Annotated in this window: 56 protein-coding genes, 2 tRNA genes and 2 riboswitches (2 of these 60 cut by a window edge); of the genes, 37 read left to right on the top strand and 21 right to left on the bottom strand. The window is 65.5% G+C overall.

Annotated elements, in window-relative coordinates:
• From GGQ74_RS10475 to GGQ74_RS10425, 11 genes are all read left to right on the top strand, one after another.
• Positions 1 to 737, top strand: the 3' portion of a protein-coding gene (locus GGQ74_RS10475; protein ID WP_167941500.1) for a hypothetical protein. It extends 415 nt beyond the left edge of the window; 737 of the gene's 1152 nt are visible here — the last part of the coding sequence; its start codon lies off the left edge, out of view; it ends in the stop codon at positions 735 to 737.
• On the top strand, positions 734 to 1765 hold the full coding sequence (locus GGQ74_RS10470) for a 3'-5' exoribonuclease YhaM family protein (RefSeq protein ID WP_167941499.1): 1032 nt from the start codon (positions 734 to 736) through the stop codon (positions 1763 to 1765). Before GGQ74_RS10475 ends, GGQ74_RS10470 begins: the two co-directional genes overlap by 4 nt.
• Positions 1741 to 2391 carry a dTMP kinase gene (tmk, locus tag GGQ74_RS10465; RefSeq protein WP_167941498.1) on the top strand — a complete coding sequence of 217 codons (651 nt, stop codon included), beginning with the start codon at positions 1741 to 1743 and terminating at the stop codon, positions 2389 to 2391. Before GGQ74_RS10470 ends, tmk begins: the two co-directional genes overlap by 25 nt.
• Positions 2388 to 3167 (top strand): glycosyltransferase family 2 protein, encoded by a 780-nt coding sequence (locus GGQ74_RS10460; protein WP_167941497.1) that lies wholly within the window; start codon positions 2388 to 2390, stop codon positions 3165 to 3167. Before tmk ends, GGQ74_RS10460 begins: the two co-directional genes overlap by 4 nt.
• A 95-nt stretch (positions 3168 to 3262) precedes the next feature.
• Positions 3263 to 3529 carry a hypothetical protein gene (locus GGQ74_RS10455; RefSeq protein WP_167941496.1) on the top strand — a complete coding sequence of 89 codons (267 nt, stop codon included), beginning with the start codon at positions 3263 to 3265 and terminating at the stop codon, positions 3527 to 3529.
• Positions 3526 to 4329: an amino acid ABC transporter permease gene (locus GGQ74_RS10450; protein ID WP_167941495.1), complete on the top strand. Its 804-nt coding sequence runs from the start codon at positions 3526 to 3528 to the stop codon at positions 4327 to 4329. Before GGQ74_RS10455 ends, GGQ74_RS10450 begins: the two co-directional genes overlap by 4 nt.
• A gap of 2 nt (positions 4330 to 4331) precedes the next feature.
• Positions 4332 to 5120: an amino acid ABC transporter ATP-binding protein gene (locus GGQ74_RS10445; protein WP_167941494.1), complete on the top strand. Its 789-nt coding sequence runs from the start codon at positions 4332 to 4334 to the stop codon at positions 5118 to 5120.
• Between the two features lie 50 nt (positions 5121 to 5170).
• Positions 5171 to 6004, top strand: a complete 834-nt coding sequence (locus GGQ74_RS10440; protein ID WP_167941493.1) for a transporter substrate-binding domain-containing protein — start codon at positions 5171 to 5173, stop codon at positions 6002 to 6004.
• A 45-nt stretch (positions 6005 to 6049) separates the two neighbouring features.
• Positions 6050 to 6937, top strand: a complete 888-nt coding sequence (locus GGQ74_RS10435) for an amino acid ABC transporter permease (RefSeq protein WP_342448612.1) — start codon at positions 6050 to 6052, stop codon at positions 6935 to 6937.
• A 102-nt stretch (positions 6938 to 7039) separates the two neighbouring features.
• The gene (locus GGQ74_RS10430) at positions 7040 to 7297 is read left to right on the top strand and encodes a glutaredoxin family protein (protein ID WP_167941492.1); all 258 of its coding nucleotides are present in this window, start codon (positions 7040 to 7042) and stop codon (positions 7295 to 7297) included.
• Positions 7297 to 7644, top strand: coding sequence for a ferredoxin-thioredoxin reductase catalytic domain-containing protein (locus GGQ74_RS10425; RefSeq protein ID WP_167941973.1), 348 nt, complete (start codon positions 7297 to 7299; stop codon positions 7642 to 7644). The genes GGQ74_RS10430 and GGQ74_RS10425 overlap by 1 nt, the downstream gene beginning before the upstream one ends.
• 80 nt (positions 7645 to 7724) lie before the next feature.
• On the opposite strand, the gene GGQ74_RS10420 is transcribed toward GGQ74_RS10425, so the two are convergent.
• The 4 genes from GGQ74_RS10420 to GGQ74_RS10405 form a co-directional block, all read right to left on the bottom strand.
• Positions 7725 to 9170 carry a sigma-54-dependent transcriptional regulator gene (locus GGQ74_RS10420; RefSeq protein ID WP_167941491.1) on the bottom strand — a complete coding sequence of 482 codons (1446 nt, stop codon included), beginning with the start codon at positions 9168 to 9170 and terminating at the stop codon, positions 7725 to 7727.
• A complete protein-coding gene (locus tag GGQ74_RS10415; protein ID WP_167941490.1) occupies positions 9163 to 10986 on the bottom strand; it encodes a two-component system sensor histidine kinase NtrB in 1824 nt (607 codons plus the stop codon). Before GGQ74_RS10415 ends, GGQ74_RS10420 begins: the two co-directional genes overlap by 8 nt.
• Positions 10987 to 11099: 113 nt before the next feature.
• A complete protein-coding gene (locus GGQ74_RS10410; protein ID WP_167941489.1) occupies positions 11100 to 11588 on the bottom strand; it encodes a periplasmic heavy metal sensor in 489 nt (162 codons plus the stop codon).
• Positions 11589 to 11807: 219 nt separating this feature from the next.
• The gene (locus tag GGQ74_RS10405; RefSeq protein WP_425338091.1) at positions 11808 to 12947 is read right to left on the bottom strand and encodes an MFS transporter; all 1140 of its coding nucleotides are present in this window, start codon (positions 12945 to 12947) and stop codon (positions 11808 to 11810) included.
• 243 nt (positions 12948 to 13190) lie between these two features.
• On the opposite strand from GGQ74_RS10405, the gene GGQ74_RS10400 reads away from it, so the two are divergent.
• Entirely contained in the window at positions 13191 to 14168 is a 978-nt protein-coding gene (locus tag GGQ74_RS10400; protein WP_167941488.1) for a glycosyltransferase family 2 protein, read from the top strand.
• Between the two features lie 130 nt (positions 14169 to 14298).
• Here GGQ74_RS10400 and GGQ74_RS10395 read toward each other — a convergent pair whose 3' ends face one another.
• A complete protein-coding gene (locus tag GGQ74_RS10395; RefSeq protein WP_167941487.1) occupies positions 14299 to 15951 on the bottom strand; it encodes a Na/Pi cotransporter family protein in 1653 nt (550 codons plus the stop codon).
• Positions 15952 to 16038: 87 nt separating this feature from the next.
• The gene (locus GGQ74_RS10390; RefSeq protein ID WP_167941486.1) at positions 16039 to 16236 is read right to left on the bottom strand and encodes a hypothetical protein; all 198 of its coding nucleotides are present in this window, start codon (positions 16234 to 16236) and stop codon (positions 16039 to 16041) included.
• A 222-nt stretch (positions 16237 to 16458) separates the two neighbouring features.
• Between GGQ74_RS10390 and GGQ74_RS10385 the strand changes: the two genes are divergently transcribed.
• Entirely contained in the window at positions 16459 to 17616 is a 1158-nt protein-coding gene (locus GGQ74_RS10385; protein WP_167941485.1) for a response regulator, read from the top strand.
• Here the strand turns inward: GGQ74_RS10385 and GGQ74_RS10380 are convergent.
• Positions 17613 to 20354, bottom strand: coding sequence for an ABC transporter substrate-binding protein (locus GGQ74_RS10380; protein ID WP_167941484.1), 2742 nt, complete (start codon positions 20352 to 20354; stop codon positions 17613 to 17615). The genes GGQ74_RS10385 and GGQ74_RS10380 overlap by 4 nt on opposite strands.
• Positions 20355 to 20471: 117 nt before the next feature.
• Positions 20472 to 22268: an aldehyde ferredoxin oxidoreductase N-terminal domain-containing protein gene (locus GGQ74_RS10375; RefSeq protein WP_167941483.1), complete on the bottom strand. Its 1797-nt coding sequence runs from the start codon at positions 22266 to 22268 to the stop codon at positions 20472 to 20474.
• A gap of 285 nt (positions 22269 to 22553) precedes the next feature.
• Between GGQ74_RS10375 and GGQ74_RS10370 the strand changes: the two genes are divergently transcribed.
• From GGQ74_RS10370 to thiC, 7 genes are all read left to right on the top strand, one after another.
• Positions 22554 to 23795 carry a dicarboxylate/amino acid:cation symporter gene (locus tag GGQ74_RS10370; protein WP_167941482.1) on the top strand — a complete coding sequence of 414 codons (1242 nt, stop codon included), beginning with the start codon at positions 22554 to 22556 and terminating at the stop codon, positions 23793 to 23795.
• A 193-nt stretch (positions 23796 to 23988) separates the two neighbouring features.
• A riboswitch (TPP riboswitch) is annotated at positions 23989 to 24094 on the top strand.
• Positions 24095 to 24194: 100 nt separating this feature from the next.
• A riboswitch (TPP riboswitch) is annotated at positions 24195 to 24302 on the top strand.
• 198 nt (positions 24303 to 24500) lie between these two features.
• Positions 24501 to 24701, top strand: a complete 201-nt coding sequence (gene thiS, locus GGQ74_RS10365) for a sulfur carrier protein ThiS (RefSeq protein ID WP_167941481.1) — start codon at positions 24501 to 24503, stop codon at positions 24699 to 24701.
• 2 nt (positions 24702 to 24703) lie between these two features.
• Positions 24704 to 25480: a thiazole synthase gene (locus GGQ74_RS10360; RefSeq protein WP_167941480.1), complete on the top strand. Its 777-nt coding sequence runs from the start codon at positions 24704 to 24706 to the stop codon at positions 25478 to 25480.
• The gene (gene thiH, locus GGQ74_RS10355) at positions 25477 to 26613 is read left to right on the top strand and encodes a 2-iminoacetate synthase ThiH (protein ID WP_167941479.1); all 1137 of its coding nucleotides are present in this window, start codon (positions 25477 to 25479) and stop codon (positions 26611 to 26613) included. The genes GGQ74_RS10360 and thiH overlap by 4 nt, the downstream gene beginning before the upstream one ends.
• Positions 26610 to 27224 carry a sulfur carrier protein ThiS adenylyltransferase ThiF gene (gene thiF, locus GGQ74_RS10350; RefSeq protein ID WP_167941478.1) on the top strand — a complete coding sequence of 205 codons (615 nt, stop codon included), beginning with the start codon at positions 26610 to 26612 and terminating at the stop codon, positions 27222 to 27224. Before thiH ends, thiF begins: the two co-directional genes overlap by 4 nt.
• Positions 27221 to 27883, top strand: coding sequence for a thiamine phosphate synthase (gene thiE / locus GGQ74_RS10345; protein ID WP_167941477.1), 663 nt, complete (start codon positions 27221 to 27223; stop codon positions 27881 to 27883). The genes thiF and thiE overlap by 4 nt, the downstream gene beginning before the upstream one ends.
• Positions 27880 to 29184: a phosphomethylpyrimidine synthase ThiC gene (thiC, locus tag GGQ74_RS10340; protein ID WP_167941476.1), complete on the top strand. Its 1305-nt coding sequence runs from the start codon at positions 27880 to 27882 to the stop codon at positions 29182 to 29184. The genes thiE and thiC overlap by 4 nt, the downstream gene beginning before the upstream one ends.
• Before the next feature lie 90 nt (positions 29185 to 29274).
• Here thiC and GGQ74_RS10335 read toward each other — a convergent pair whose 3' ends face one another.
• Positions 29275 to 29655 (bottom strand): ferredoxin-thioredoxin reductase catalytic domain-containing protein, encoded by a 381-nt coding sequence (locus GGQ74_RS10335; RefSeq protein ID WP_342448611.1) that lies wholly within the window; start codon positions 29653 to 29655, stop codon positions 29275 to 29277.
• Positions 29656 to 29925: 270 nt separating this feature from the next.
• On the opposite strand from GGQ74_RS10335, the gene GGQ74_RS10330 reads away from it, so the two are divergent.
• The 4 genes from GGQ74_RS10330 to msrB all read left to right on the top strand — a co-directional run bounded on the left by GGQ74_RS10330 (position 29926) and on the right by msrB (position 34043).
• Entirely contained in the window at positions 29926 to 31335 is a 1410-nt protein-coding gene (locus GGQ74_RS10330) for a hypothetical protein (protein ID WP_167941475.1), read from the top strand.
• A 12-nt stretch (positions 31336 to 31347) separates the two neighbouring features.
• Entirely contained in the window at positions 31348 to 32460 is a 1113-nt protein-coding gene (locus GGQ74_RS10325; protein WP_167941474.1) for a glycosyltransferase, read from the top strand.
• A gap of 114 nt (positions 32461 to 32574) precedes the next feature.
• The gene (locus GGQ74_RS10320; protein WP_167941473.1) at positions 32575 to 33288 is read left to right on the top strand and encodes an SIMPL domain-containing protein; all 714 of its coding nucleotides are present in this window, start codon (positions 32575 to 32577) and stop codon (positions 33286 to 33288) included.
• 161 nt (positions 33289 to 33449) lie between these two features.
• Positions 33450 to 34043, top strand: coding sequence for a peptide-methionine (R)-S-oxide reductase MsrB (msrB, locus tag GGQ74_RS10315; protein WP_167941472.1), 594 nt, complete (start codon positions 33450 to 33452; stop codon positions 34041 to 34043).
• A gap of 78 nt (positions 34044 to 34121) precedes the next feature.
• Here msrB and GGQ74_RS16500 read toward each other — a convergent pair whose 3' ends face one another.
• From GGQ74_RS16500 to GGQ74_RS10295, 4 genes are all read right to left on the bottom strand, one after another.
• Positions 34122 to 34982: a class I SAM-dependent methyltransferase gene (locus GGQ74_RS16500; protein WP_167941471.1), complete on the bottom strand. Its 861-nt coding sequence runs from the start codon at positions 34980 to 34982 to the stop codon at positions 34122 to 34124.
• A gap of 589 nt (positions 34983 to 35571) precedes the next feature.
• Positions 35572 to 35931 carry a hypothetical protein gene (locus tag GGQ74_RS10305; protein ID WP_167941470.1) on the bottom strand — a complete coding sequence of 120 codons (360 nt, stop codon included), beginning with the start codon at positions 35929 to 35931 and terminating at the stop codon, positions 35572 to 35574.
• Between the two features lie 342 nt (positions 35932 to 36273).
• Positions 36274 to 36350, bottom strand: a tRNA-Met gene (locus GGQ74_RS10300).
• A 160-nt stretch (positions 36351 to 36510) separates the two neighbouring features.
• Positions 36511 to 36587, bottom strand: a tRNA-Met gene (locus GGQ74_RS10295).
• Between the two features lie 92 nt (positions 36588 to 36679).
• On the opposite strand from GGQ74_RS10295, the gene GGQ74_RS10290 reads away from it, so the two are divergent.
• Genes GGQ74_RS10290 through GGQ74_RS10280 form a run of 3 tightly spaced genes read left to right on the top strand, consistent with a single transcriptional unit; the run spans position 36680 to position 38368 of the window.
• Positions 36680 to 37405, top strand: coding sequence for a glycosyltransferase family 2 protein (locus tag GGQ74_RS10290; protein ID WP_167941469.1), 726 nt, complete (start codon positions 36680 to 36682; stop codon positions 37403 to 37405).
• A 5-nt stretch (positions 37406 to 37410) separates the two neighbouring features.
• Positions 37411 to 37662 (top strand): hypothetical protein, encoded by a 252-nt coding sequence (locus tag GGQ74_RS10285; protein WP_167941468.1) that lies wholly within the window; start codon positions 37411 to 37413, stop codon positions 37660 to 37662.
• Between the two features lie 31 nt (positions 37663 to 37693).
• Positions 37694 to 38368 carry a TVP38/TMEM64 family protein gene (locus GGQ74_RS10280; RefSeq protein ID WP_167941467.1) on the top strand — a complete coding sequence of 225 codons (675 nt, stop codon included), beginning with the start codon at positions 37694 to 37696 and terminating at the stop codon, positions 38366 to 38368.
• Between the two features lie 87 nt (positions 38369 to 38455).
• Here the strand turns inward: GGQ74_RS10280 and GGQ74_RS10275 are convergent, their stop codons facing one another.
• Positions 38456 to 39082 carry a phosphatase PAP2 family protein gene (locus GGQ74_RS10275; RefSeq protein ID WP_167941466.1) on the bottom strand — a complete coding sequence of 209 codons (627 nt, stop codon included), beginning with the start codon at positions 39080 to 39082 and terminating at the stop codon, positions 38456 to 38458.
• A gap of 12 nt (positions 39083 to 39094) precedes the next feature.
• A complete protein-coding gene (locus GGQ74_RS10270) occupies positions 39095 to 39754 on the bottom strand; it encodes a lactate utilization protein (RefSeq protein ID WP_167941465.1) in 660 nt (219 codons plus the stop codon).
• A 203-nt stretch (positions 39755 to 39957) separates the two neighbouring features.
• Between GGQ74_RS10270 and GGQ74_RS10265 the strand changes: the two genes are divergently transcribed.
• The 7 genes from GGQ74_RS10265 (at position 39958) to GGQ74_RS16180 (ending at position 46413) form a co-directional block, all read left to right on the top strand.
• A complete protein-coding gene (locus GGQ74_RS10265) occupies positions 39958 to 40854 on the top strand; it encodes a flagellin N-terminal helical domain-containing protein (protein WP_167941464.1) in 897 nt (298 codons plus the stop codon).
• A gap of 220 nt (positions 40855 to 41074) precedes the next feature.
• Positions 41075 to 41209, top strand: coding sequence for a 50S ribosomal protein L34 (rpmH, locus tag GGQ74_RS10260; RefSeq protein WP_167941463.1), 135 nt, complete (start codon positions 41075 to 41077; stop codon positions 41207 to 41209).
• Complete coding sequence (rnpA, locus tag GGQ74_RS10255; RefSeq protein ID WP_167941970.1) at positions 41197 to 41592, top strand: ribonuclease P protein component; 396 nt, start codon at positions 41197 to 41199, stop codon at positions 41590 to 41592. Before rpmH ends, rnpA begins: the two co-directional genes overlap by 13 nt.
• A gap of 4 nt (positions 41593 to 41596) precedes the next feature.
• Entirely contained in the window at positions 41597 to 41872 is a 276-nt protein-coding gene (gene yidD, locus GGQ74_RS10250) for a membrane protein insertion efficiency factor YidD (RefSeq protein ID WP_167941462.1), read from the top strand.
• Positions 41865 to 43469 (top strand): membrane protein insertase YidC, encoded by a 1605-nt coding sequence (yidC, locus tag GGQ74_RS10245; protein WP_167941461.1) that lies wholly within the window; start codon positions 41865 to 41867, stop codon positions 43467 to 43469. Before yidD ends, yidC begins: the two co-directional genes overlap by 8 nt.
• 90 nt (positions 43470 to 43559) lie before the next feature.
• A complete protein-coding gene (gene jag / locus GGQ74_RS10240; protein WP_167941460.1) occupies positions 43560 to 44654 on the top strand; it encodes an RNA-binding cell elongation regulator Jag/EloR in 1095 nt (364 codons plus the stop codon).
• A 160-nt stretch (positions 44655 to 44814) separates the two neighbouring features.
• Entirely contained in the window at positions 44815 to 46413 is a 1599-nt protein-coding gene (locus tag GGQ74_RS16180) for an HD domain-containing phosphohydrolase (protein ID WP_209280150.1), read from the top strand.
• A gap of 109 nt (positions 46414 to 46522) precedes the next feature.
• Here the strand turns inward: GGQ74_RS16180 and GGQ74_RS10230 are convergent, their stop codons facing one another.
• The 5 genes from GGQ74_RS10230 to GGQ74_RS10210 all read right to left on the bottom strand — a co-directional run bounded on the left by GGQ74_RS10230 (position 46523) and on the right by GGQ74_RS10210 (position 50619).
• Entirely contained in the window at positions 46523 to 47047 is a 525-nt protein-coding gene (locus tag GGQ74_RS10230) for a WbuC family cupin fold metalloprotein (protein WP_167941459.1), read from the bottom strand.
• Entirely contained in the window at positions 47044 to 48477 is a 1434-nt protein-coding gene (locus GGQ74_RS10225) for an SH3 domain-containing protein (RefSeq protein WP_167941458.1), read from the bottom strand. Before GGQ74_RS10225 ends, GGQ74_RS10230 begins: the two co-directional genes overlap by 4 nt.
• A gap of 114 nt (positions 48478 to 48591) precedes the next feature.
• A complete protein-coding gene (locus GGQ74_RS10220) occupies positions 48592 to 49158 on the bottom strand; it encodes a flavin reductase family protein (protein WP_167941457.1) in 567 nt (188 codons plus the stop codon).
• Positions 49159 to 49198: 40 nt separating this feature from the next.
• On the bottom strand, positions 49199 to 49768 hold the full coding sequence (locus GGQ74_RS10215; protein WP_167941456.1) for a flavin reductase family protein: 570 nt from the start codon (positions 49766 to 49768) through the stop codon (positions 49199 to 49201).
• 341 nt (positions 49769 to 50109) lie between these two features.
• Positions 50110 to 50619, bottom strand: a complete 510-nt coding sequence (locus tag GGQ74_RS10210) for a nitroreductase family protein (RefSeq protein ID WP_167941455.1) — start codon at positions 50617 to 50619, stop codon at positions 50110 to 50112.
• 184 nt (positions 50620 to 50803) lie between these two features.
• On the opposite strand from GGQ74_RS10210, the gene GGQ74_RS10205 reads away from it, so the two are divergent.
• From GGQ74_RS10205 to GGQ74_RS10195, 3 genes are all read left to right on the top strand, one after another.
• A complete protein-coding gene (locus GGQ74_RS10205) occupies positions 50804 to 51217 on the top strand; it encodes a winged helix-turn-helix transcriptional regulator (protein ID WP_167941454.1) in 414 nt (137 codons plus the stop codon).
• A gap of 72 nt (positions 51218 to 51289) precedes the next feature.
• A complete protein-coding gene (locus tag GGQ74_RS10200) occupies positions 51290 to 52585 on the top strand; it encodes an HD domain-containing phosphohydrolase (RefSeq protein ID WP_167941453.1) in 1296 nt (431 codons plus the stop codon).
• Positions 52586 to 52605: 20 nt separating this feature from the next.
• Entirely contained in the window at positions 52606 to 56427 is a 3822-nt protein-coding gene (locus tag GGQ74_RS10195) for a class I adenylate cyclase (RefSeq protein WP_167941452.1), read from the top strand.
• Positions 56428 to 56445: 18 nt separating this feature from the next.
• On the opposite strand, the gene mnmE is transcribed toward GGQ74_RS10195, so the two are convergent.
• Positions 56446 to 56612 carry the 3' end of a tRNA uridine-5-carboxymethylaminomethyl(34) synthesis GTPase MnmE gene (mnmE, locus tag GGQ74_RS10190; protein WP_167941451.1) on the bottom strand. 1243 nt of this gene lie beyond the right edge of the window, so only the last 167 of its 1410 coding nucleotides appear in the window; the start codon falls outside the window, past its right edge — the gene reads right to left on this strand; its stop codon occupies positions 56446 to 56448.

Below are 56612 nucleotides of genomic sequence, written 5' to 3'. Positions count from 1 at the left end.
ACAACCTGCGCACCCTCGAAGAGCTGATCGCCTTCGCAAGCGAGCGCGGCGTGCGGCTACGGGTCTTCGTGGACTGGCTCACGCCGGGGGACCTCGGCCCCTCGCGCCACACACCGCAGGATTTGAAGCGCCTCACCGATCGCGTCAACCTCACGTGGAAGGAGCGCATGGCCGCGCGTTTTCCGCTGGCGCACCACGTCTACTGGCAGCTTCGGCGTCCGTGGAACATCACGGCCCCCATCCGCGAGGCCACCCTCGCCCTCATGCGCCACGAGCGCCCCTGCCCGCCGCAGACCTTTCCGGACGCGCGACAGCCAGCGCCCGAAAGCGCGGCGCTCCTCGAACGAATGGATGCGCTGTGTCGCGCCAACGGCGTACGCCTCGTCCACGTGCTGCATCCCCGTGGGGCCAACGACGCCTTCGTGCCGACAGCGCGGGCCTTCATCGCCGCGCACTCCTCGGCCCCGGTGCTGGACACGACCTCGCTGTATCCGCCAAACGAAACCTTGACCGTGCGGTATTTCGGGCATGTCGGCCCACGGCAGGCGCAGCTTCTCGCCAAGGCCCTCGCGGCCATCATCGACTCCAGCACGGCGGGAGATGAGCAATTGCGCCACGTTCGCGACTCTGCTATGCCTCGGGCCTGTGGGGACGACCGCGCGACGGCCGTCGAGAGGGCCGACCGACGCCCCCCGCATCCACCGATGACAACCCGACAGCACAAGACGGAGCCATGACCCGAAAGCAGACCTTCGTGCGCGACCTCGCGCCCGGACAGAACGTTGACGACGTGTTCGTTCTGGTGGAAGCCCGCGCGGGACAGGCCAAGAACGGCCCGTTCTGGGCGCTGACGCTGGGCGACAGTTCCGGCGAGGTCGACGCCAAGATATTTTCCCCCCACAGCCAGACCTGCCCCGAACTCGCTTCGGGCATGGTCGTGCGCATTCGCGGACAGGTGGGAACCTACCGCGACCAACCGCAGATCATCGTCGACGGCGCGACCGTGCTCGACCCCGACGCCGAGGGACTGCGCCTGTGCGACTTCGTGCCCGCCAGCAAGCGCGATCCCGAGGACATGCTCGCGGACATCGAGCGGCTGTGCAAACGCCACCTCGTCCACAAGCCGTGGCGCACCCTGTGCCGCAGGGTGCTCACCGACGCAGACATCAAGGGCCGCCTCGCGCTCGCGCCCGGTGCCATAAGCGTCCACCACGCCTACGCCGGCGGACTGCTGGAGCACACGCTCGGCGTCTGCGAACTGTGCATGGCCTTCTGCGACCAGTACCCCCAGCTCGACCGGCAGATCCTTCTGGCGGCGGCCATCTTCCACGACCTCGGCAAGGCGTGGGAATACACCGCCGGTCCCGCGCGCGAGCATACGGACGAAGGCCGCCTGCTCGGGCACATCATGCTCGGCCTTGAAGTTCTGGAACCGTTCCTCGCCAAGGCCGACGGCCTCGACCCCGAGCTGAAGGTCCACCTGAAGCATCTCATCCTGAGCCACCACGGCGAACTGGAATTCGGCTCGCCCAAGCGGCCCAAGACCGCCGAGGCCTTCGCGCTGCACTTCGCCGACAACATGGATGCCAAGATGAACACCGTGGCCACTGCCACGCAGGACATTGCCGAGGGCGAGACGGGCTGGACGCAGTATCTGCGTTCCCTGTCGCGCTTCGTCTTCCGCCCCCGCCACACGCCCGAACCGCGCCCCGAGGGCGAAAAAGAGGAATCCAACCAGCTATGTTTGTTACCTTTGAAGGGATAGAGGGCTCCGGCAAGTCGAGCGTGCTCACCGCCGTGCAGGCCCATCTGGAGGCGCAAGGCCGCGAGGTCGTGCGCACGCGGGAACCCGGCGGCAGCCGCATCGGCCAGGAACTGCGCAAGCTCCTGCTCGGCATGGAAAGCACGGACCTCACCGGCGAGAGCGAGCTTTTCCTCTACCTCGCGGACCGCGCCCAGCACGTGGCCACGGTCATCCGCCCCGCGCTGGAGGCCGGACGGACCGTGCTCTCGGACCGCTACGCCGATTCCACCGTGGCCTATCAGGGCTACGGCCGCGGGCTCGACCCCAAACAGCTCCACGCCTTCAACGACGTGGCCGTGGCCGGACTGTGGCCCGAGCTGACCATCCTGCTCGACCTTCCCGCCGAGGTGGGCCTACGCCGCGCCGTGACCCGCAACATGCGCGAGCACAAGTGCGACACCGAAGGACGCTTCGAGGCCGAGAGCTTAAGCTTCCACGAGACGGTGCGCGAGGGCTACCTGACGCTGGCCGCCCTGCACCGCAAGCGCTACCGCATCGTGGACGCCGCCCAGCCTCTCGAAAACGTCATCGCCGACGTCCTCGCCATCATCGACGAGCGCCTCGCCGCCACGGACGAACAGGCATGAGCGAACGCGTTACCGCCGTCATCCTGACCTTCAACGGCCAGAAATGGCTGGAGAAGACCCTCGCGAGCCTCGGCTTCTGCGACAGAATTCTTGTGGTGGACTCCGGCAGCACCGACGCCACGCTGGAGATCGCCCGCGCCGCAGGGGCGGACGTCCTGCACCGCGCATGGGAGGGCACCATCCCGCAGTTCCGCTTCGCCTTCGAGCACGTGGACACCCCGTGGATCATCACCCTCGATCAGGACGAATTTCTCTCGCCGGAGCTTCGCGCGTCCGTGACCGCCGCCCTCGCCGCCCCCGGCGACGCGGCGGGCTTCATGTGCCCGCGCCGCTCGTGGTACCTCGACCGCTTCGTCCGCCACAGCGGGTGGTATCCGGACCGGCTGCTGCGCGTGTTCCGGCTGGACGGCGTGGAAATCCGGGGCATGCTCCCGCACGAGGAATTCCACCCCACCGGTCCCACGCGCGACCTCGACGGGGACATCATCCACTATCCCTACGCCGACCTCGCCGAGCATCTGGACAAGATCAACAGCTACACCTCGCTCGCCGCGCGCGAGATGAAGGCACGCGGCCGCAGGGCCGGAGTCGGCACCGCCCTCGCCCACGCCTTCGGCAAGTTCCTCAAGCAGTACGTGCTGAAGCAGGGATTCCGCGATGGCCGCGCCGGACTGGTGCTGGCCGTGCACGCCTTCGTCTACGCCTTCCACAAGTACATGAAACTCGTGGAACTGTGCGACGAGGGCACCTCGACCCCCGACATTCCCCGAAAATGACCCCGACAGGCCGTTCGCGACGCGCGGGCGGCCCGCATTTGCGCACAGCGCCCATTTTCTGCTAAGCTTGTCCTTTCGTGCGAGGAGGACACAGCATGGCATCCCGCCCAGCCAGACACCCCGACCACCTGCGCCTCACCTCCGTGGTCTTCTACGGCCCCGGCGGAGGAATCGCGCGCCCGTGCGACGGCCCTGAACAGGCCCGGCCCCGTGCCACCCGCCGCCGCACCGCATCCCGCCCCGTCCGCTCCCGCCCGACACGGCGCATGGTCCCCCGCCGCCACACGCCCCGGACCACAAACCCCTTCGCCCCATCCGCCCACCCGCGCACCGGCACGACTGCAACCGGAGGCACCGCATGACGACCGTTGCGTCCCCGCAGTCCGGCCATGTCCGCCGCGTGTTCGACATGGCGCGACTTGTCGCCCTCGGCGCGCTGGCGCTATGGCTGCTGGCCCTCGGCGAGCGGGGGCTTGGGTACCAGTGGCAGTGGTACCGCGTGCCGCAGTACCTCGTGGACACGCGCGGCGGAACGCTCTCGGCCGGTCCGCTGCTGGAGGGGCTGGTGGTCACCTTCGGCATCACGGCGGCAAGTCTCGTCCTGTCCATGACCTTCGGCCTGTGCGCCGCGCTTCTGCGCCTGTCGGACTCCTTCGTGGCGCGGCTCGCTGCGCGGGGGTACGTGGAGCTCATCCGCAACACGCCGCTTCTGATCCAGCTCTTCTTCATCTACTTCGTCATCGCACCAGTCATGGACATAAGCGCCACGACCTCGGCCATCATCGCCCTCTCGCTCTTCGAGGGAGCCTACGCGTCGGAGATCATCCGCACGGGCATTGAATCCGTTCCGCGCGGCCAGTGGGAGGCGGCCCACAGCCTCGGCCTGTCGCCCTTCGCCACCCATGCCCGCGTCATCCTGCCGCAGGCCCTGCGACGCATCCTGCCACCGCTCACGGGCGTGGCGGTGTCCCTCGTCAAGGACTCCGCGCTGGCCAGCACCATCGCCGTCTACGAACTGACCCAACAGGGGCAGATCATCATCGCGGACACCTTCCTGACCTTCGAAATCTGGTTCACGGTTGCCGCCGTGTATCTGGCGGCCACGGGTAGCCTGTCGTGGGCGGCCTCGGCCATGGAACGACGCCTCGCCACGGGAGACTGACCATGCTCATCGACACGCCTTCCTCCGCAAAATCCCTCCCCACGGACACGACGAACGCCGCGCCAGTCATCGTCGTGGAGAACATCTCCAAGACCTTTCAAAACGGCGTGAAGGCCCTCGACGGCGTCAGCCTGTCCGTCTCCCGCAGCGAGGTCGTGGTGGTCATCGGGCCATCCGGGTCCGGCAAGTCCACCCTGCTACGCTGCCTCAACGGGCTGGAGGACGTGGACGAGGGCCGCGTCGTCATCGACTCCATCCCCCTCGACGACACCCGCCGCCACCGCGACGCCATCCGGCAGGAGGTGGGCATGGTCTTCCAGTCCTTCAACCTCTTCCCGCACCTCACCGTGCTCGGCAACGTGAACCTCGCCCAGACCCTCGTGCGCGGAAAGTCCCGCAGCGAGGCCACCGCCGCGAGCATGGCGCTTCTCACCCGTGTGGGCCTCGCCGACCGGGCCGACAGCTACCCCAGCCAACTCTCCGGCGGACAGCAGCAGCGCGTGGCCATCGCCCGCGCGCTGGCCATGCAGCCCACGGTCATGCTCTTCGACGAGGCCACCAGCGCCCTCGACCCAGAAATGATCGGCGAAGTGCTGGAGGTGATGCGCGGCCTCGCCGCCGACGGCATGACCATGGTCGTGGTCACCCACGAAATGGGCTTCGCGAGGGAGGCCGGCGACAGAATCGTCTTCATGGAACACGGGCGCATCGTGGAGGAAGGCCCCACGCGGCGCTTCTTCGATTCTCCGCGCGAGGAGCGGACCAGGCTCTTCCTCGGCCAAATACTCTAGTCATCCGCCAACGACGCGAAAACGAACACACAGCAGCAAAGGAGACCCAGATGCGTACGACCGTCCGGACCATTCTCGCCGCCCTCGCGGTCCTCTCCATCCTCATGGCGGCCACCGCCGCCACGGCGGGAGACATGGCCCGCGCCCTCACCGAGGAAAGCGCGCTGACCAGCATTCTCAAGCGCGGATCACTGCGCGTGGGCATGGACACCTTCGTGCCGTGGGCCATGAAGGACAAGAACGGCGAGTTCATCGGCTTCGAGATCGACGTGGCCCGCAGGCTGGCCGAGGATCTCGGGGTGGGCGTCGAGTTCGTGCCCACGGCGTGGGACGGCATCATCCCCGCGTTGCTCTCCGGCAAGTTCGATATGCTCATCGGCGGCATGAGCATCCGCGCGGACCGGGCAGCCAAGGTCAACTTCTCCATTCCCTACTACGACACCGGCATGGCCATCGTCGCCCACCGCGAGGTCGCCCCCAGCTACACGAAGCTCGAAGACTTCAACCACAGCGGCGTGGTCATCGTGGCCCGCAAGGGCACCACCGCGGCGCGCGCAGCGGCCCGCCACATGCCAAACGCCACGCTCAAGCTCTTCAACAAGGAGCCGCAGGCCGTGCAGGAGCTGCTCAACGGACGCGCCCACGCCTTCGTAAGCATGGCCCCGCTGCCCGCGCAGGAATCCATCAAGCACGCGGACAAGCTCTACCTGCCGTTCAGCGGCACCTTCACCACGGAACCGAACGGCATTGCCCTGCGCAAGGGCGACGTCGACACCCTCAACTTCGTGGATAGCTGGATTCGCGTGGTTCGCGCCGAGGGCTGGATTCAGGAGCGCCAACACTACTGGTTCGAAACCATGGACTGGCAGGACCGCATCCAGTAGCGGACAGGGCCGCCCACCCGGCGGCCCGTAGCCACCCGATCGACCATGATGCGCACACGCAAACGCCCCGCCGTCCGCCCGCTGGACATCGCCGTCATCCTCGCGCTGGCGGGTCTTGCTGCGTACATGGGCTGGCGAGTGGAAATCCGGCTCGACTACGACTGGCGCTGGGAACTGATCGGCCAATACCTGCTGCGGCGCGACGCGTCGGGCGCGCTGGTTCCCGGCGTGCTGACGCAGGGGCTTCTGACCACCGTGCGCCTGAGCGTGTGGACCATGCTCGCCGCCACGCTCATCGGCACGGTCATGGGCCTCGCCCGCACCAGCACCAGCCTGTTCCGCAGGCTGGCGGGGCAGTGCTACGTGGGCCTCGTGCGCAACACGCCGCCGCTGGTCCTCATGTTCATCTTCTACTTCTTTCTCGCGGACCAACTGCTCAACGCGCTAAACGTGGACGCGGCGGTACGCGCCGCGCCGCTCTGGGCGCAGCACGCGCTGGCCCTGACTATGGCCCCGGTGAACGAGCTCCCCGGATTTCTCTCCGGCCTCATGACCCTCGCGGTCTACGAGGGGGCATACATCACCGAGCACGTGCGCGCGGGCGTCCAATCCGTGGAGCGCGGGCAGTTCGAGGCTGCCTACGCCCTCGGGCTCAGCCCGTGGCAGCGCATGCGCCACGTCGTCATGCCGCAGGCGCTCCCGCGCATCGTTCCGCCGCTGGCGGGGCAGTTCATCTCAACCATCAAGGACTCGGCCATCGTCTCCGTCATCTCCATACAGGAACTGACCTTCCAGGGCATGGAACTCATGGCCGCGACCTACATGACGTTCGAGATATGGATCACGGTAGCGCTCTTGTACCTCGCGCTGACGGTGGCCTGCTCGCTGGCGGCCCGCCGCGTGGAACTGCGCTTTCGGCGGGGGCTGTCCTGAGCGTTGACGCCACGGCCGCGAGTCCGTAACACCATGATCATGCCCATAGGCGTCGCGCCATGGTCACCGCGCGCCGAAGGACCAACCAGAACGGAGGTTCCGATGCCCCATCACGTCAAGGTGTTCGCCCTGTCCACCTGCATCCACTGCCGCAACACCAAGGAATTCCTCGACCAATGCGGCGTGAGCTACGACTGCGTCCACGTCGACGAACTTACCGGCGACGAACGCAAGGCCTGCATTGAGGAAGTCCGCCGCTACAATCCCGCAGTCTCCTTCCCCACCGTGGTCATCGACGGCGACACGGTGGTCGTGGGCTTTCGCAAGGACAGGCTGCGCGAACTGCTGGGAGGCGCATGATGAACGCCAAGGACCTGCACGACCGGCTGAAGCCGCTTCAGGAATCCAAGGGCTACCACTTCAATCCCGATGAGAAGATGACCATGGCCCTTCTCGAAAGTCTGCTCGTCAACCGCGACCGCTACGGCTACATGGCCTGCCCCTGCCGCCTCGCCGCCGGGGACCTCGATGCGGACCGCGACATCGTCTGCCCCTGCGCCTACCGCGAGGCGGACGTGGCCGAATTCGGCGCCTGCTACTGCGGGCTGTACGTCTCCCGCGAGTGGATGACCACGCCCGAGGCCAAGCGCGAGACCGTTCCCGAGCGCCGCCCCCCGGAAAAGGCCCTTGCCGCCCTCGGGGACTAGCCCACTCCACAGCCCAAAGAAAAGGGGCCGATCCACCAGACCGGCCCCTGAATTCTTCCCATGACACATGAGCTGGCGCATCATCCGCGACGCGCCAATCCGTACTTGCGCAGCTTGTACTGCAAGGTACGGCGGCTGATGCCAAGCGCATCCGCCGTCTTCTGCCTGTGCCCGCCGTGGGCGTCCAGCGCGTCCATCAGCGCCTGACGTTCCGCATCATCAAGGGACGTCGGTCCCGGACGGTAGGCGATGTACGGCTCCGGCTCCGCGAAGGGCGACATGGACGAGGCCATGGCCTCCTCCTCGCTCACGCCCACCGGAGCGGGAACCATGCGCGGCGCGGCGTGTCCGGCCAGCACCTGCGGCGGCAGATCCGTCACGCTCAGCGAATCCGTACGCGAAAGCACCAGCGCCCGCTCAAGGGCATTCTCCAGCTCGCGCACGTTGCCCGGCCACGAGTATCCGGCCAGCGCCTCAAGGAAGCGCGGCCCCACCTCGCGCACGGGCTTGCGGTTCTTGCGCCCGAGCTTTTCCAGAAGATGTGCCACCAGAAGCGGAAGGTCCTCCATGCGCTCGCGCAGGGGCGGAATGTGCACCTCCAGCACGTTGAGGCGGAAATAGAGATCCTCGCGGAAACGCCCCGCCGCCACCTCGACGGCGAGATCGCGGTTGGTGGCCGCGATGATGCGCACATCCACGGGCACGGCACCAACGCCACCAAGCGGCTCCACCATGCGCTCCTGAAGCGCGCGCAGCAGCTTGGCCTGCAACTCCATGGGCAACTCGCCGATTTCGTCGAGGAACAGCGTGCCGCCGGACGCCAGTTGGAAACGGCCGGGCTTGTCGCGATTGGCCCCAGTGAAGGCGCCCTTCACGTAGCCGAAAAGTTCGCTCTCCAAAAGATCGGCGGGTAGGGCCGCACAGTTGACCTTGATGAGCGGTCCGCGCACACGCATGCTGGACTGGTGCAGGGCGGCGGCCACAAGCTCCTTGCCGGTGCCGGACTCGCCGGTCACGAGGACCGTAGCCTCGGTGGGGCCGGCCTGCGCCACAAGCTCCCGCACGCGCTCCATGTGCGCGGTCTGCCCGATGAAGCCGTCCACGGAGCCGGTCTCGCGACGAAGCTCCCGATTTTCGGCCACGAGGCGCGAATAGTCCCACGCCTTGGCCAACACGGCCTTGAGTTCCTCGTTGTCGGCGGGCTTGGTCAGATAGTCGAAGGCACCCTTCTTCATGGCGTCCACCGCCGAACCGACGGTGCCGTAGGCGGTCAGCATGACCACCGGCACGCCGGGAACGGCGGCGCGTATCGCGCCAAGGGCCTCCAGCCCATCCATGCCGGGCATGCGCATGTCCAGCAGGACCACGTCCGGCCCGGCGTCGGGCAGCATGGACAGCGCGGTCTCCGCGCTCTCCGCCTCCATGACGTGCCACCCGGCATCGTGCAGCACGGCCCCAACGAGCAGCCGCAGCGCGGGTTCGTCGTCCACCACCAGCACACGCCGGGATTCACCATATTCACGCATCACTGTCGACTCCGTCTGTGCTGTCGTCCTGCACCCACACGGGGAAGCTCAGGCGCACTTCCGTGCCGTGGCCCGGTCCCTCGGTGCTTGAAACAATGGAAACCTGTCCGCCGTGGGCGCGCATGATGCCGTGCACAATGGCAAGGCCAAGGCCCGTCCCCTCGCGGCGGGATGTGAAAAACGGTTCCAGCGCGTGCCTGCGCTCCTCCTCGCCCATGCCGTGCCCGTTGTCGCGCACGGCCACGCACACCGCGCCCTGCTCCTCGAAGGTCGCCACCTCCACCCGGCCCGGCTCCTCGCCGTCCGCGGAGCGGTCGATGGCGTTCAGGCTATTGATGACGAGGTTGAGCAGCGCCTGCTTGAGCATGTCCGGATCGGCATGCACGACCACGTCGGAGAGGTCGCTGCCGAAGACGGCGCCCTTGAGCTCGAAGTCTCGGGCCAGCAAGTTGCCGATGTCGGCGGTGAGGATGGGCATGTCCACCTCCCGGCGCTCCGGTATGCGCGGACGCGACAGGAACAGCAGGTCCGAGACGACCTTGTTCAGGCGGTCGGCCTCGCGGACCATGGTCTCGGCGTACTGCTCCTCGGGACTCTTGCCCTTGAGCTTGTCCGCAAAGAACTGGGCGAAGCCGCGCAGCGCAGAGAGCGGATTGCGAATCTCGTGGGCAAGACCTGCGGCGAGGCGGCCGATGGCCGCAAGCTGCCGCACCTCGGCGAGGTCGTCCTCAAGGGCCTTGATCTCGGTGCGGTCCCGCACAAGCACGAGGCGGTCGCCCGGTTCGCCCTCATCCTTCTCCGAGGCGGGGATGGGCAGGCACAGCACTTCGAGGCTGCGCCCGGCATAATCGTACTGAATCCACGTCCGTGCGCTGCCGCACCTGTCGCGCGCGGGGATGTCGCTCCCCGTGGCGCTGCGCAGGGGCAGGTCCGCCCAGTGGCGGCCCACGATGCGCGGATGTCCCTCGTCTTGAAGGATGATCTCCGCCGCCGGATTGGTGGACAGGATCATGCCGTCCGCATCGAGGGTGACGAGACCTTCGGGCATGGTGTCGAGCAGGCGGGAATGGAAGCGCTCCAGCCGGTGCAGCCTGCGGCCCTGATCACGCCGCCGCATGTAGGCCAGCGCGAGGCCCCACAGGAACAGCGCCACCAGCAGCACGTACAGGGTCTGGTACATGGCCGTGGAACGAAATTTTGCGAACTGCTTGAGGTGGCGGGTGGCGTCGAGCCCCACAACGAGGTAGGGAATCCCGGCCCCGCCGGGGGCGCACTCGAAACCGGAATCCTGCTCGCACAGCATGCCGAGCGTGCGCCGCGATTGCAGGGCGGCCACGAAGATGTTGCTGCGGTTGCTGGAGTACAGCGCCTGCCACTCGCCGGTGGCATGCAGGGCGTCCCAGCCCTGCTCGGGAATTTCGGGATACACGAGGCCCTGCTCGGACACGGTGAGAATGAGCGTGCCGTTCTGGGCATAAAGGGACAGGAATTCCACCTCGCTCTGCTCGACGAGGTCGGAGAGCATCTCGACGACCTGCTGGCGCGACGTTCCCGGTCCGATAGGATGCCCAGGACCGCCCATCGGCCCCATAGGCCGACCGCGACGGCCCATGCCGCGCATCTCGCGCATGAGGCTCGTCTCGATGCCACGCAGGATAACCCGCGAGGACAGGAACATGTGCTCGTTTATGGTCTCGCGCTGCTGGCGGAGGTTGTGCCACGTGACATAGCTGATGCCGAGGCCCAGCACCACGAGGGCGAGGGCGGCAATGAGGAGGGGATTCGAGTCTTTGCTGCTTCTGAGTCCGAATTCCATCGGCTGTCCCGAAAAAACGGTTCCGGGGGACCGGCTCCGAGCCGGCCCCCGGAAACACTATGAGGAGGGGCTTGTCGTACTTTTAGCGATGAGGATCGCTTGAATCCGAGAGTCTAGTTGTCGCTTTGGCCGTAGCAGTTGCCGCCGCCGAAGCCGGGGCAGTCACCGCCGCGTCCGCCACCGGGGCAGCCTGCGCCGCCCATCATGCCCATTCCGCGGCCCATGGGGTAGCGGATGCCGGTCTCATCGGCTATCTTCTGGCGAAATTCCACGCGCTTCTTGAAGAAGTCCGAATGCAGGGCATTGAGTTCGGCGATGACGGTGTCGATGCGCTTCTGATCCTTTTCGCCGTTGGCGAGCAGGGCTTCCAGCTCGGCATTCTTGGCGTACATCTGCTGCCGCAGGGGCTGGGTATCCGCGAAGAACTTCTGGGAGAGGGCATCGGCCTTCTCCTGCTGCTCCTGCGTCAGGGCGTGGTAGCCCTGCCCGCAGTATCCGCGTCCCATGCCCTGACCGCGATGCGGTCCGGCGTAGGCCATTGCGGAGAGGGCAAGAACCGCGACGGCTACGAAGACGGCGATGGTGGTGTTTTTCCTGGTCATGACTTTGCTCCTTGGGATGAGGGGGCTTTGTTCGCTTTCACCCTCGGTTAAGCAGGAGGCGTGCCAAACTCGAAAAACATTGAATCACGCCGTATTGTCGGATTTGTGCATTTTCCGACCGCCCGACTTGTGCAAATGGCATCACACCACGAAGCCCCATTTTGTGCAACATGATTCACATGTGCAAATCTGGCCCCGCCTTGTGCAACTCCCATCACCCTAGACGCGCTCGGTGCGGATGAATTGCACAAGCACAAGGGACACGCAGGCCAGCCCAGCACCGCCGAGGAACACCCATGACGGATGGACCATCCACAGCATGCCGCCGCAGAAGGGAATGACCACCGCCGCAATATGGTTGATGGTGAACCCGGCGGCCATGCTCGGCGCGATGTCGCGAGGGTCCGCGATCTTCTGAAAGTAGGTGCGTATGGCTATGGCGAAGTTGAAGAAGAGGTGGTCGAGGATGTAGAGCACGGCCACCAGCGCCCGGCTCTCCACGAAGGCGTAGGCCGTGAAGATGAGCACGAGGCTCGCGTATTCGAGGGTCAGCACCCGGCGCTCGCCGAAGCGGTTGATGGCCCGGCCGATGCGCGGCGAGGCGAACCAGTTGATGAGGTTGTTGACCACGAACAGCGCCGTGATCTCGCGCACGGAGTAGTCGAACTTCTGCACGAGCAGGAACACGGAAAAGGCCACGAAGACCTGCCGCCTCGCCCCGGCGAAGAAGGTCAGCAGATAGAACAGCCAGTAGCGCGAGCGCAGCACCATGCCCTTGCGCTGGGGCACGGCGTCCTGCGTATCGGGGCGAAAACGCAGGCAGCACAGGCCCGCAACGGCGACCACCGCGCCAAGCAGCGCGAACAGCCACTCGTAATCGAGCACTCCGGCCAGCAAAAACAGGGTGCCGCCCACGGCGAGGTTGGCCAGCGAGGTCAGCCCGCGCAGTCTACCCACCACCAGCGGCGCGGTGGAGAGATCGAAATGCTGGAGCGTCAGGGACTGGTTGAGCGTCTCGTAGTAGTGGAAGCCGAAGGACATGATCAACGTAGTCAGCGCCAGCCCCCACGTGGACGGAAACAGGCCCGTAATCGACACGCCGATGCCCACCACGGCCACGGAGAGCGCCGCGAGGCGATGCTCGCTCACCACCAGCAGCAGATAGACCACAAGCACGGCGAGAAAACCCGGAACCTCACGCACGGACTGGATAAGCCCCATGCCGAGGCCATCCACCCCGGCCACCTCCACGGCGAAGTTGTTGACCAGCGTCCGCCAGCCCTGCAGGCCCACCGCCGCAGCAACGGTCAGCACCATGAGGAATATGTACATCCGCCGCGTCGAATCATTCGTCTGCACTGCTCACCCTCCCGGCATGCCCCACCATGCGAAACCGCACGACGCGACGGCATGCCGCTTTTTTTCCGATGCATATTCCCAACGTTTCCCGCGCATTGCACATAAAAACGTCATGAATTGAATTTTTCTTTCAAAATACCCCTAAAGGGAAAAGGCATAAAAGCCGATCATACAATCGGCAAAAAGGCGTAGTGTACCCATCGCGTGTTCCATCTGGACCGGACGCCGCAGGAGAGCGGGAAAATGGCCAAGATCATCGACATCACGCCGCATTCGCGAGACATCACACCCGTGCTGATGCTCATCACCTCGCACAGGATGGACTGCTTCGTCCTGTGCCTGAAGTGCCTTGAGCTGTACACGGACCTGACGCGCTTCAAGAAAATCTACATCCTCGCCAACGCCGTCAGCGACGAGCACGCCCTGCTCATCAAGGCCTTCCAGAAGCGCCACCCCGGCGTCATCGACGTGCACACCTCGCCGCGAAGCATCGTTCCGGCCATGGTCGCCATGGAAAACTTCATCATGGCCCGCCACTTCGACGACGTCATCGTCAAGCTGCACGAGGACGTGTTCGTCACCCCGCGCTGGCTGGAGCGGCTCATCTCCGCCTACAAGACGCACCGCAGGCACCCGACAGTGGCGCTCGCCTCGGCCCTCGCGCCTGTCAGCCGCACTGGGCGGCAGGTCATGGACCGCGTGCTACGCGCCCACTACCGTCGCGAGCGCTCGCGCATGCCCGCCACGCCCGTGGAGTCCAACGCGGTCTACCACCGCTTCATGTGGGAACGCGTGCTTTTTGACGATCTCGAAGGCAAGTTCCTCGAACTGGAGATGACCAAGTACTCCTACGTGCCCTACGTGAGCACGGAATGCATCATCTTCGACCATCGCCTCTCCGAGCTGATCCTGCCCATGCCCCTGCGCCCGGTGGAGGGCGTCTCCCGCGTGGACGAATTCCACATCAACGCCGCGCTTCGCGCAAACCATCTTCAGGCGGCGGTGGTCACCGACGCCATCGTCCACCACTTCAGCCACCACGGGCCCGAGGAGTACCTGCGCAGGCACATCAGCATGGACGACGTCTGGTGGCATATGACGTTCCTCGACGAAAACCCCGCCCACAAGGACCGCAACCCATTCGCTCCCTCGCTGCCCGGCGCGGGCCGCCTCTCGGCGCGAAAGCGCATGCGCGGACGGGAACTGCGAATTCCAAGCTGATCGCGATAACCGGAGACGGCCGAGCGACCACACCGGGAACGAGTGATGCGACGACTTCCCGGTCCGCCCGACCCCCGACACAAAAGCCCCCGCACGTTGCGGGGGCTTTTTCATGCCTGCGCCACCGTCATCAGGCCGAAGCGCCAGCCACACCACCCGAGGGCGCGATGCCGACGGTCCCAAGCACATCGTCGAGCATGTGCGCAGCCTTCTCGATCTGATCCATCATCCGGTGCACGTGGGTCATGAAATCCAGATGCGCCACCATGTCGGGAATGGGCAGTTCTCCACCCGCTCCGGCATCCAGCAGCGCCTGCTTGAAATCCTGATAGGCGGTCTCGAATTCCTCGGCCAACTGCCCCAGCCGCGCCGCCTCATAGCGGTCGTCGGACGGATCGGCGGCCAGCGTCGCAGAGGCCGCGCGCTTAAGGACGGCGTCGCGCAGTTCGCTCACCACACCGGCGGGCAAAGGCTCCAGCTCTGCCAGCACATCCATGGCATCCTGCGCATGCTCGCCAGCCCGCGAATAGTAGCGGGCCACACGCAGGATGTCCGGCACGATCTCCGCCGCGTTCTGCGACAGGCCGACCTTGGACACCCGCGTGGCGTACTCCGCCACCACGGAATGCAACTTGGAAAGCACCGCCTTCACGCTGTGCACCTCGCGGCAGGCCCCACCGCTGCACGTGAGCGCCACATGCACCAGCCGCCGCGCAATGCTGCCCACACGGCAGGTCTCGCGGGTCAGCGCGCCAACAGCCACGGCGGGCGTGGCCAGCACGTTGCGGTCAAGGTAGCGCGGCACGCTCTCGTCCTCCATGGGCGTGCGGAATCGGCGCTCCAGAAAGCGCACCAGCATCCCCGTCACGGGCCACATCACAAGAATGCCGAGGACGTTGAACACGGTGTGGAACATGGCCAGCACCATGGTCGGACTGCCCCCGTGCCCCAGCGAGTCGCGCATGCCGACCAGCGTGGCCACCAGAATGGGCAACAGCGCCACGGCCACCGCGCCGGTGATGAGATTGAAGGCGACGTGTAGCGCGGCCACCCGCCGCGCGGCGGGCGTCGCGCCGATGGACGCGAGCACCGCAGTGCTGGTGGTGCCGACATTGGCCCCCACCACCGCAGCGGCCGCCTGATCGAGGGGAATCATGCCGCCGGACACGGCCGTGAGCACAAGGGTCATGGTCGCCCCGGAGGACTGCATGACGCAGGTCAGCGCGAAGCCCAGCGCAACGAAGACAATGTCGCCGCCAATTCCCGACGGCGCGATGTCGGTGAGGCGAATGGCACCGCCGATGTCGCCGAAGGCACCCTGCAGGAATTCGATGCCGAGGAAAAAGAGACCGAATCCGGCCAGCGCCTCGCCCATGGCCGCGCGGCGCGAGGCGCGCCCGGCGATCCACAGCGCGGACCCGGCGGCGATCATGGGCAGCGCGAAGGACTGGATGTCCACCTTGAAGCCGAGCCACGCCACGATCCACGCCGTGGTGGTGGAGCCGACATTGCTGCCGTAGACCACCCACACCGTATGCGCGAGGCTCATGATGCCCGCGTTGACGAAGCCTATGGCCATCACGGTGACGGCGGATGACGACTGCACGGCAGTGGTCATGCCGAAGCCGGACACAAGCCCTCGCAGCGGGGTTTTGGTGGAAGCGGAAAGGATGCGGCGCAGCATGCCACCCGCCGCGAGGCGCAAGCCATCGGTCATGAGCTTCATGCCGAGCAGAAGCAGACCGAGGCCTCCGGCCAGTTGGACGACACTAGAACTCTGCATGCGTTCTCCCTTATGCTCGATGGGTATGAGGGGGGACGTGCCGAAAGTATACGTCAGGCGGGGGAAAAGAAAAACGCGAATGCGCCGCTACCAGGAATAGGGCGACACGGCCTCGGTCCGGGGCGGCTCACAGGTTCCGTCCTCGAAGACTCTGGCCCGGCACTTCTCGCACACCCAGTGCGACCGGCTGACGAAACGCTCCTTCAGGCAGGAATGAAAACGCTGGTAGGTATGTTCGCCACAGTTCGGGCAGTGGCGCTTGACGAGAATACTCATGACGGCCAAGGGATATACGCCCTCCACCTGCCTGGGTAAAGTCCGAACGTCCCGCATTTGTGCGATTTTCACCTTCCATTGCGATGTCCGTGCCCGAAAGCGCCCCCCCACAGTTGCCCCGGCACGGCAAAGCGGATACATATGTTGTATGAATCCAGAACCGCGACGCGCATTACGTCCGCCAAGGCGCACGGCACACCCACGTCCCGAACGCGAACATCCGAGCCGAACATGAACGACGAGACCCCCACAGTTTTGTGCATCGACGACGAGGATATGATTCGCCAGAGCATCGGCGACTACCTCGAAGACAGCGGGTACCGGGTGCTTCAGGCCAACAACGGCCGTACCGGACTCGAGGTCTTCCGCGCCGACCCGCCGGACATCATCCTCGTCGACCTGCGCATGCCCGAGATGGACGGGCTGGAAGTGCTCTCCCATGTCACCAAGGAGGCGCCGGAGGTTCCCATTCTCGTCGTATCGGGCACGGGCGTGCTGGAGGACTCCATCGAGGCGCTCAGGCGCGGCGCATGGGACTATGTGACCAAGCCCATCGAGGACATGGCCGTCCTGGCCCACTCCATGGACAAGGCGCTAGAACGCGCCCGCCTGCGCAGGGAGAACCGTCTCTACCACGAGCACCTCGAACGCGAGGTGCAGCGCCGCACAGCACAGCTCAAGACCGAGATGCTCGAACGCATCCGCGCGGAAAAGGAACTGGCCCAGCAGCGACAGGAAATCCTCGAAACCCAGAAGGAATTCATCTTCCTGCTCGGCGGCGTGGTGGAAACGCGCTCCAAGGAGACGGCCAACCACGTTCGCCGCATGGCGGAATTCACCTACCTGCTGGCCAAGGGATGCGGACTGGACGATGAGGAAGCGCGCATGGTGCGCATGATCGCCCCCATGCACGACGTGGGAAAGATCGGCATCCCGGACTCCATCCTGCTCAAGCCCGGCCGCCTCACGCCCGAGGAATATGAGGTCATCAAGACCCACACCAACATCGGCTACACAATCTTGAGCGTCTCGCCAAAGCGCATCATGCGCGCGGCAGCCATCATGGCCTACCAGCACCACGAGCGCTGGAACGGCTCCGGCTATCCGCAAGGCCTCGTCGGCGAGGGCATCCACCTCTACGGACGCATCGGCGCCATGGCCGACGTGTTCGACGCCCTGCTCTCCAAGCGCGTGTACAAGGAACCGTGGAGCATGTCCCGCATCACGGACTACTTCGCCGAGCACAAGGGCAGCATGTTCGATCCGCAGTTGGTCGAGGTCTTCATGAGCCTGCGCGACGACCTGCTCGCCGTGCGCGAAGCCTACCCCGACGATTCCGACGAAGCCGTCTTCCTCAAGCCCTCCGCATCCAACAACTCCAACAGCTAGCCCTCTCGCGGCAGTTCCACGATGAAGGCCGTTCCGCGCCCCGGTTCGGACTCCACTCGAAAGCGCCCGCCATGGGTCGCCGTGACGATGAAGTAGGCCACGGACAGCCCAAGCCCCGTGCCCTCTCCGGGCGGCTTGGTGGTGAAAAACGGTTCGAACACCCGCCGCACGGTCTGCGCGTCCATGCCCGGCCCGTTGTCCGCCACGGTAACGCGCACGAAGCCGCTGCGGGCCGCCGTGGACACGGTAATGACCGGCTCGTCCCCCTTTTTGCCTCGCGACAGCGCCTCCGCCGCGTTGCGGATCACATTGAGGAACACCTGCTCAATCTGCCCGCGCGAGCATGGCACCTCCGGCAGATCGGGATCGTACTGCCGCTGGATGGCAATTGCGTCGAAGCCGCACTTCGTGCGCAGGCCAGAATCGCCAGCCGCCAGCGCCAAAGCGGAATCGAGCAGCTCGTTCATGCGAAACGAACCTCGTCCGCGCTCCGGAGTCCGGGTGAAATCGAGCATGGAACTGACGATACGCGCGGCTCGTTGCCCGGCCTCGGCGATGGCGTCGAGATAGCGCACAATCCCGCGCTCTTGCATGTAGGCCGCAACGCCAACGAGGTCCACGCCATGCCGCGCGGCCACCTCGCGGTTGATCGGCAGATCCTCGGAGAAACGCCTGCGCAAATTCTGGCCGCTCTGGAGGATGATGCCCAACGGATTGTTGATCTCATGGGCCATGCCTGCGGCCAGCCCGCCAACGCTCATCATCTTCTCGGTCTGGATCATCCGCTGCTGGATGCGCACCCGATCGGTGACATCCTCGATGCGCACCACGGCCCCCTTGTCGGCTCCCAGCGGATACACGGCCACGTCAACATGCCGCTCCCCGCCGTTCGTCGCCACGGCCACCTCCACGAACGCCTCGCCCCCAGCAGCCACGGCGTGAACCCTATCCATACGCTCGGCCATGAGCGCAAAGGCCTGCTCCAGCGGCATGCCCAAATGTCCCTCCGTCAGCCCCGCCACCTCCGCCGCGTTGCGGTTCCACAGGGCCAGCCGCCCCTGCCTGTCCACCGACACCAGCACCGAGGGGAGCGAATCCATGACGTTCTGGAGCACGGCCCGCAGACGTCGCGTCTCCTCGGCCGCGCGCTTGCGATCGGTGATGTCACGTCCCTCGGCCAGGATGTACACGACGTGCCCGTCCGCATCAGACACGGGCTTGATGGAGAAATCGATAACCCGCGCCTCGCCCTGCGCGGTCACGTGCTCGGCCTCGTCGCAGACCACGCTCCCCCGCGCGGCCAGAAGCAGCCCCTCGCGAACCCGCTCCTGCGCCAGAGGCGACTGGTTCCACCACGGCGTGTCCCAGAAGGGATGGCCCTCGATGTCCCGCGCCTCGACGCCGATGAACTCCAGCGCCGTGCGGTTCACCATCTGCACCGTTCCCTCCGGCGAGAGTAGCGCGCAGAACTGGTAGGTCTGGTCGAAGAGCGCCCGGAACTTGGCCTCGCTGCGGCGCAAGGCCTCCTCAGCGGCGGCGCGGTCCCCTATCTCACCAAGCAGAAGCTCGTTGGTCTCCTCCAGTTCCTGCGTGCGTTCGGCGATGCCCCGCTTGAGCCGGACGCTGAACACGTACATTCCGAGCGCGGCGGCCAGTCCGACCACCGCGACCGAAAAGGCCACCAGAAGCACCCTGTTCAGATCACGCAGGGGCGAATGCAACCCCTCGCGAATCACCAATCCGTCGAGGGAACATCCTTGCGGCGCAAGCCCGGCCTCGGCGAAGGCATCGGCGATGTGCCGCAGGCGTTGCGGACACAGGTCGCCCATCTCCACAAGGGCCGGCAGAATGAGCCCACGCAGGCATTCCGCCTCGTAACGCAGGTGCGCACGGCTGCGTGACCCGTCGTAGTGGTCGTGCACCACACCGATCATCTCCTCGACGTTGTCGAGGGCGTAGTTCCATCCGCGTAGCGTGGCCCGCCTGAATCGCCGCGCCCTATCGGCGTGTGCACGCGTCTCCGCACGGGAGGCGAACAGGCAGTCGCCGTAGAAGTCCACGCCGTAGCTTCGCGGCTGGATAAGCACCACGGGCACTCCCCGCTCGCGCACGAGGAACGGCTCGTTGCTCATGTAGGCCGCCACGGCATCCACGCGCCCCTCCACCAGCGCCTCCACGCGGTCATCGCCGCGATCGAGCAGCACCTGCCCCTCCTCGACGCCATCATGCAGCAGCATGAGCAGAAGCGCCTTGCTCATGGAATGCCTATACATGAAACGCCGCCCCACGAGTTCGCGGGGGCGGCTGATGCCCGAGTCGCTACGGACCATGATCACGAAGGGGGAATGCTGCTGGATGGCGGCAAGAAGCACGATCTGCGCGCCATGGATGAAATCAAGGACGATCTGCGCGGTGCCGACGCCATACTCCGCCCGCCCGGCCACCACCTCGGCCACGGGGTCGATGTCCGGCCCACCCTCAACAAGTTCCACGTCAAACCCCTCATCGGCGTAGAACCCCTTCTCCACGGCGGCGTAGTACCCCGCAAACTGGAACTGGTGATGCCACTTGAGTTGCAGACGGACCTTCTCCCGCGCCAGCGCCGGGCATGCGGCGAGCGCGACGACCACACACGCGCACAGCAGCACCGCGCACCGCGCAAATGCGATGCGCCAGCAGGCGCTTGCGTCGAAACGCGGATTGCCGGTCCATCCGAAACGTTGGCATCCATGACGCATGGGGCACTCTCCACGAAGGGTTCTCGCGCCAAGGATAGCAAATATCGCGCAACGCCGACAACAGTTACGCGCAAAAGGCCTCACGCCGAGGCGACAGGCAAAAACTTGAAGAAGGGGCTAGCGGGAGACGCCACCGAGGGTCTTCGCGGCGATGTCGCCGGAAGCCGCCTCGGGGGCGCACAATTCGAGGATGGCGGAGGCATAGGCACTGCGCACGGCCTCCATGTACACGGGGTCCACGGGGCCGCGCGCGGTAACCACCTTGCCGAAACGCTTGGGGATGCGCACCGTGCGGGGGTCGTAGCCCGTGGCGGCGCGGGTGCGCCAGCGCAGGCGCTGCACGCGGGTAGCCGCGCCACGCAGATCCTGCGCGATATCGCCAAGGCCCACCTCGCCGAGGCAGGTGGCGAAGACGTCGGTGGTGTAGATCTTGCGCCCGAACATGCAGCCCACCATACAGTTGACCAGCGTGCGGCGGCGTTCGTCGTCGATAAGCACCCTGACGGCGGCCTGCGGGTCGCGCTCGAAGTGCTCGTAGTCGTAGCAGTAGCAGAGGTTGTCCAGGTGTGAATGGCGAAAATTGAGGGCCTGCGCGGCAAAGAAGACCTCGCCCGTGGCGTAGCCGGACATCTCCTGCCCCAGCACGCAGGCGAACTCCTTGCCGCCGTACTCGCCAGCGGCATGGGCCGCGCCCCGGCCAAGGGCCGCATAGAATGGCGTGGCGCACGACCCGAGAAAGCCGATAGCCCGCGCGTAGGACGGCGCATCGCCGAAGGACAGGGGCACCAGCGTCTCGCGAAGCCCCACCAGCCCGCGCTCGCTGGCCTCGGTGGCCCACGCCAGCGACACGCCGCAGCTCATGATGTCCAGCCCCTGCCGCTCCACGCAGAGGATGAGCCCCATCACATCGTGCGGGTCCGTCACGCCAAGCATGGAGCCGAGGGCGAAGATATGCTCGTAGTCGTAGCTGATGCGGTCCGGATCGGCGGGGGCGGCGCAGAACGGACGTTCCACGCGGGCGAGATGGATGCAGGCGGCCGTGCATCCGGAGCAGGCGGCCTTGCCCACGAAGACGGTCTTCATGAGCGCCTCGCCGGTAATGCGCTCCGCCCCGGTATCCGCGCTGTCCTCGAGGTTGCGCCACGGCAACGCGCCAAGGGCATTGATGGACTCCACGATGCCCGCCGTACCTGGATTGCGGTACTTGCCCATGAGCGGGGAGGTCGCCGCCGCCTTGGCGAGTTCCGCGACGAGCGCCCTATAGGACGCGCTCTTCGGACGCTCGATGCGCCCGTCGCCAAGCACGGCAAAGGCCTTGAGGCCCTTGGACGCCAGCGCGGTTCCCGCGCCGAGGCGGCCGAAATGGCGATGGGTATCAACGGTGACGCAACCGTAGGTGCAGCCGTTCTCGGCGGCGGGACCGATGCAGCACATTGAGGCGCGGGCGGCGCGATCGCCGAGGCGTTCGTGCATGGCGTCGAGGGTGGAGAAGACGTCTCGCCCGCGCAACTCGGGCGCGGGCCACAGGGCCACACCGCCACAGTCCACGCAGGCGACGGAGGTTCCCGGGGCCACGCCGGTGAAGACCAGCGCGTCCCAGCCGGAGCGGGCAAGGGCCATGCCCAGCCGCCCCCCGGCGTGCGATTCCGTGTACTGCCCGTGATAGGGCGACATGAAACCGCAGACCACCTTGCTCATGAGGGGAAAGAGCCCCGTCAGCGGGCCGATGGCGAAGATCACCGGCTGTTCGGGGTGCCCGGCGGGAAGTCCAGCCGCGCCGTACGCACCGAACAGGGCCGCGGCAAGGCCGCTGCCCCCGAGGTGCTCGCGCCGTCCATCGAAGAGCGTCGCCTCGGCAACGCCGGTATCGAGATGGACGCGCAGAACGCGAAACGTGCTGGACTTCTGTATCATGTGCCTTCCGCAAGCCATGGGGAAAGGGATTTCGTCCGCAACACCCGTCGCGGACCCGCCGAAGCCTTCGGTTGTCTCGGAGAACGGGTGCGCTGTCAACAATGCCTTGCATTCAGAAAATCACGAAAACGGAAGCCACGTCATTCCGGACACATCGCCAGCGGGGCATCCTTCGCGCGATCCGCGCCGGGCTTGACAAAACAGGCAATACATTGTCACTAGACTCCCCCCGCAGGGAACCGCTGCATCCTGCGGGAAAAGAATCCGAGGGAGGAGCCTTACAGCATGAAACTCTACCACAAGATTGTCATCGGCCTTGCACTGGGCCTCGGAGCCGGTCTCGTTTTTGGCGAAAACGCGACGGTTCTCAAACCCATCGGCGACATCTTCATCCGGTGTCTCAAACTCATCGTGATGCCGCTCATTCTCGCCACGCTCATCAACGGCGTGGCCAGTGCGGGAGACATCCGCAAGGTGGGCCGGGTCGGCATGAAGACCCTCATCTACTTCATGGTGACCACCGCCATCGCCGTGGGCCTCGGCCTGCTTGTGGCCAACGTCATGCATCCCGGTCTCGGGCTCACCCTCGGCAAGGTGGAAGCCGTCACCCGTCACGAGCCGGTCACCGTGGCCCAGATGCTGGTGAACATGGTGCCCACCAACCCCATCGACGCTCTGGCCGAAGGCCGGGCCTTGCAGGTCATCGTCTTCGCGCTGCTCTTCGGCGCAGCCCTCTCCCTCACCGGCGAGAAGGGCGAGCCCATCCGCCGCTTCTTCGAATCGCTGGCCGAGGTCATGCTCAAGCTGACCGACATCGTCATCAACATGGCCCCTGTGGGCGTCTTCGCCCTCATCGCGTGGACCGCGGGCAAGTACGGCGCGGACATCCTGCTGCCCATGCTCAAGGTCATCCTCGCCGTGGCCATCACCAGCGCCCTCCACATTCTGTTCTCCTACAGCGCCATCGTGGCCCTCGTGGCCCGCATTTCGCCGCTGGACTTCATGAAGAAAGCCCTTGAGCCCGCACTGGTGGCCATCTCCACGTGCAGTTCCGCCGCGGCCTTTCCCTTCTCCATGCGCGCTCAGCGCCAGCTCGGCGTGCCCGAGAAGATCTCCGGCTTCACCCTGCCGCTGGCCCTGACCATCAACATGGACGGCACCGCCCTCTATCAGGCCGTGGGCGCCATCTTCGTTGCCGACGCCTTCGGCATGCATCTCTCGCTCATGCAGCAGGCCACCGTGGTGCTCACCGCAGTGCTGGCCTCCGTGGGCACGGCGGGCATCCCCGGCAGCGGACTGGTCATGCTGACCCTCGTCCTCGAATCCGTGGGCCTGCCGCTGGAAGGCATCGCCATCATGGCGGGCATCGACCGCGTGCTGGACATGTTCCGCACCGTGACCAACGTCGTGGGCGACAACACCTCCGGCGTGGTCGTGGCCGCCCTCGAAGGCGAGCTGGACCGCGAGATGTGCCGCACCCCCCTCGACCAGCTCGAGGACGCGGAACCCGCCACGGCCAACGCCTAGGCATCGGCACATACCAACGATTGCACGCCCCCCGTCGCCCGACGCGACGGGGGGCTTTTTTCATGCAATGGCAAACCGTCCGAAGCCACACCCAGCGCAGTACAAGACGCCCCCAGACGCAAGCGCCCGCATCCGCACCACGAAACTCCATGCACAGGGGACTTTACAGCGCCATCGTTTTCGCCTAGCGTTCCCGGAGTGCTAGGGGGGCCGCGCAAGGCGGCTGAGATGGGACCGCGTCCCGACCCTTCGAACCTGACGCAGTTGATACTGCCGTAGGGAAGCCGGACATCGACACACGCATTCGAGGCCCGCCTTCCGGCGGGCCTTTTTTCGTCCCTGCGCCGGCTCATTGAAACACCATATTCTCGACTGCGCGCCGGTCCCTCGCGGATCGGCACCAGACGCTAGGGGGGCCTGTCCACACAGGCTGAGAGGGGAGCTCGCTCCCGACCCTTGGAACCTGATGCGGTTCATACCGCCGGAGGGAAGCGTCGGCCAATGTCACCACACGAAACGACAGGCCTTCCCCCGGGGAGGCCTGTCGTTTTTTCGTACGCAAAGACTGCTCTCACTGTCGTTGCGCATACAGCCTCTCAACGGTTCCCAGCGCGACCGAGACAACGACGCGAACCGCGACGCCAACGGAAAAGCCCGAAGGGAGAGCGCCCCCTCGGGGCCGAGCGGTCCGCCCGGAGGAACGCCATGGACATCGTACTCAACGGCGAGGCCCGGACCATTCCGGACAACGCCACCGTGCAGGAGCTGCTCGACCAACTGGGACTTGATCCCCTGACCGTGGTCGTGGAGCACAACGGGGACATCCTGCCCCGCGAGACATGCACGCAAACGACACTGACGCAGGGCGACCATCTGGAAGTCCTGCGCTTCGTGGGGGGAGGCTGAGCATGGACGATCGTTTGGAAATCGGCGGAGTGCAACTCGACAGCCGTCTGTTCATCGGCACGGGCAAATACGGCGACGACGCGCTGATCCCCGCCGTGGCCGAGGCCTCGGGCGCACAGGTCATCACCGTGGCCCTGCGCCGGGTGGATCTCGGCGCGCCAACAGGCAACGTCATGGACCACATCCCCTCGGGCATGCGGCTTCTGCCCAACACCTCCGGCGCGCGCACCGCCGAGGAGGCCGTGCGCATCGCTCGCCTCGCCCGCGCCGCCGGATGCGGAGACTGGATCAAGATCGAGGTCATCTCAGACAGCCGCCACCTGCTGCCCGACGGCTACGAGACGGCACGCGTCACGGAAATCCTCGCCAAGGAAGGCTTTGTGGTCCTGCCCTACATGAACCCGGACCTCTACGTGGCGCGGACCCTCGCCGACGCGGGGGCGGCAGCGGTGATGCCGCTCGGTGCGCCCATCGGCACCAACCGGGGTCTGCGCACCAAGGAGATGATCGCCATCCTCATCGACGACCAGCGCCTGCCGGTCATCGTGGACGCCGGTCTGGGCAGGCCGTCGCAGGCCTGCGAGGCCATGGAGATGGGCGCGGCGGCCTGTCTGGTCAACACGGGCATCGCCTCCAGCGCGGACCCGGTGCGCATGGCACGAGCCTTTGGCGATGCCGTGCGCGCGGGCCGCGAGGCCTTCCTCGCCGGAGCCGGAGCCACACGGACCACGGCCAGCGCATCCTCGCCGCTGACAGGATTTCTGGAGGCCCGGCCATGACGGGCTTCCCGGAGCTGTGCGCCACAACCATGGACCGCGACCTCGCGTCGTTCTTCGCACGCGTCACGCCGGACGACGTCCGCCGCGCCATGGCCCGCAGCATGCCGTCGGCCGACGATTTCCTCACGCTGCTTTCTCCTGCGGCGCAAGGACTGCTGGAAGAAATGGCGCAGCGCGCCCACGAGCTGACGGTGCGCCACTTCGGGCGGACCATGCAGATATTCACCCCGCTCTACCTCTCGAACCACTGCACTAACCGCTGTGTATACTGCGGCTTCAACGCGGGCACCGGCGTGGCCCGCAAGCGGCTGACCATGGACGAGGTCCGCGCCGAGGGCGAGACCATCGCCGCCTCGGGCCAGCGCCAGCTCCTCATCCTGACGGGCGACGCCCCGGCTCTGGCGGGCGTGGACTATCTGGAGCGCTGCACAAAAATCCTGCGCGGGATGTTCCCCTCCGTGACCATGGAAGTCTTCGCCATGACCGAGGCTGAATACGCCCGGCTTGCGGCGGCGGGCATCGATGGGCTGACCATGTTCCAGGAGACCTACGATCCCGTGCTCTACGAGCGCCTGCACCCCGCCGGGCCGAAGCGGGACTACGCCTTCCGTCTCGGCGCACCGGAACGCGGATGCCGGGCCGGAATGCGCGTAGTGAACGTGGGGGCGCTTCTGGGCCTGTCCCCGGACTGGCGGCGCGAAGCCTTCCTGACCGGCCTGCACGCCGATTACCTCCAGCGGCACTACCCGAATACGGACGTGGCCATATCGCTTCCGCGCATGCGGCCGCACGCCGGGCACTTCCAGCCCGCCACCGCCGTCACGGACGCGAACCTCGTGCAGATTCTACTGGCCCAGCGCATCTTCCTGCCCTTCGCTGGCATCACCATCTCCACCCGAGAGGCTCCGGCCTTCCGCGACAACATCGTGCCCCTTGGCGTCACGCGCATGAGCGCCGGGGTCTCCACGGCCGTGGGCGGCCACGCATCGGACGACAACGCCGACACCGTGCAGTTCGAAATCTCGGACCATCGCGGCCTGGCGGAGTTCTCGACCATGCTGCGCTCGCGCGGGTATCAGCCCGTGTACAAAGACTGGGAGCCGAACGCGCACGTCGCGGGGAACCGCCCATGAACGCCGTGACGCAGGGCTTAGCCCGGCACATCGGCGCAAACGCGCTGGCCGCGCTGGGCCGCGTCCGCGTGGGCATCGCGGGTGCGGGCGGCCTTGGCTCCAACTGCGCCATGCACCTCGTGCGCAGCGGCTTCACGCACCTGACGCTGTGCGACTTCGACAGCGTGGACGCCTCCAACCTCAACCGGCAGTTCTTCTTCGCCAGCCAGACCGGTATGCCCAAGGTGGACGCGCTGGCCGACAACCTGCGCGCCATCCGCCCGGACCTCCACCTCGACCTCCATCGCGAACGCCTCGACGAATCGAGCGCGCCGCGCATCCTCGCGGGCTGCGATGCGGTGGTCGAATGCCTCGACGACGCACGTGCCAAGGCCATGCTCGCCACGACCATCGGCCCGAAGATCGGCCTCTACGTCGGGGCCAGCGGCATAGCGGGCTGCAATGCGGCGCGGCGCATGGACGTCACGCGCTTCGCAGCCACCATGTTCATCGTGGGCGACATGCGGTCCTCGTGCGACGAGCTGCCGCCGCTCTCCCCCGGCGTGGGCATGGCAGCGGCCATGCAGGCCGAGATCGTACTCGCCCACTTCCTGAAGGAGCACCGCGCATGACCAGACCCATCACCCGGCGCACCATCCTCGACACGGACCTCTATTGCCTCACGGCACAGCGCTTCTCGCGCGGGCGGTCCTGCATCGAAGTGGTCCGCGCCATGCTGGACGCCGGGGTCACCCTCGTCCAGTACCGCGAAAAGACCAAATCCGCCCGCGAGAAATACAAGGAATGCCTCGCCATTCGGGAAATGACCCGCCAGGCCGGGGCGGCCTTCATCGTCAACGACGACGTGCACATCGCCATGCTCGTCAATGCGGACGGCGTGCATGTGGGGCAGGACGACCTGCCCGTGGAGTCCGTGCGCAGGCTCGTGGGCGAAGATATGGCCATCGGCCTGTCCACCCACTCGCCGGAGCAGGCGCGCGCCGCCGTGGCCTGCGGAGCGGACTACATCGGCGTCGGCCCGGTGTTTCGCACCTTCACCAAGGAGGACGTCTGCGAGCCGGTGGGCTTTACGTATCTGGAATGGGTCGCCGCCAACGTGGAGATTCCCTTCGTGGCCATAGGCGGCATCAAGGAACACAACGTGGCCGACATCGTGCGCCGTGGCGCGCGTTGCGTGGCCATGGTCACAGAAATCACGCAGGCCGAGGACATCGGCGCGAAAATAGACGCCATCCGCCGCGCCATGGCGGAGGCGAAGGAGCACTCATGAGCTACACCACCCAGATGGACGCCGCCCGCAAGGGCATCGTGACCCCGCAGATGGAAACCGTGGCCCGCAAGGAGCGCGTACGCGTCGAGGACCTCGCCGACCGCGTGGCTGCGGGCACCGTGGCCATCCCCTGCAACCGCAATCACGCCGCCATCGACCCCGAGGGCGTCGGACAGGGCCTGCGCACCAAGGTCAACGTCAACCTCGGAATCTCCAAGGACGCCAACGACGTGGACCGGGAACTGGACAAGGTCCGCCACGCGCTGAAGCTTGGCGCGGAGTCGATCATGGACCTCTCCTGCTTCGGCAAGACGCAGGAATTCCGCACCCGGCTGGTGCAGATGTCCCCGGCGATGATCGGCACCGTGCCCATCTACGACGCCGTGGGCTTCTATGATAAGGAACTGGCCGACATCAGCGTGGACGAGTTCTTCCGCGTGGTGGAACGCCACGTGGAGGACGGCGTGGACTTCCTGACCATCCACGCCGGGCTCACCCGCGCCGCCGCCGAACGCCTCGACCGCACGGAGCGCATCACGAGCATCGTCTCGCGCGGCGGGTCGCTGCTCTACGCGTGGATGAAGCAGAACGGACGCGAAAACCCCTTCTACGAGCACTTCGACAGGCTGCTCGACATCTGCGAGCGCCACGACGTGACCTTGAGCCTCGGCGACGGCTGCCGCCCCGGCTGCCTGCATGACGCCACCGACGCCTGTCAGGTGGAGGAACTTATCACCCTTGGCGAACTGACCAAGCGGGCGTGGGCGCACAACGTGCAGGTCATGATCGAGGGGCCGGGACACATGTCCCTTGGCGAGATTCCCGGCAACGTGATGATGGAAAAGCGCCTGTGCCACGGCGCGCCGTTCTACGTGCTCGGCCCGCTGGTCACGGACATCGCCCCCGGTTACGACCACATCACCGCCGCCATCGGCGGAGCCGTGGCCGCAGCGGCTGGCGCGGACTTCCTGTGCTACGTCACCCCGGCGGAGCACCTGCGCCTGCCCGACCTCGACGACATGAAGGAAGGCATCATCGCCACGCAGATCGCCGCCCACGCGGCGGACATTGCCAAGGGCCTGCCCGGCGCGCGTGAGCGCGACGACGCCATGTCCCGCGCACGGGCCGACCTCGACTGGTGCCGCATGTTCAAGCTGGCCATCGACCCGGTACGCCCGCGCAGCTACCGCGAGGCATCAGCCCCCGAGGTCGAGGACTCATGCACCATGTGCGGACGGATGTGCGCGGTGCGCACCATGCGCCGCGTGCGCGAGGGCAAAGCGCTGGCCATGGCCGAATAGCCCGACGCAAGCGGCGACCCCTCACAGCGTCACCAACACGAAAAAGCCTCCCGGTCTCGCGACCGGGAGGCTTTGTTGCGTCTGGTGAAATCACTTGCCCCGCTTGCAGCGCGGAGCCTTGTCCGGGGACGGATCGGCGACATCGCCGTAGCTCTGGCGGCCGTCGTGATCCTCGGGCAGGTATTCGGTGATGGGCAGGCCGCCTTCGGAGACGAACAGCATGCAGTGACAGTACTTGTACTGCTGCATGTCGTCGCAGGGGCAGATCCATGTGCGCCGCGTGATCTCCTCCTGCTTGTCCGGATAGAAGCGGCAGGGACACAGCGGCTTGCCGAGGGTGTCCACGTGCGCGGCGAGGCCCTGCACAACGGCCTCGGTCACCTCCGGTTCCGGATGGGTGAAGGTGCCGGTCTTCCCGAGATATTTATCCACGTACTTCCTGATCAGTTCAAGACTCTTCTCGCTGGGCACGTCCTGTCTCCTTGTGGCCTGAATTCGAATTGCGCTGATGATTTCTCAAACCGCGCACAAAGGCAAGGCCTAGTTGCCGCGCCATGGGCCAATGCACGCGCCAGCGGCCACGTCGCGCCGCTCGCGCTGGCACGACGCATCGGACGCGCCAGCATTTCCGCATGCAACCGCCCGTTCGCACACGTCAATTTTCTCTCGCCCCATTGCACTGATTCCGCCCGTGGTCTACACTGGCCCATCCCACTCCCACAACCGAGCATCAGGAGCCACATGACGACACCGCATCGCGTCGCACTCGCGCTCTTCATCTTCGCAACGTTCGCATTCCTGCACGTTATTTCCGCTGTGAATCCATCCTTCCCCATCACGCCGGACACGCACAGCTACGTCGCTCCGCTGCCGACCATGCTCGCCGAAGGGCGCTTCGCCACCGACGACGGGCCGGAAACCTTCCGCACGCCGGGCTATCCGCTGCTGCTTCTGCCGCTGTACGCTCTGGGCGGGGACGCGGGATTGCTGCTCGTCCCGGCCATGCAGTTCCTGCTACTGGGCCTCACGGGCATCGTGGCCTCGCGCATGACGGCCCTCGCATTCCCGGATCGCCCACACGCTCCCGCCGCAGCCCTCTTCCTCGTGCTCTTCAATCCCACACTGCTCATCAACGCGTGCCGCATCATGACCGAAATTCCCTTCACCCTCGCCGTGGCCTGCGCCACATGGTGCATGCTCCTCGGCCTGCGAGCGGGACGCGTGCGCGCCGCCGCCCTGTGCGCGGGCTTCTCCATGCTCACCGTCGCGACCTTCATCCGCCCTATCGCCCTCTACCTGCCATGGGTGGCCGCCGCCTGCGCCATTGTGACGCTGCTGCGCCGGGCCCTGCCGCTTCGCACCGCCCTCGTGGCGCTCATGCTCGTCGCGCACATTATCGCCACCGGGGCATGGACCGAGCGCAACGCCCGCCTCGCCGACATGCCGAGCTTCTCCACCGCGGCGGACTACGCCCTCTACGAATACATCGCCTCCGCCGTCTTGGCCGTGCATGACGGACGGGACTGGCAGACGGTTCGCCACGAACATCAGGCCCTCGCCGCAGCCCTCCCCCCGCGCGAGCGCCACGTCTTCATGCGCCGCGAGGGGCTGCGCATCCTCGCCGAGCACCCCGCCGCCGCGCTGCGCGTGGGCCTACGCGGGGCGCTGCCGCTGTTGCTGCAATCGTCCACGGGCCACATCCCGGAGCTTCTGGGCCAGCGCCACGGCGGCAGCGGCATCATCTACAAGTTCGTCAGCATGCCCCTCGGGGACTTCATCGCCCACGTCCTGCGCGAGGAGCGCCTCCTCGTGGCGAGCCTCGCCGCAGGTAGCGCCTACCTCGCCGCGCTATGGGGGCTTCTGCTATACGGATTTGCCACAGAATGCCGCACTCCGCACACGGCCACGGCTGGGCGCTTACGCCTGCCCCGTGCAGAAATCGTCTTGCCCCTCGCGCTGGCCGCATGCCTGCTTGCGCTGTCCGCCGGGCCCATGAGCGTGGACCGCTTCCGCGCGCCCGTCGTTCCGCTGGTGGCCATGGTCGCCGGAGCGGGTCTGTCGCGCATTGCGGAACGCGTGGCCGCGCGGCGAAAGCGCCCAGACGGCGACCCCACCGACGATACCGCCCACAGTCCAACCCCCTCACGCTGACACGGAGCCGACATGTTCGACCACGCCTTCACCCTGTCCGTCGTCGTCCCCTGCTACAACGAGGAAAAGACCCTCGCCCATTGCATGGAGCGCCTGCTGGCCATCCGCGACGACATGCTCTCCCTCGAAATTCTCATCGTGGACGACCGCTCCACGGACGCCAGCCTCACCGTGGCGCGGGAACTGGCCGCCAAGGAGCCGGCCATCCGCGTGCTCGCCCACGAGCGCAACATGGGCAAGGGCGCGGCGCTTCGCACCGGCTTCGCCAACGCCACCGGGGACTTCGTGGCCATTCAGGACGCGGACCTCGAATACGACCCGCAGGACCTGCGACGGCTGGTGAAGCCGCTGGTGGACGACGAAGCAGACGTGGTCTTCGGATCGCGTTACCTGAAGCCCCATGCGCGGCGGGTGCTCCACTTCTGGCACAGCCTCATGAACAAGGGGCTGACCTTCCTCTCCAACCTGTTCACAGACCTCGACCTCACGGACATGGAAACCTGCTACAAACTCTTCCGGCGCGAAGTCATCCAGTCCATCGACCTGCGCGAGGAACGCTTCGGTTTCGAGCCGGAGGTCACGGCCAAGGTGGCACAGATGCGCCTTCGCGTGTACGAGATGGCCGTCGCCTACCACGGCCGCACCACCCTTGAGGGCAAGAAGATCAACTGGAAGGACGGGCTTCGCGCGTTGTACTGCATCCTGCGCTACAGCGCCCACAAGGCCCCGGTGCCCATCCAGTTCCTCGTGTACCTGTTCATCGGCGGAGCCTGCGCGCTGGCGAACCTCGTCGTCTTCTGGCTACTCTCCAGCGCCGGGGCCGGGCTGACCGCCTCGGTGGTCGGGGCTTTCGTCGTCGCCGCAGCGGCCAACTACCTCTTGTGCATCACCCTGCTCTTCCGCCACGGCGTACGCTGGGGCGCGGCAGGAGAGTTGGCGGTCTATGCGGGCGTCGTCGCAGCGGTGGGCCTGTTCGACCTCACGATCATGCAGACGCTCGTTGCCGCCGGTGCGTCGCCAACCTGCTCCAAGATCACGGCGGACCTCATGGGCCTCGCCCTCAACTTCGCCGGACGCCGCTACATCGTCTTTCCCGAGCCGCCAGCCGGACCGTGGCGGGTGTGAGCCGCCCGCGCAAGGCCTTGCGGCACGCGCCGTCACCGGCCATCTTTACCTCGGCTCCACACGGGATTAGACTGACCAAAATTTCGGCAACCATCATTCAAGAGAAGGACAACCATGAACCACTCCCGCAGCGCCGCGCTCATCCTCGGCGCGACCATCGCCATCGGCCTCGCCATGGCCGGATATTTCCTCTCGGACGGACTGGTGCGCCTCAAGGCCGCCGAGCGCTACGTCACGGTCAAGGGCCTCGCCGAATGCGAAGTGCAGGCGGACCTCGCCATCTGGCCCATCGTGTTCACCGCTAGCGCCAATTCCCTGCCCAAGTTGCAGGAAGAGCTGGACGCCGCCGACGCCACCGTCACCGCCTTCCTCGCCAAGCGCGGCTTCACCGCCGAGGAAATCGGCCGCAGCGTCCCGCAGATCACCGACTATCAGGCACAGGGCTACGTGTCCGACAGGCCGCCGCTGGCCCGCTATTCGGCCCGCGCCACGCTCACCGTGCACACCCCCAAGGTGGCCGAGGTCAAGAAGGCCATGGCCGAATCCGGCCAGCTCGTCACCGCTGGCGTCGCGCTGGCGCAGGACTACGGCAGCCAGCCGGAATTCAGCTTCACCGGACTCAACGCCATAAAGCCCAAGATGATCGCCGACGCCACTCAGAACGCCCGCGACGCCGCCAGCCAGTTCGCCAAGGACTCGCAAAGCAAGGTCGGCTCCATCCGCCGCGCCACGCAGGGCCTGTTCACCATCACCAACCGCGACGCCAACACTCCGGAAATCAAGAACGTCCGCGTGGTCACCACCGTGGACTACTTCCTCGAAGACTAGCGAACACCGCCGCCATCCGAAACGCCAAGGGGCCGCAGGACACACCGTCCTACGGCCCCTTTCGCATGCTCACGCGCGCCCACCCCTCGCGCCCGGCGTTGACTTTTCGGCGCGCGGCATCATTTTTTATGAAGCACCAACCGCAACACGGAAGGTTGACCATGAAGCCTCTTGCCTATGCCATGGCGCTTCTGCTCGCCCTGCCGCTCACCAGCGCGTGGACGCGGGACGCGGGCACCGCGCCGGACCAGACAACCGACAAGGCGGTGACGGCCATGACCACGAACACCACGGCCAGCGACGGCCCATGGACCAGCTACGAGAAGCCCGACGCCAAGGCCCTTCGCTCGCTCCTCTCCCCCCTCGAATTCGAAGTGACACAGGAGGAAGGAACGGAACGCCCCTTCCACAACACCTACTGGAACGAAAAGCGCGACGGCATCTACGTGGACGTCCTTTCCGGCGAACCGCTGTTCAGCTCCACGAACAAGTACGACTCCGGCACGGGCTGGCCGAGCTTCGACCGCCCGCTGGAGCCTGCGAACATCGTCACGCGTGAGGACCGCAAGCTGTTCTCCGTGCGCACCGAAGTCCGAAGCCGCCACGGCGACAACCACCTCGGCCACGTCTTCGACGACGGACCGCCCACCACCGGCCTGCGCTACTGCATGAACTCCGCCGCCCTGCGCTTCATCCCGCGCGAGGACATGGAGCGCGAAGGCTACGCCCGCTACCTGCACATCTTCAATCGCTAACCGCCCCACACACGCAAGAAGGCCCACCGACACGCGCCGGTGGGCCTTCGATCATTCGAAAAATGCGAATGCGAAACGCTAGGCCTGCCACACGCCCCACAGGGAGCGCGGAAGGACCTTGTCGCCGCTGGAATGAGCCAACGCCAGCTCGCCGATCTCGATGCTCCCGCCCGCATGGGGCATGGCGTCGATCAGCAGATTGCGCAGCATGAGCGCCGAGGCGTTGGTATTGTACATGGTCAGGATGACGAGCCGCGCATCATCGGACAAGAGCTGTCCGCAGTCGGCGAGCAGATCGGCCACCTGCGCGTCCACCTTCCACAATTCCTTGTTCGGACCGCGCCCGAAAGCCGGGGGATCGAGGAGCACCGCCTCGTAGCGGTTGCCACGGCGCACCTCGCGCTTGACGAACTTGATAGCGTCGTCGAGCAGGAAGCGGATGTTCTCGTCCTTCAGGCCGGAAAGCTCCTGATTGCGGCGGCCCCACGCGATGGCGGGCTTGGAGGCGTCCACGTGGGTGGTCTCGAATCCCGCACGCACGGCGGCCAGCGTGGCCGCGCCGGTGTAGCCGAAGAGGTTCAGCAGGCGGGGCTTGCGGTCGCGCACGGGTTCGCCGTGCTTGGCAAGGCGCATCCAGTGGGGCCACTGCTCGGGAAACACGCCGACATGCTTGGAGGTCTCGGTGAAGCGAGCCAGCAGCGTGTTGCCGTTGCAAGGCAGCAGCCACTCACGCGGAGCACCGGGCTTGAAGGTCCAGTTACGCTCGTCATGGATGGCCACGGCGCGGTTCCATTCGCGCTCGGGCAGGCTCGGCTTCCACCACGCGCGCGGCTCCCCGCGAACGAGAATCACCTCGCCAAAGCGTTCGAGCTTGCGACCCTCGCCGGAATCCAGAAGCTCATACTGGTCCCACTGGCTGAAAAGCACCTCTATCTGCACATCGTCCTCCTGATGATCAAATCACTCTGCACGCCGCGCACATTGCCCGAACCCGGCCCGGAAGGCAACGGGTGCGCGCGCACCTTTCCGGATGGGGCAGACGGGCGGGGGGGGGAACTTATGAGGGATCGGGGAGTTGTCCCCAGATCCACTGACAGGGCCTTCTTCTCCCAACAAACTATTAAAACTATGGGTTCTCCCACCCGCGGCAGAAAACTTTACCGCACAACTCGAAAAACTAGCGCGACAAAGAGAATGGCTAGCGGCGACGCGGTCAATCATTGCAAAATCGCTTCAGGATGGCCGAGACGCACGCGGTATAATTCAACCAAACACAAAAAGGCAAGAAGCCTTCCACCCTATTGTCTACCTGAGCGGCCACCTAAATCTCGGCACACCCAACGGAACGAAAACAAGGATAGCAATTCATTGATAGTAACAAAATGAATTGAGTTACGAAGCACACTTCAATCTCAGAATTCAATTATGGAATCATGAGCATGCCTGTATATCCACTTTTGATCACATATGCATCGACAATTATATGCTTTCAGTAATCTCACTTAAGCGCTATGGAATATGCATAATATTACATAATTAGCATCTCTACTTGCGCTTTCCCTTCCCTAGTCAAACTATAACGAACACCACCGTCAATTGCGACCAAGTACGCCTCCCTAGACATCTCGGCGCAAAACTCTGAAAACGGTCCAAGCTCCCAATCTGACAATCCCATTGCTTGCAATATCTCATCAACAAAAACCCCTCCATCAGAATCCGCTTGAAGTTCATAAATTGTCTTCATAATTTCTTGCTTATCATATTTTACCATTTTGCTTTCCTCCTCTTTTTCGCCATTCTCACCAATTAAGATATCGCCACTCCCGACTCGCCCAAGGAAATGCTGTGTGATCCACAAACCCGTGGTTCTATCTAACTTGCAAATCACATACGAATCCCACCTGGGTCAAAACGCGCCCTCAACGATCAGCAACTTTTCGCACAAGGCCCAGCACCAACACTTAACCGCCCGCAGAACCTCGACCACATGGATACTCATAGCGCTATCTATGATACGCATCCAGCACCACATCCTAGGTTGGCTAGTGTGTAAGATCCCAATAGGTTTATTCTAGAGCCCACCTGACCGCAAACAATATTCAAAAATTCTCCCTGTCCAGCTCAACTATCCCTGCAGAGAAGCTCATACAATTAGGATCTATTGCAGGCTTGACTAACGGCCCAAAAACAAAAGGGTCTAGCACTAAGTGCTAGACCCTTTGATAATCTTTGGTAGCGGGGACAGGATTTGAACCTATGACCTTCGGGTTATGAGCCCGACGAGCTACCATGCTGCTCCACCCCGCAACGCTGTTGCGAAAGCGTGTCTACGCTTTCGATCTTCCCTTGGCAAGGACTTTTTCGGACATTTTCCGATTTCGTCGATCCGGGGAAAATCATTCTCGACAGGATGCATCCGTTGTGATGAGAAGAGCCTCGGGCCAAAGCCCGAGGCTCGGATGATCGTTGGTAGCGGGGACAGGATTTGAACCTATGACCTTCGGGTTATGAGCCCGACGAGCTACCGTGCTGCTCCACCCCGCAACGCTGTCGAGAAACGAGTGTCTACACCTGTGGTCTGACGATTGTCAAACACTATTTACAACTTTTTCCAAATTGACTATCCCAGTCCGGTCATGATCGATATCAAAAGCGTATCACTGGTCATCCCCGTTTTCAACGAGGAACAGAACCTGCCCATACTGTTTGAGGAAATCAGAAAGGCCGTCGAGCCTCTGAGCCTGGAGTGGGAAACCATCTTCGTCGATGACGCGAGCACCGACACGTCCCTCGCCGTCATGAAAAACCTCGCCCAAAACGATTCCCACGTCCGCTATCTCGCGTTCGAGAAGAACTGCGGCCAGTCCGCAGCCTTCGGAGCCGGGTTCGCCGCCGCCACCGGCGAGGTCATCATCACCATGGATGCAGACCTCCAGAACGACCCGGCGGACATCGCCAAGCTCGTGGAGACCATCACGGCCAACGACGCGGACATGGTCATCGGTTGGCGCGCCACCCGGCGCGACACGCTGGTCAAGCGCGTCAGCTCCATCATCGCCAACGGCGTGCGCAACCGCCTGACCCGCGAGACCGTGCGCGACACGGGCTGCTCGCTCAAGCTCATGCGCACGGACATGGCCCGCAGGCTGCCCATGTTCACCGGCATGCACCGCTTCCTGCCCACCCTCATGAAGATGCAGGGCGCGAAGGTCGTGGAGATTCCCGTGAACCACCGCCCGCGCCGCCACGGCGAAAGCAAGTACGGCACGTGGGACCGGCTGGTGGCCTCGTCCTACGACCTCTTCGCCGTGTGCTGGATGCAGAAGCGCTTCGCCAATTACCGCATCAAGGAACACAACTAGCCGTCATGCCGACGGACCATTCCTGGTGGGCGCTCGCCGCAGGCCTCACCCTTCAGGGATGGTTCGCCGCACAGGTCATCCTGCACGACCGACCGAGGCCACCGGCCATCTTCGCGGCCGTGATCGGCATGCTCTGCTGCCTTGCGGCGGCATGGCATCGGCACGACATCGTGCTCGCCACGGGGCAATGCCTCGCGGCGTGCGCCTCTCTCCTTTTGTATCTGCGCCGCCCCGCCCAGCCGGGACGACGGAGCTGATATCACCGTCCCCAATTTTCGGGAGCTGCACTTGGATCGCAAACAGGCCCGCGCCTATTTCAAAGGATTCGTCATGCTGGCCGTGCTCGTCGCGGCTGGCGCGCTGCTCAACGCCATGGACCTCGGCGGAACCATGGACGAGCGCTGGATCGACACGCACATTCGCGGACACGGCGCGGCGGGGCTTGGCATGTTCACCCTCGCGGCGGCGCTGTTCACCGCAGTGGGCCTGCCGCGACAGGTGGTGAGCTTCCTCGGCGGCTACGCCTTCGGATTCGTAACCGGAACGGCCCTCGGCACGCTCGGCACCGCCATCGGCTGCGCCATGGCCTTCTTCTACGCACGGCTGTTCGGGCGCTCCTTCGTGGCGCGCCGCTTCGGCCATCGCATCCGCAAGGTGGACGAATTCCTGCGCGGAAACACCTTCAGCACCACCCTCGTCATCCGCTTCATGCCCGTGGGCAGCAATCTGCTCACCAACCTGCTGGCCGGTGTGAGCGGCGTACGCGCCACGCCCTACCTCGCGGGTTCCGCGCTGGGCTTCATTCCGCAGACGCTCATCTTCGCCCTGCTCGGTAGCGGCTTCAACGTGGACCCGGCCCTGCGCATCACCTTAAGCGTGGTGCTCTTCGTGGCCTCCACGTGGATCGGCTTCCGGCTGTACCGCTCCCGCCGTGGAGCCAGCGTCATGAACAACGACGAGTGACCCAGCTCCCGGCACGAAAAACATTTCGGCCCGCCTTCGCGACAGTGCGAGGGCGGGCCGAATCATTTTCAGGCTCTGGAATGCGAATCAGGTCCGCACGGGCGGCGAGGCGTCCGGCCGGGACGCCCCATCAAGCGATGGCACACGAAGCGCGGTGAGCGCGGCACACACGCAACAGGCCACAGCCACGCCGAACAGCCAGCCCATGGCCACGTCCGTGGGATAGTGCTTGGCCAGATACACCCGCGAGAACCCCACCAGAAACGGCAAAGTCCACGCGAAGCGCACCGCGCGGGGCCAGAAGAACAGCGCCACGCAGGCCACGGCCATGGAGTTGGCCGCATGGGCCGAGGGATAGGAATTGCCGCGCGGCTTCACTGGCACGAAATCCGCTGGGCGCTGCCGCCACTCGCCGTCCTCGTGATAATGGACCATGGGCAGCGCGTTGAGCGGCCGCAGCCGCCCCACCTGCTTCTTAACCACGTTGGTGCCCGCGTCGGCAAGGGCGAGGGACGCCACAAGGGCGACGAACACCACGGCCCGGCGGCTCCACGTCCGGTTGCGCAAACCGGCGGCCACGGCAAGGCCCACGGTCAGCCACAGAAAAGCCGGTGACGACACCAGCGGCATAAGCACGTCGAACACCGCGTTTCGCGTGCCGAAGTGCAGGGCATCGAAAATCGCCGCGTCCCACGGCGGGGTTGCGAAGGGCATGCCGACCGCCACCTAGAATCCGGCCTCCGCGTCGATGAGCACGACGCGAATGCGCTTCTTCGGTGCGGACTTGGCCGTCACCAGCCACGAATTGCAGATGCGGTCCGGGCTGGAACAGTCCTCGCAGTGCAGGGTCTTGGTGCACGGGGTCTTGCGGTCGAGGCGGATGGCGTTGACCGGCGCGGCGTACTCGCGGATGCGGCGCATGCCGGAGTCCACGTCGGCCACGACCTTGTTGCCGCCGACAAGCACGATGACGTTTCGCGGCCCGTAGGCCAGCGCGGCCACGCGGTTGCCGGTGCCGTCGAGATTCACCAGCTTGCCATCCTCGGTGACGGCGTTGGTGCCGGTGATGAAAATGTCGGACAAAAGCGCCTGCCGCCGCAGTTCGAGGGTATGGGCGGGGTCGGTCCGGTCGTAGGTGTCGAGAACTTCGAGATCCGGGTGCGCCTTCACGGCCTCGTACACGCCGGAGTGGACGACCGTCACGGAACCGCCAAAGGCCGCGACCTTCGCGCCCTGCGCGACAAGCTCGGGAATGATGGAGCCGAGCACCAGCTCGCGGGCGGCGTTCTCGTCGGGCACGACGGTAGCCGCAAAGCCGTTGCGCTCCAGAGCCTTGGCCACCTGTTCCAGACGTCCGCTCCTGAATGCCTGCACTGGATTGTCCATTCGTCTCTCCTTCGTGAAATATTCATCTGATGACGCAACCGTCACCCATGCAAGGAAGAAGTGCCCCAGAAGCCCCGTCCGGTCAAGGTTTCGCGCCGCAAACCCCGGCGGCGGACCTCAAGGCACACCCCGATTTTGCCGATAAGACCACCAGTTCGCGACATCGGCCGGACGACGTGTTCGACCGACACCGGGAGGTGCCCGTGTCACTGATCATTCAGCACAACCTCATGGCGACCAACGCCGCACGCAACATGTCCGTTGCGTTCACGTCCCTTGCGGGATCGGTGCGCAAGCTGTCCTCGGGGCTGCGCATCGCCACCGCGGCGGACGACGCCGCGGGCCTCGCCATCCGCGAACTGATGCGTGCCGACATCGCGAGCATGAATCAGGGCATCCGCAACGTCAACGACGCCATATCCCTTATTCAGACCGCCGACGGCGCGGCCCAGATCATCGACGAAAAGCTCACCCGCATGAAGGAACTGGCCGAGCAGGCGGCATCCGGCACCTACAACTCGGACCAGCGGCTCATCATCGATTCCGAATATCAGGCCATGGCCAGCGAGATTTCGCGCATCGCCAACGCCACGGACTTCAACGGCATCCACCTGCTCAACGGCAACCTCTCGGGCGAGAACTCTCTGCACTCTGGCAGCGCCCTCGTCTCCACCGGGCCGCTCAAGGTCCACTTCGGCACGGCCAACGACTGCGCCGAGGACTACTACTACATCAGCATAGGCAACATCACCGCTTCCGCGCTGGGCATGGGCACCGGCGCGGCCACCTCCGCGCAGGGCCGGAGCATCTCCACCCAGTCCGCCGCGCAAAACGCGCTCTCAGCGCTCACCACGGCCATCATCTCGAAGGACCGCATCCGCGCCAACCTCGGCGCGCTGGAAAACCGCCTCTACGCCGTGACCAATCTCGCCATCATGGCCGAAAACCTTCAGGCCGCCGAATCGCGCATCTCCGACGTGGACGTGGCGCTGGAAATGACCGCCTTCGTCCGCAGCCAGATACTTTCCAACGCCGCAGTAGCCATGCTGGCGCAGGCCAACACGCTTCCGCGCATGGCGCTATCCCTTCTCGAATCCTAGATGTAAAGCTGGCGATATGCATTCGCTTGACATCGCTTCCGCGTTCAGGCACATAGCGCCCCTTGCCCCAGAAGACGAGATCGGTACCACACTGCGCCAAGGCGTCGCGAAACGCGCGCCGCACACGCAGGGTCCCACCCGCGCGGAAAGCCGTGCGGCTTGACTTTCGCGGGGCATGGGGGTACCTACTATCGTTTAGCTTTGCCAAGGAGAAATCATCATGAAAAGAACATACCAGCCGAGCAAGACCCGGCGTAAGAGAACCCACGGTTTCCTGGTCCGTTCCCGCAGCGCGAACGGCCGTGCAGTGCTGCGCCGCAGGCGCGCAAAGGGACGCAAAAGATTAGCTGTCTAAGTTTCCCGCGCACGCATCGCCTGACCAGGCGCCCCGAGTTCCTGGCCTGCTACGAGCGAGGCCGGCGATACCATTCACGGCATTTTTTACTTTTCGCGCTGCCCTCCGGTTTTCCGGAAGGAGTATGGCGCGCCGGCTTCGCCGTGAGCAGGAAAGTGGGGTCCGCGGTCAGACGCAATCGCATCAAGCGTCTGTTGCGCGAGTTCTTCCGGTTGCATCAGGAGAGAATCTCCGTTGCGCTGGATTTTGTCGTAGTCCCCAAGCGCCACGTTGACGCGAAGACTCTGCTCATGCAGACCGTGCGGGACGAACTGCTCGCGCTCGTGGTCAACGCCCAAAAGGCACCATGTGCCGCGACGGGGAGTTCCTCCCGGAAACGATAGAATCATGCGCACGCTTCTTATCCTGCTCATCCGCGCATATCAGCGCTGTATCTCCCCGCTCTTCCCGCCGACTTGCAGGTTCGTGCCCACATGTTCTTCTTACGCCCTTGAGGCCGTGCGCGTGCACGGCGCGCTCCGGGGCGGTCTCCTTGCAGCCTGGCGCATTCTGCGCTGCCATCCCTTCTGCAAAGGCGGTCTTGACCCCGTTCCGCCAAAACGGCAGCCCGCAGAGTCGCCCTCACACAAACGCCATCGTTTAGCAGGTGCATCCAATGGATAACAAGCGAGTCATTCTTGCCGTTGGTCTGTCCATGATCGTGCTCGTGGTCTGGAGCTATTTCTTCGGCCCGCAGCCCGGCCAGAACCCCGCGCAGACCAATCAGACCCAGACCGAACAGGCCCAGACCCTCACCGCCCCCGACGCCACCGCTCCCGCAGTGCCCGCCGAGGCTCCGGCCTTCGTGGCCTCCGCCGGACGCGATGTCGTCGTGGAGACGCCTCTGTACAAGGCCATATTCAACTCCGAAGGCGGCGTGCTGACCTCCTTCGAGCTGAAGCGCTACAAGGAAACCATCGAACCCGGCTCCCGCCCCGTGAACCTCGTGTCCGACGCCGCCATCAACCGTGGCACCCTCGGGCTTCTGTGGAACGGACAGGGAACCTGGCGCGACGGTCAGTGGGCCGCTCCCGAAGCCGACTCCCTGAGCCTGCTCGTGGACAATAACGGCAGCCTGACCTTCACCGGTCAGGTGGGCGATCTGCTCATCCACCGCACCTTCTCCTTCCAGGCCGACAACTACCTCATCAACGAGAAGGTCAGCCTGACCAACACCTCCACCACGCCGCAGTCCGGACGCCTCGGCTTCGCCATCGCCTCCGCAGACCTGACCGGCAAGGAAGACCGCTACAATCCCACGCGCGTCTCCTTCCTCACCAGCGACGGCGTGGACAACGAGAGCGACCGCGACGACCTCGCCAAGGGCATCAAGCTGACCGACGGCGTGCAGTGGGGCGCGGTGCAGAGCAACTACTTCACGCTGGCAGTCGCCCCCGAACCGGGCGACCTGACCCTGCGCACCAATTTCCAGAGCGACCTGTTCCGCCTCCAGCTCGACAAGGAGGCCGTGGACCTCGCCCCCGGCGCGGCCCGCGAGATCGCCACCAGCTACTACTTCGGCCCGGTCATGGAGCAGTACCTCGACGCCGCCCCCGGCGGCCTGTCCCAGCTCGTGACCTACGGCTTCTTTGACGTGCTCTCCAAGCCGCTGCTCAAGCTCCTGCACTTCTTCCACGGCTTCGTGGGGAACTGGGGCGTGGCCATCATCCTGCTGACCATCCTCATCAAGATCGTGTTCTGGCCGCTCTCTCACAAAAGCTACAAGTCCATGAATCAGATGAAGAAAATTCAGCCGCTCATGGCCAAGGTCCGCGAGCAGTACAAGGATGACCGCCAGAAGATGAACGAGGAGATGATGCGCCTGTACAAGACGTACAAGGTGAATCCGGCTGGCGGCTGCCTGCCGATGATGCTCCAGATTCCCGTCTTCTTCGGTCTGTATCAGGCTCTGCTGGGTGCCATCGAACTGCGCCACGCGCCCTTCATCACCCACGTGCCCTTCACGGACATCATCTGGCTGGCCGACCTGTCGGCCAAGGATCCCTTCTACGTCACTCCGCTGATCATGGGCGCCTCCATGTTCCTCCAGCAGAAGATGACCCCTGCACCCGGCGATCCGACCCAGGCCAAGATGATGCTCTTCATGCCCGTGATCTTCACGTTCCTGTTCCTGAACTTCCCCGCAGGACTGGTCGTCTACTGGCTCGTGAACAACATCCTGTCCATTGCCCAGCAGTGGATGATGTTGCGCAAGGCCTAGACGTAGCCCGATATCTCCGTTGGCGGGGCGCACCGCGCCCCGCCAACTCAAAGGGTTGCACGGCCGGTCTCGTCCATACCAGGAGACCACATGACGGAATATAAGGAGTTTGAGGGTAAGACCGTCGACGCAGCCATCGAGGAGGCCTGCCGCCACTTCGGCGTGGAGCGCGACAAGCTCGAAATCGAGATCATGGACGGCGGCTCCCGCGGCATCTTCGGCCTCGGGAAAAAGAACGCGCGCGTCAACGCACGCCGCAGAACACTCGGAACCGAACGCACGCTTCTCGACGGCGACGAATTCCTGAAGGAACTTCGCCGTTCCACTCTCGGCGCTCCCCAGTCTCCCGCTCCGAAGGAGACCGAATCCGCGCGTCCTCGCGCCACCGAGCAGCGCCCGGCCGAAAGGCCAGTACCAACGCCTAAAGAGACGCCCGCTCCCGCAGCGCCCAAACCGGCGGAGCAGGCACCCGTAGCCGCACCGACACCGCAGAGTTCCTCGCCACGCGCCATGCGCAGCGAGGCCCAGCCCCGCGCCGAGCGCCCCGCGCAGGCCCCGCGCATCGAGCAGGGCGCACCCGCACCCCGCACCGAACGCCCCGCGCAGGCACCCGCCCCACGTCCGGCTCCGGCACAAGCGACCGAAGCGGCCCCGGCTCCCACGCCCCGTGTGGCCAGCCAATTGCCCGCGCCCACGCCCGAACAGCTCGAATCCACGGCCCTCGAAATCATGACCGAACTGCTGAGGCCGCTGGCCAGCGACCCACGGCTGACGGTCAGTCACGAATCCGGCCGGGTGAAGGTCCGCATCGAGGACGAGGCCAGCTCCGGGCTGATCATCGGCCGCGAAGGACAGACCATCGCAGCCATGCAGTACATCGCCAACCGCATCGTGGCGCGGCGCTTCGACACGCCGGTCCGCGTGCACCTCGACGCAGGCGACTACCGCGATAAGCAGGACGACAACCTGCGCAAGATGGCCCTGCACCTGGCCGACAAGGCCCGCTCCCTCGGCCGCACGCAGAGCACCAAACCCCTGTCGTCGTACCATCGTAGGCTCGTGCATCTCGCTCTTCAGGATGACGAGACCGTCCAGACCCGTTCCAAGGGAGACGGCCCCCTCAAGAGGGTCATCATCTATCCCAAACGGGACCGGGCGGCCAAAGGCCCCACCGGCGACGAATAGCCTTCCGCACGATATCAACGCGGCCCGACGTTCCCAGAACGTCGGGCCGCTTCGCATTTACGGGACTGAAGCCCTATCCGCGACATATCGCGGCACCGCTAATGATTGTACACTCAATCATTTGGTTGACTTCATTCGAAAATGACCGGATAACGCCGCCGTGCCGACATCCCGCCTGCCGCGCGCCACTCTCGTGGCCTCCCGATTCAAGCCACATTACATGCTCAGACTGGCGCTCATTTCGCTCGTCACGGGCGGAGGCTGCCTCATCCTCGGCTGCCTGAGCCTCTTCTCCGTGCCACTGCGGGGAGATGTGGCACCGCTATGGCCGTCTGCTGGCTGGCTGTTCGGATGCTACTGGGTCTACGGCTCGCGGGCACTGCCCTCGGCCCTTGCCGGATCGCTCGCCGCCGCGCTACTCATGCAGTCCCCGCCGACGGCCCTCGCCTTCATAGCGCCCATCGCAGACACGTTTCTGCCCTACGCGGCCATTCGGCTCCTGCGGCGGCACATGGACAACGCAACACTGCTCGGCACCGTGCGCAACACGCTGTCGTTCATGGGCATCGGCGCGGCGCTCCCTTCCCTTGGCACAGCCGTGCTGTCCATGCTCATCGTCGCGATCCCGCAGCACCAGCCGCCGCTCTACGCCCTCGAACGGACGCTCATCTGGTTTCTGACGGATTTCACGAGCATCCTCACCATCGCCCCGGCGCTCATCGAGGTGTTGCGAATGCCTCGGCGCACGCTGAGCAGACGCCCCACCCTCGGCGACATCGTGCTGTTCAGTCTGGAAATATGCTTCAGCCTGCTCCTGTTTACGACGTTCATCCTGCACGACATCAGCACGTATCCGCTGCTGTTCTTCCTGCTGCCGCTCTCCTTCTGGGCCTGCCTGCGCCTCGGGCCGACGTCCATCTCGCTGTTCGTGCTTCTGTCGTCGGGCATCGCCATCGTCGGCACCCTGCACGGCGTCGGCGTCTTCGCGCCGTACCCGACGGACACCGGCATCCTGCTCGTGCAGGTGTACACCGCCATCAAGTCGGCCACGCTCTTCGTGTTCTGCGCCCTCCAGCAGGACCGCAACGCCACGCATGACTCCCTCGACCGCACGCAGGCGGCAACGATCATCGGGCTGGCCTCGCTGGCTGAAACCCGCGACAACGACACCGGGCACCACATCCTGCGCACGCGCCACTACGTGCGCATCCTCGCCGAAACCCTCGCGCGCTCGCCCCGTTACCGGAGCATCCTCACTCGCACGCACATCCACCGCATTGCCAACTCCGCGCCACTGCACGACATCGGCAAGGTCGGCATCCCGGACGCCGTCCTCCTCAAGCCCGCCAGACTTTCGCCCGAGGAATTCGACATCATGAAAACCCACGCGGAACTCGGCCGCGAGGCGCTTCGCAAATCATGCAGACTGCTGGGCATGAACTCCTTCCTGCGCACTGCCGAGGACATCGCCTGGACGCACCACGAGCGCTGGGACGGCACGGGCTATCCGCGCGGCATACAGGGCCTGCACATTCCGCTTTCCGGGCGCATCATGGCTCTTGCCGACGTCTACGACGCCCTCACCTCCCCGCGCGTCTACAAGCAGGCCATGAGTCACGACAAGGCGCGTGAGGTCATCATCGCCGAACGCGGCCGCCACTTCGACCCCGACGTCGTGGACGCCTTCCTCGCAACGGAAAATGAATTCCGAACCGTGGCGGAAACCCTGCTCGATGACGCGAATCCGCTCCCCGTCTGAGCCGCGCCAAGGCCCGTTTCCCGATCACAAAACGGCACGGCCCCGACTCCTTCGAGCCGGGGCCGTGTCGTATCAGCCACAAAATCGAAACCGCGCCACTCCCGGCGCGTCATTCCATGGTCTGGCGCACCAGTGCGTCGAAATACCCATGTGCCGCGTCGGTCCCCTCCGCAGGAGCCCACAATGCGAAGTCCTTGTCCGTGGCGCGGGTGTAGGGGCCGGGCTTCACCTCGAAGACCAGCGTATCCGGTTCGAGGGCATAGAAGCAGTGGTACACGCCGGGGACCACGTCGATGCCGAACACCTCGCCCCCGGCCCGGGCGGTGAGGCAACGGTCCACCTGACCATCGCCGGAAAAGGTCACGAAGCGTATGGCACCACGTAGCACCACGAAGGACTCGGCCTTGGGCGGATCCACATGGCGATGGGGCCGCACGTAGGAGCCGGGCTGCACGGCGTTGAGCATGCGATGCAGGGCGTCGTCCTGTGTGCGGTGCAGCGGCTGGATGATGCGCCCACGCGGACTGCGGCGCGACGCATCAAGGGCGAGTTCCACGAGATCGGTGCCTATGGTCTCAACCGCGCCGTCAGGGGCGGCGAGGGCCAGCGGAAAATCACGAAGTCCCCCGCTCATCGCGTCAACTCCGCGGAAACGCCATCCACCACCTGCGGCTTGGGCGCGACCTTGGGCGGGAGCATGGTCATGCCACCGAGGACGTTGAGCATGATGCCGGCAGGGCGCACCAGTTCGGGCAATTCCTCGCCCGGAGCAAGGGACGTCACCACCGTGCGCCCCACCACGCGCCGCGCCTCGCGGCCCTGCGAATCCTCGATCTTCACGCCCCACATGGTATGCAGGATGGCGGGTCGCCCCTGCCGCGAACCGACATAGAGCATGATGTGCCCCCGACGCCACAAAAGCGTCATCCACGGCACGCCGTCGCGCTCGATGAGCTGCGTTCGCTGCTGCGCATCAAGCCCGTCGAAGGAGACGAAGGTGCCCGCGCGGGACTGGCTATAGGAGTTGCGCGGCAGACGGATGCCGAAGGGCACAAACAGGTCCATGAGCGTGGCCGAGCAGTCCCGGTCCTCGTACAGGCCGCCCCAGCCGTAGGACTGACCAAGCATCTCGTCGGCCACGTGGGCCAACGCCCCCTGCGTGGGAATCTGCGGATAGCTCGCCACCACGGTGGAGGAAATCTCCGCCGTGGCCAGAACAGCGCGCCCGAGTTCACCGCGCACGGCCAGAAGCACGTCGCACTGGTCCTCGCACTCGCCCACCAGCGGCAGCAGCATGCCCACCCTGCCCTCGAAGCGGAAGGCCCCTGCCGTGTCGATGACGGACACGTGGTCGCGCACGAAGGCGGCCATGGGCCACTCCTCAAAGGCCGCCATCACCTGCGCGTCCACCGGAGCCACATCCGACGCAGGCATCCAGCCCGAGGCGAAATGCGTCTCGGCCATCACCCACGCCCCATCGCGAGAGACGTGACTCACGTAGAGCGGCGTCTGCGCCCACACGCCGCTGTTCTGAAGCATGTCGAAGGGCCACCCCTCGCCGGGAAGGGCGGAATCCCGAAACGCGGGCCGCAGCGTGGGCAACGCGCGCAGGGAACTGTGCCGCACAGCTATGGCCGGATAACCCGCATTGGGATACGCGGCGGCGTCGGCATTGGCGGTCATGCGCGCAAGCCACGGCCTGCCGAGGGCTCGCGTGTCCTCTCCGAAGAGGCGGTCGGGATCGGTGCCGAGGTAGGCGAACACATGTTCGGCCTTTGCGGCGGGTGCGGTCCGATGCCACGGGGAAAACCACAGGCGCAGCAGTTCGGCCGCCTGACGGGACGCCTCCTCCGGGGCCAGCAGCGGTTCGGCAGCGCGCTCGGGGTCCACATAGCCCCATGCAGACTGGGGCAGATCGACCAGATCGCGGACCGGCGGTTCCGGATGCGCGGGCTGACGCGCCGGCTGACAACCGGCGAGGGCCATGCCGAAAACGACCGCGACAACGCATGCTGCGCGCACGACGGCGGCGCGGCGGAACAGGGAGAGGGTGGACTTCTTCATGAGTGGATGGTTACGCCGGGACCGTGGAAAAGGCAACGGGGATCGTGGCGGCGCATGGCGCGAACGGGAAGGGAAAACGGCGGCCGGTGCAGATGCCCGGCCGCCGAAAATGGGCTAGAGGTCGCGCCCGATGGAGAAGGCCTTGCCGAGGAACTCGCCAACGCCGTAGTAGTGGCGGGTTCCGGGGCCGAAGACCACGGGACGCAGGCGGTCCATGTCCAGATCGCCAAGCTCGTTCAGCACGTTGTCGTCGGCCTTCACGTCCACGATCTCGCCAATGAACTGCGTATGCAGACCGATCTCCACAGTCTGCAGCAGACGGCATTCGAGCACGAGGGGAAACTCCGCGATGTAGGGCGCATCCACCAATTCGCTGGCCACAGGGGTGAGCCCGGCAGTCTTGAACTTATCCGCGTCGCGCCCGGAGGCGATGCCGAGGTAGTCGGCCTGCTTCACGTAGGCAGCGGAGGGCACGTTCACGGTGAAGGCCTTGCGGGCCACGATGGCACCGTGGGAATGCGTCGCCGCACGCAGGGACACCGCCACGCACGGCGGCTTGGAGCAGCACAGACCGGCCCATGCGGCAAGCATGGCGTTGGGCTTGCCGTTGGCGTCGTAGGTGGCCACGGCCCATGCGGGCGTGGGGAAGGCCAGGGTCTTGGCTCCGAGGGACTTCTTCATATCTCCAATGCTCCTTTGCGGCGGCGCGACAACGGCGCCGCTACGTCCTGTCCTTGATCGTCTTGCCGATGCTCCAGCAGTCGGCGACGGGCTGGCCGATGGACCAGTACTTCTTGGAGGCCATGTCAAACAGCAGAGGTCTAAGCTTGGTGATATCGACCTTGCCGTTGGTGAGAACATCCGGGTTGGCGTGGGTGCGCACCACCTCGCCCACGAACACGTCATGGGAATTGAGGTCGATGACGCTGTGCAGACGGCATTCCATGCACACCGGGCACTGGCGGATCATGGGGGCGAAATCCGTCTCGCCGTAGAAGATGTCGAACAGCGCGGCCTTGTCGGAGGTCTTGCCGGAGACGAGACCGCAGTAATCCGTTTCGGCCACGAGATTCTCGCCGGGGATGTTCACGCTGAAGGCGCGATGGGCGTGGATGCCCTTCGTCGTGTGGTGCTCCTTGGCGATGCTCACCGAAATGTAGGGCGTCTTGCCGTGGTTCAGAATTCCGACGTGGGCGATGGTGATGAAGTTCTCGCGGCCGTTGACGACCGCGCCCGCCAAAACCGTCAGCGACGGGTACAACGCGTTCAATGCTCCCAGCGATTCCCTCATGGCGCGTCTCCTTTCGAATGGTCTCTCCCCGATATGTCAAACCGGACAAGCTCGGCAGGACGTACAACCCCCGAACATCGCGGACGTTCCCCCGGCCACATGCGAACCGGCGGCGTCACGCCCGCAAACCTGCCGAACACCATAGCACACTTCGCGAACAATGCATCATCATTTCCAGATGGATGCAGTGCCACACCCCCTCGCGCCAGATGCGGAGCACCACCGCGTAGCGCCCTCCCGGACGCCATGCGACAGCCCCCAGCATGCCTGCGCGGACGTTGCGGTACATTGCTCGCAGCGCATCAATTTTTCAAGGGTTCAGACCATTTTTCCGCAGGAAACTACCACTGACCGCGATGGATGCGTTCCTCCCGGAAGCGCTCGCGCGTTCCGCTGGGCTGATCGGGGTGTCCGATGGGCACCAGGGCGAACGGCATGATCCCGGCCGGGAGGCCATACGCGGCCCGCGCCGCCTCGGCCCGCGCCTCGTCGGGATGCACGCCGCACCACACCGCGCCAAGGCCCAGCCCATGCGCGGCAAGCAGGATGCTCATGGTCGCGGCGGAGCAATCCTGAACCCAGTATCCCGGATACTTTTCAAGGGCAGGCTCTGCGCACACGAGAATGGCCGCCTGCGCCTGACGGCACATGGCCGAATAGGGATGCCAGTCGGGAATGGCGTCAAGGCGCTCCCTGTCCGTGATGAGCACGAAGTGCCACGGCTGGGCGTTGCCCGCGCTGGGGGCGGTCATGGCCGCTTCGAGGATGGCGCGCAGATCGTCCGCGCTCACCGGCTGGTCCGTGAACTTGCGGATGCTGCGCCGCGTGGCGATGGCTTCCAGAACATTCATGACGAATCCTCCCTTTCCGGGCCGCGCAAGCGGCCACGTTTACAGTCGGTATCTTCTCGGCTAAAGGTTTCCGGATTGCAAGAAGGTACTTTTTCGACATGTAGTATCCTTTTGGATACCGCATACCCAGCGCGAGCGACAACCCGCCACGCCCACCATCACGACACTATCCCTGAGGAAGCCCATGAAGAACCACACCGCCTGCCCCCTGCGGCAATGCGGAACGAAGAGCTACTATTGCCCCGTAGAACTGTCGATTCAGGTCATCGGCGGCAAGTGGAAGCCCATCATCATCTTCCACCTGCACCGCGGCGGCACGCTGCGCTTTAGCGAACTCCGGCGCAGCATGCCGAACATCACGCAGAAGATGCTCACCCGCCAGCTTCGCGAACTGGAGGCCGACGGCATGGTGCAGCGCGTGGTGTACCCCGAGGTTCCCCCGCGCGTGGAATACTCGCTGACGGACCTCGGAGCGAGCATCATGCCCGCGCTGGACGCACTGGGCAACTGGGGCGGCCACTACGAGCGCATGATGAGCGCGCAAGAGGCTCCGGAGGACAAAACCCACGGCATTGACATGACACCAGCGTGCACGTAGTCAATTGTATTGAATATCGGTAGAATCGATGATCCTGATTCGCGCGGCGCATGGCATCGAGGAGGGCAATTCGTGGAGACCCAATACGTCGTGACCGTTGATCAGCTCGTGGAGGGGCTGTTCGTGCGTCTCGACCGCAAGATAGGCTCCGGCTTCGCCAAGCGGCAGTCCTTCAAGATAGCCGGAACGGACGACATTGAGGCCATCCGCAGGGCAGGCATCACGCAGGTCGTATGCATCCTCGAAAAGTCGGACCGCATGCCGCTCCCCTCGCCAGACGCCGCACAACAGGTCCCACCAGCCGATTCGCCAGACGCCCCCACCGCAGAGCAGGAGCGCACGCCCGTCTCCGCCGAACTGCTCGGCCTTCGGCGCGAAACCGTGGAGCGCAACCGCGAGCGCCGCCGCGCCTACCAGCACTGCGAACGCCGCTACGAAAAGACCATGTCCAGCGTGGTGACCATCCTGCGCCGGGCCAGCGCCCGCTCCGGCGAGGCTGCGGCCGAGGCCGCACAGGTGGTGGGCGCACTCGTGGACACCTTCCTCGACCAGCGCGACACCGTGCTCACCCTCATGGGAGCCAAGCCCAGCGAGGAAACGCGCAACTACCACGCGCTGAACGTCACCGTGCTCGCGCTCATGGTCGGCAAGGATCTGGGGCTTCGTCCCGAGGCCATGCAGGCCCTCGGCCTCGGCGCGTTATTCCACGATATCGGCAAGGGCCGCATGCCCATGCACGTGGTCAGCGGCAAGAGCGGCACATCCATGAACGCGGCCATCGCCCGCTACCGCAAGGAACACCCCGTACTCGGCGCGCGCCTCGTGGACGACTTCGCAAATTTTCCGGCCGCAGCGGTCAAGGTCGTCCTCCAGCATCACGAGAGCATGGACGGCTCCGGCTATCCGGAAGGCCTCTCCGGCCAGTCCATCTCGCCGCTGGCCCGCGTGGTGGCCGTGGTCAACGCCTTCGAGCACCTCATCAACGACCGCGAGGCCACGCCGCTCACCCCCCACGACGCACTGCGCAGTCTCTACGCCCGCCAGCGCAACACGCTGGACCAGCGCATCCTGTCCCTATTCATCCGCAACATGGGCGTCTATCCGCCGGGGACCATCGTCGAGCTGTCCAACGGCCAGCAGGGCATGGTCATCTCGTCCACACCCGCCCACGCCGCGCGGCCAACGGTGCTCATGCACCACCCCATGGTCCCCCGCGCCGAGGCGCTCATGGTGGACCTCGTCATCGAAAAGGACCTCGAAATCACCAGCACGCTACGCCCCGAAGAGCTTTCCCGCGAGGTCTTCGCCTACCTGAGCCCGAGCGCCCACATCAACTACTACGCGGAAACCGCACAGGGCGCGTCCTAGCGGCCAAGGGACGAGACGCCATGGACGCTACGGCCCTTCTGCTCACCCGCTTCACCGACGAACTCTTCGCTGCGCTCGCCAAACCGGCCGCCGTGCAGACCGTGGCGGAGCAGGCCGCCGGGCACTTCCGCACGGCGGACCGCGACAATCAGGACATCGCCCGCGCGGCGTCGGTGGCGGCCTGCATCCTGTCGAGCCTCGCCCTCGTGGCCTCGGAGCCGACCATCACGGACCGCGTCTTCTCGGCGCTCGCCATGCTCGGCCCGGCAGGAGAGCTGCGCGCCGCCATGCTCCTGTGCGACCCGCGCCTTCCCGAACGCGTGGCCGAGGCCGCTCGCGCCAAGCTGCCCCCCAATCGCCACCTCGCGCTCATGAACCGCATCCTCGCGACGCGCAGAGCCATCCCCCCGCGCGAGTTGACCGCCACCCTCGACCGCCTGCGCGAGATCGAAAACGACGACCCCGAGGCCGTGCTCATGTTTCTGGCGCAACTCACCGCGCGCGGCGACAGCGCGGCCTACCCCATCCAAAACGAGCTTCTGCGCGGACGCTTCGGCCTGTGGGCGCAGGAACTGCTCAACATGGACCTCGATCAGGAGCAGCGCCGCTACATGGCCCGCACCGCCGGGCACCTCGAATCGCCGATCATCAGCTCGCGGCTGGCGCGCATCCTCAAGGGGGCCACCCCGGAGACCATTCCGCACATCCTCTCGGCCATGGGCGGCACCCCGGCGGCGGACGACGTCACCCGCAAGGCGGCGGAACTCTTCCTGCGTCACCAGAATCCGGGGGTGCGCATCGCCGCCGCACGCGCCCTGCGCACCATGAACGCGCCCACCCTTCCTGCCGCGCTGGCCTCGCTATGGCAGGCGGACGCCGCACTCGCCCACGAGGCCGCCGCCCTTGCGCTGTCCTGCCCGTGGACGACCATCAAGGCGGTCCTGAAGGCTCTGCCGGACACGACACGTCCGCAGGCCCTCGTTCTGCTCTGCGCGCTGGCAGCCCGCATCGATCCGGAAGCCTTCGCCGCCACAGGCATCACCATCGACGATGTGCCGCAGCCCGCGCCCTTCGAGGCCCAGCCCCCACAGGTTCCAGACGCGCCACAGGACGAGGCGCACACGGCGCAGCCCGCCACCTCGCTGCTGCACAAGGTCACCGAACGATTCGGCGCGAAGCAAGCCACGGAGCACTCGTCCGCAGCGCAAGGCCTCGTCGCCCTCGCGGACGGGGGCACATCGACCGGGGGCACCTTCACCGAAAGCTCGGCCACACACACGACCTTCACCGCAACAGTCTTCGACAACGCGACCTTTCGCGACTGCACCTTCAGCGCATCGCAGTTCGTCAACGTCCGCTTCGACCGCTGCACCTTCGAGCGCACGGACTTCACGGCCTGCGCCTTCCGGACCGCCGCGCTCTCGGGCTGCACCCTGCGCGACTGCCGCCTGTCCGGAGCGACGCTCTCCGGCGGCACCATCAGCGCATGCACCCTGACCGGATGCCTGCTCGACGGAGCCCGCCTCGACGGCTGCGCCGTGGAGGACACCACCGTAAGCGCAAGCACGCTGTTCGGAGCCATGCTAAGCGGCGTCAGCATCCGCAGTTCCGAATTCGCAGGCACGGACCTTTCGCGCGCCACCCTCGACCGCGCGGCCTTCTCCGGCATCGAACTCACGGACTGCCTGTTTGACGGCTGCATCGCGCGGGGGTGCACCTTCGTCAACACGCCCGTGCGCGCCTGCTCCTTCGCCAACGCATGGTTCACGGCCACCACAGCGGACGATGCGGAACTGCGCGCCGCGCGGGACAGAACCGAGGACGCCATCATCCGCGCCCCCATCGGGGCAAAACCCACGGCAACGGCCAAGCCCGCCGCGCAACTCACCGCCCTCGAACGCTTTGCCGCCATACGCGACATGCGCCGCCACATGGGCCACTGGCTTCGCGCCAACCACAGGCGGCTGGACTGGTGCGCGGCCAAGCTCGGCCCCGAAGCGGCCGACATGCTCGCCGCGCTGCCCGCGCTTGTGGAGGCCCCGGCCATGCCAGCGGACGGCGCTCCGGCTCCGGGCTGCCGCATCGACGGCTTCGTACCCACCCGGCACTGCCTGCTGTCGCTGGAACGGCTGACCGGCATCCGCCGCACGCCCGATCCCGAGGCGGGGGCGGTCCCCATCCGCGTCGAGGGCCTGTACACCATCGGCAGCGTGGGCAGCATCGCCCAGACGGCGCGCTCCGACATCGACATGTGGCTGTGCGCGGACGAATCCGCAGCCGACAAGGCGACACGCCAAGCCTTTCGCGACAAGCTCGCGGCGATCGAGCGCTTCGCCGAGGAGCGGCACGCTCTGGAACTGCACTTCTTCGTCATGGACATGGCGAGCGTGCGCGACAACGATTTCGGATTAAGCGACAAGGAAAGCGCAGGATCGAGTCAGGCCCTGCTGCTGAAGGAGGAATTCTACAGGACGGCGCTGTGTCTGGCGGGCAGAAAACCGGCATGGTGGGCCACAGGCCCCGGCACGGACGAAAAGGCGTACGCCCGTGCCGCAGGAACGCAGCCGGAGCGCATCGGCCTGCCGGACGCCGCGCTGGCGGACATCGGGCACCTGCCGCGCATCCCGGCGGAGGAATTCTTTGGCGCGTCGCTGTGGCAGATCGTGAAGGCCCTGAAAAGCCCCTTCAAGTCAATCATGAAATTCGCGCTGCTCGAAGCCTACACCGACTCGCGCGACGCCCCCACCATCTGCGAACGCTTACGGGAAAACGTCACGGCCGGACTGCGGGACTTCTGGAGCGTCGATCCCTACGCCGTGCTCTTTCGTGAGGTGAACCGCCACTTCGCCGAGGGCGGCCGGGCCGAGGCGCAAGCGCTAGTCGCCATGGCCTTCGACCAGCGGACAGGCTTCACGCGCATGGAGCCGACCACGGGCCGCAGCGCCGACGTGCGCGGGTTCAGCTTCATCGAATACTTCTTCCCGCACTGCCCGGCGGAACTGCCAAGCGCCAGCGCGACGCGGCGCACGCAGTCCCTGCGCCCCGCCAGCGTCAACGGCGTGCAGAGCTTCTCGCGGCAGATGGAGCTTGGCCGGCAGGTGGCGCGCTTCATGTTCCAGACCTACGAAAACATCCGCGCCATGTCCGGGCAGGCGGACGGCGTACGCATCACGGACGAGGACCTCACGCGGCTCGGCAGAAAGATATTCGCACACTTCCAGCCGCGCCCCGGCAAGATCATGCACATCCCGTTCATGAACTCGCCGCGCGGCATGTTCGCGTCCATGCACATCGCCTGCGAAAACGCTCCGGGAAAGCCCACGGAATGGGTGGCCAGCGGCGAACTAGCCGGACAGAAGGGGAAGAACAAGCGCAATGAGGAGATGCACCGCGAACGACATCCGGTGCGACTGGCGGCGTGGCTCGCGGGGAATGGCATCCATTCGCCGGGCATGCAGCTCTCCGGGCAGAACATCGTCGCCCCGGCCAGCCTGCCCGACCTCGCCTCGCTCCTCGATGCGTTGAGCCACACGTTCGGTCGCGCCGACGTCTTCGACGCACCCGTGGAGGAGACGCTGCGCCCAGAGCGCGTCACCCGCGCCCTCGTGGCCGTGAACATGCTCACGGAGCGCGAGGCCAAGACCTACGGCGACGTGGCCCTCGTCTACGCCACCAACTGGGGGGAACTGTTCTGCATCGTCAAGCCCAAGGCTCTCGCGCTCCTCAAGGACGACCCGCGCGGCTTCGTGCGCGCGAACTCCGGCGCGGAAATGGACGCGGATGCGCCCCTTGCCGTGTGGATGCCGAAAAAATGCCTCGCCCCGCGCATCGCCACGGGATGACGCCCCGCAAGGGGCGCGCTACTTGCCGATGCAGAAGGTGCTGAAGATCGAATTAAGCACGTCGGCGGGAGCAATCTCGCCCGTGATCTCCCCGAGGATGGTGCACGCCGCCTCAAGCCGCACCCCAAGCAAATCATAGGGAATGCCCGCCGCGATGTCCGCATCGAGGGCGCACAGTTCGTCGA

This window comes from Desulfobaculum xiamenense (assembly GCF_011927665.1).
Lineage (GTDB): Bacteria > Desulfobacterota > Desulfovibrionia > Desulfovibrionales > Desulfovibrionaceae > Desulfobaculum > Desulfobaculum xiamenense.
This window is presented reverse-complemented; position numbering and strand designations above follow the sequence as displayed.

Bases quoted from the DNA above. Each gene is read 5' to 3' on its own strand.
- GGQ74_RS10425 (WP_167941973.1), top strand. From the start codon at position 7,297: ATGAACGCCAAGGACCTGCACGACCGGCTGAAGCCGCTTCAGGAATCC.
- GGQ74_RS10430 (WP_167941492.1), top strand. From the start codon at position 7,040: ATGCCCCATCACGTCAAGGTGTTCGCCCTGTCCACCTGCATCCACTGC.
- GGQ74_RS10195 (WP_167941452.1), top strand. From the start codon at position 52,606: ATGGACGCTACGGCCCTTCTGCTCACCCGCTTCACCGACGAACTCTTC.
- GGQ74_RS10455 (WP_167941496.1), top strand. From the start codon at position 3,263: ATGGCATCCCGCCCAGCCAGACACCCCGACCACCTGCGCCTCACCTCC.
- jag (WP_167941460.1), top strand. From the start codon at position 43,560: ATGACGGAATATAAGGAGTTTGAGGGTAAGACCGTCGACGCAGCCATC.
- GGQ74_RS10385 (WP_167941485.1), top strand. From the start codon at position 16,459: ATGAACGACGAGACCCCCACAGTTTTGTGCATCGACGACGAGGATATG.
- GGQ74_RS10380 (WP_167941484.1), bottom strand. From the start codon at position 20,354: ATGCGTCATGGATGCCAACGTTTCGGATGGACCGGCAATCCGCGTTTC.
- GGQ74_RS10205 (WP_167941454.1), top strand. From the start codon at position 50,804: ATGAAGAACCACACCGCCTGCCCCCTGCGGCAATGCGGAACGAAGAGC.
- GGQ74_RS10215 (WP_167941456.1), bottom strand. From the start codon at position 49,768: ATGAGGGAATCGCTGGGAGCATTGAACGCGTTGTACCCGTCGCTGACG.
- GGQ74_RS10370 (WP_167941482.1), top strand. From the start codon at position 22,554: ATGAAACTCTACCACAAGATTGTCATCGGCCTTGCACTGGGCCTCGGA.
- thiE (WP_167941477.1), top strand. From the start codon at position 27,221: ATGACCAGACCCATCACCCGGCGCACCATCCTCGACACGGACCTCTAT.
- GGQ74_RS10400 (WP_167941488.1), top strand. From the start codon at position 13,191: ATGGCCAAGATCATCGACATCACGCCGCATTCGCGAGACATCACACCC.
- GGQ74_RS10270 (WP_167941465.1), bottom strand. From the start codon at position 39,754: ATGGACAATCCAGTGCAGGCATTCAGGAGCGGACGTCTGGAACAGGTG.
- msrB (WP_167941472.1), top strand. From the start codon at position 33,450: ATGAAGCCTCTTGCCTATGCCATGGCGCTTCTGCTCGCCCTGCCGCTC.
- thiS (WP_167941481.1), top strand. From the start codon at position 24,501: ATGGACATCGTACTCAACGGCGAGGCCCGGACCATTCCGGACAACGCC.
- GGQ74_RS10450 (WP_167941495.1), top strand. From the start codon at position 3,526: ATGACGACCGTTGCGTCCCCGCAGTCCGGCCATGTCCGCCGCGTGTTC.
- GGQ74_RS10445 (WP_167941494.1), top strand. From the start codon at position 4,332: ATGCTCATCGACACGCCTTCCTCCGCAAAATCCCTCCCCACGGACACG.
- thiH (WP_167941479.1), top strand. From the start codon at position 25,477: ATGACGGGCTTCCCGGAGCTGTGCGCCACAACCATGGACCGCGACCTC.
- GGQ74_RS10470 (WP_167941499.1), top strand. From the start codon at position 734: ATGACCCGAAAGCAGACCTTCGTGCGCGACCTCGCGCCCGGACAGAAC.
- GGQ74_RS10210 (WP_167941455.1), bottom strand. From the start codon at position 50,619: ATGAATGTTCTGGAAGCCATCGCCACGCGGCGCAGCATCCGCAAGTTC.
- yidC (WP_167941461.1), top strand. From the start codon at position 41,865: ATGGATAACAAGCGAGTCATTCTTGCCGTTGGTCTGTCCATGATCGTG.
- GGQ74_RS10325 (WP_167941474.1), top strand. From the start codon at position 31,348: ATGTTCGACCACGCCTTCACCCTGTCCGTCGTCGTCCCCTGCTACAAC.
- GGQ74_RS10420 (WP_167941491.1), bottom strand. From the start codon at position 9,170: ATGCGTGAATATGGTGAATCCCGGCGTGTGCTGGTGGTGGACGACGAA.
- GGQ74_RS10415 (WP_167941490.1), bottom strand. From the start codon at position 10,986: ATGGAATTCGGACTCAGAAGCAGCAAAGACTCGAATCCCCTCCTCATT.
- yidD (WP_167941462.1), top strand. From the start codon at position 41,597: ATGCGCACGCTTCTTATCCTGCTCATCCGCGCATATCAGCGCTGTATC.
- GGQ74_RS10285 (WP_167941468.1), top strand. From the start codon at position 37,411: ATGCCGACGGACCATTCCTGGTGGGCGCTCGCCGCAGGCCTCACCCTT.
- GGQ74_RS10460 (WP_167941497.1), top strand. From the start codon at position 2,388: ATGAGCGAACGCGTTACCGCCGTCATCCTGACCTTCAACGGCCAGAAA.
- GGQ74_RS10275 (WP_167941466.1), bottom strand. From the start codon at position 39,082: ATGCCCTTCGCAACCCCGCCGTGGGACGCGGCGATTTTCGATGCCCTG.
- GGQ74_RS10435 (WP_342448612.1), top strand. From the start codon at position 6,050: ATGATGCGCACACGCAAACGCCCCGCCGTCCGCCCGCTGGACATCGCC.
- rpmH (WP_167941463.1), top strand. From the start codon at position 41,075: ATGAAAAGAACATACCAGCCGAGCAAGACCCGGCGTAAGAGAACCCAC.
- GGQ74_RS10395 (WP_167941487.1), bottom strand. From the start codon at position 15,951: ATGCAGAGTTCTAGTGTCGTCCAACTGGCCGGAGGCCTCGGTCTGCTT.
- tmk (WP_167941498.1), top strand. From the start codon at position 1,741: ATGTTTGTTACCTTTGAAGGGATAGAGGGCTCCGGCAAGTCGAGCGTG.
- thiC (WP_167941476.1), top strand. From the start codon at position 27,880: ATGAGCTACACCACCCAGATGGACGCCGCCCGCAAGGGCATCGTGACC.
- GGQ74_RS10440 (WP_167941493.1), top strand. From the start codon at position 5,171: ATGCGTACGACCGTCCGGACCATTCTCGCCGCCCTCGCGGTCCTCTCC.
- GGQ74_RS10225 (WP_167941458.1), bottom strand. From the start codon at position 48,477: ATGAAGAAGTCCACCCTCTCCCTGTTCCGCCGCGCCGCCGTCGTGCGC.
- GGQ74_RS10220 (WP_167941457.1), bottom strand. From the start codon at position 49,158: ATGAAGAAGTCCCTCGGAGCCAAGACCCTGGCCTTCCCCACGCCCGCA.
- GGQ74_RS10375 (WP_167941483.1), bottom strand. From the start codon at position 22,268: ATGATACAGAAGTCCAGCACGTTTCGCGTTCTGCGCGTCCATCTCGAT.
- GGQ74_RS10330 (WP_167941475.1), top strand. From the start codon at position 29,926: ATGACGACACCGCATCGCGTCGCACTCGCGCTCTTCATCTTCGCAACG.
- GGQ74_RS10230 (WP_167941459.1), bottom strand. From the start codon at position 47,047: ATGAGCGGGGGACTTCGTGATTTTCCGCTGGCCCTCGCCGCCCCTGAC.
- GGQ74_RS10410 (WP_167941489.1), bottom strand. From the start codon at position 11,588: ATGACCAGGAAAAACACCACCATCGCCGTCTTCGTAGCCGTCGCGGTT.
- GGQ74_RS10320 (WP_167941473.1), top strand. From the start codon at position 32,575: ATGAACCACTCCCGCAGCGCCGCGCTCATCCTCGGCGCGACCATCGCC.
- thiF (WP_167941478.1), top strand. From the start codon at position 26,610: ATGAACGCCGTGACGCAGGGCTTAGCCCGGCACATCGGCGCAAACGCG.
- GGQ74_RS10360 (WP_167941480.1), top strand. From the start codon at position 24,704: ATGGACGATCGTTTGGAAATCGGCGGAGTGCAACTCGACAGCCGTCTG.
- GGQ74_RS10290 (WP_167941469.1), top strand. From the start codon at position 36,680: ATGATCGATATCAAAAGCGTATCACTGGTCATCCCCGTTTTCAACGAG.